Below are 57671 nucleotides of genomic sequence, written 5' to 3' on the forward strand. Positions count from 1 at the left end.
TACAGTGGCGTAGCCAGGGCAAACGTGTTTCTGGAGAATGTGGATAAAGCCGAAATGGATGCTAAAAAGAAGTCCATTGCAAAAGGTGAAGCCATGTTTTTAAGGGCTTATTATTATTTTTTATTGGCTAACAATTGGGGTGATGTGCCTTTGCGACTTACTTCCACAGCTTCTGTTAAGGAGGCAAGTTTTAAAAATACTCCTGTAAAAGAAGTCTTTGATTTTATTGTAAAGGATATGGAAACGGCTGCAGGATTGGTTGGTGAAAGCAGTGCATATGCTTATAACAGTAGAGTCACCAAAACAGTTGTCTGGGGTATTTTAGCCAGAGTTAACCTGAAAATGGCAGGGGCACCGATAAAAGAAACTGAAAGGTTTGCTGAAGCAAAAAAATGGGCGCAACTGGTAATAGCTGATGGTGGCCATAGGTTAAATCCTGATTATGCGAATGTTTTCATAAAAATGTGTCGGGATGAGTATGACACTCAGTATAGAGAAAGTATGTGGGAGGTAGAGTTTAATAAACTAGCTACCGGCGGACAGGAAGAAGAAGGATCTATTGGCAGTATCAATGGAATCGGTAATACTGATAGGCTTTTTGGATATAGTTATGGTATTCCTCATGCTACGGAAAGTTATTATAATCTATTTGATCCATTAGACAATAGAAGAGACTGGTCTATTAGCCCATATCGGTATGCAACAGTAAATTCGGTGCCTAATTCTAAGGTGAATTTTACTTCTACGGAGATATACAATAGGTTTAATGCAAAATGGAGAAGAGAATATGAAACAGCCGTGCCTAAAAATGTTGGTACAACACCTATAAACTTTCCTATGCTTCGGTATTCAGATGTATTGTTAATGTTTGCCGAAGCAGAAAATGAGGTTAATGGACCTACAAATGATGCTATTAATGCAGTTAACCTGGTTAGAAGAAGGGCCTACGGCGTTGATTTGAATGGTCGGGTTATTAAAAGTGTTACAGTGACCAACGAAGGATCTGGTTATACATCTATTCCAACTATTACCATTTCTGGTGGTGGTGGAACGAATATGATGCTTTTACCTGTTATTTCAGGTGGTAAGGTAATCCGGGTGGATATTTTATCAAGGGGAGTGGGGTTTACGGCGGCACCAACGATCACCTTGAGCGGTGGTGGCGGTACAGGAGCAACAGTTACAGCAACAATTACTTCTCCTACTGAGTATTTACTACCTGCTGTTGCTGATAAAGCTGAATTCCGTGCCGCAATCAGAAAAGAACGCTCTCTTGAGTTGGGATACGAAGGGCTCAGGAAGTTTGACCTGATCCGTTGGGATATTTATGTAGAAACAATGGAATCACTGGCTAACGTAATTCGTTTGACGGCTCCAAGTGGTTATAAGTTTGCAGCAGTATATGCTCAGAATGCAGCTGATGCAAGGAATGTTTTGTTACCTATTCCATCGAGCGAGATGATGCTCAATAAGCTTATTATTCAAAATAAAGGTTGGTAATTCATATTTATAGATAAATAATGATGAAAAATAGAAAATATCTTGTAGGTCTGGCTGTATTACCTTTCCTCGCATTTTGCACCAAAGATGATGTGCAAACTCCTTCTTTTGATATTACTGTTGAAGCAAGGGAGTATAAAATTAATGATTCGGTAAGGTTTATTATAAAGGATGCACCTGATGTCCTGAGCTTTTATTCAGGTGAAAAAGGGAAGGAGTATCAATACCGTGACCGCATAGTGGTTGAAGGTAGAAGAAAGGAATTAGCACTGAATACACAGATAATCTATGGAAGTCAGACGGATAACCTTAAGATTATGGTTTCCAATGATTTTACAGGTACTTATGATGAGGCTTCTGTAAAAAAAGCTACCTGGAAGGATATTACAAGTAAATTTACGTTGTCGACTTCTCCTATTAATCTTTTAGGACCAAGGGTTTCTTCAGGAAAGGTGGATATTACTGATGATATAATTGCAGGTAAGCCATTGTTCGTCGGTTTCAAATATGTTGGTTTAGCTTCTCCAGGTACAGCCTCTACACAAAGAGGCTGGAGGATTTATGGTTTTGACTTAACAACTACAGATAAAGATGGCACATCAACATCAATAGCCACACGTACCAATGCGGGATGGAGTCCTGTTAATATCATTGATGCTGTAAGTCCTACTACAGGGGCAAGTAAATGGATATATGTTGCAGATATGTTTTACTATGACCCAATGAGCAGCTTGGTAGAGTCCGAAGGTTGGTATATAACCAAAGGTTTTTTGCCAGACAATATGTCTCCGGATAAAGGAACTCCTATTAAAGATTATACGCAACGCAGAACTTCTTATGCTTACTCTTTTAAAGCTGAAGGAGAATACACCGTTACTTTCGTTGGATCTAATGTTAATTATACAGGTGAAAAGGAAGTAGTTAAGGAATTTAAGATTAAAGTCGTTAAGTAATCTTTTATAGGCCGTCAACACACACACAAATGAAACTATATTTTAAGTTAACTTTTGCCTTCTTTTTCATCTGCCTTTCCGGGCAGATGAAAGCAACAGGTTCATGGTGTCCTATTTATTACCAAGCGCTTCAACTGTCATGAAAAAAAGAGAAGAGGCATTAGATGCACTGAGAGGATTGGCCATACTGCTTATGGTATTGTCGAGCAGTATTTCTTTTGGAATACTGCCTGCATGGATGTACCATGCTCAGGTGCCGCCGCCATATCACGTTTTTAAACCGGAATTGCCGGGAATAACCTGGGTAGATTTAGTATTCCCATTCTTTCTGTTTACTATGGGCGCGGCAATTCCGTTAGCCTTGCAAAAGAAATTGACTGAGCAATCAGTCTTAAAAACAGTAGGACAGCTTATTCAGCGTTACGCACTTTTGGTTGTATTTGCCCTATTTACATTTTATGCCCGCGCATGGGTAATGAGTGGTACGCCCGGGTGGAAAGAGCATCTGTTGTCTATCGGTTGCTTTTTTGTACTTTTCCTGATGTATGCCCGCTTTAATAGTTTAAAAAATAAAGCGCTTAGCTTGGGGATTAAAATTGTTGGCTTTGCTCTGGCAGCCGCCTTTTTATACTTGTATCCCTTTAAAAATGGATTTAGTTTAGGTTCCAGTGATATTATCATTATTGTATTGGCCAATATGGCTTTTTTTGGAACGCTGATCTGGTGGCTTACCCGCAATCAACCGCTATTGAGAATTGGTATTTTACCATTGATAATGGCCATATTACTTACCGCTAAAGATGCAGGTACCTGGAATAGCGCTTTTTTTAACTGGTCGCCGTTACCATGGATGTATAAGTTTTATTACCTGAAATATTTGTTTATCGTACTACCGGGCACATTTGCCGGTGAATGGTTACTCAATAGAAGTGCTTCGCCAATTCAGGATTTGGTACCCGGAGCGAAAGCCAAGTTATTAAGCGTAGGTATGCTGTGCTGGGTTTTATTAATCTGTAATGTGGTTTGCTTATACATGAGATGGCTGGTTCCTAATTTATTTATTAGCGCTGCGTTATCGCTGCTATTACTGCGGCAATTAAAAAGATTGGGTGAAGGCAGCGATAAAGTGCTCTTTACCAAATTTGCCAATGCCGGAGTTTACCTGCTTATACTAGGTCTGTTTTTCGAGGCTTTTGAAGGTGGCATTAAAAAGGATATATCTACTTTTAGTTACTATTTCTTAAATACCGGATTGGCTTTCCTTGTCCTGTTATCCTTTACTATTTTTGAGCGATTGGGTTATATCTCGGCCATCATTACTTATTTGGGTAATAATGGTAAAAACCCGATGGTAGCTTATACTGCCGGAAATTTATTGCTAATTCCACTATTAAAGCTTGCCGGTACTGATGTATATTTAGACAACGTAGCAAGCTTACCTGCGGGAGGATTCTTAAGAGGCTTAATATTTACGGGAGTAGTATCGCTCATTACTTTGTACTGTACGCGCGCCAAGCTTTTCTGGAAAACCTAATCAACCTGAATTAATAAAAACAAAACAAACCATACCGTGTCAAAACTTAAAAATATAAGCCCTATTTATTGGATTCCTGCAACCTGGTTTGCTATGGGATTGCCATTTGTAGCATTATCAGGTGCAAGTTCTATCATGTACAAAAACATGGGGATTTCTGATACTCAAATTGCATTCTGGACTTCCCTGATTATGTTCCCATGGACGATTAAACCTCTTTGGGGTCCATTTTTGGAAATGTATAAAACAAAGAAGTTTTTCGTTTATACTACCCAGATCCTTACCGGTTTATTGTTTGGTCTTTTGGCTTTGACCTTACAGATGGACCATTTTTTTAGTTTCTCTATAGCCATTTTGACCATGATCGCCTTAAGTGGATCTACTCATGATACGGCGGCTGATGGAGTATATTTAAATGAATTGAGTCCAAAGCTTCAAGCCAAATTTGTAGGCTGGCAAGGTGCTTTTTATAACATTGCAAAAGTTTTCTCTGGTGGTGTTCTGGTATATTTTGCGGGACAGCTAGAAAAAGAGATTGGTATTCATAATGCCTGGATGATCGTGATGTTTGCTTACGGGATTATTATGGTTTTACTCGGATTGTATAACATGAGAGTTCTACCTGCCGGGAATGAAACACCAAAAGTTAGCTCTGTTAAAGAAGGGTTTGTTACCTTAAAAGATGTTGTGATTACCTTTTTTCAAAAGAAAAATATCTGGTATAGTCTGTGTTTCATAGTCTTTTATCGTTTTGCAGAAGGACAAGCCATAAAAATTGTTCCTTTATTCTTCAAAGCATCGCGAGAATCCGGAGGATTAGGTTTAAGCACATCGGAGATTGGTCTGCTTTACGGAGTTTTTGGATCAATCGCTTTCGTATTGGGTTCTATCGTTGCAGGATACTATGTTTCCAATAAGGGCTTAACAAAAAAAACACTGCTTATTTTGTGTGCCTTTTTTAACCTGCCATTTGCTGCTTACGCCTTTCTGGCGATAGCGATGCCTCATGATCTGTATATTATCGCATCAGCAGTGGCCATAGAATATTTTGGTTATGGTTATGGCTTTGTGGGACTGATCTTATTTATGATGCAAAACATAGCACCAGGTAAATATAAAATGGCCCACTATGCTTTTGGTAGCGGCTTAATGAATTTAGGATTCATGATTCCTTCGATGATTAGCGGTTTACTTAGCGATTATTTAGGTTATAAGGAATTTTTTATCTGGGTATTGATTGCTACAATTCCGGCCTTTATCGTAACCTGGTTGGTGCCATTGATGCCGGCGGAGACTGAGACTGAAGAAGAAGCTGAAAATGTAGAAGAAGTGACAGCTTAAAGAGATCCATACATTAACAAAGATTTATAATGAAGAGATTTTTTATTGGTTTATTACTAGCATTGCCATTTTATGTAAGTGCTCAGCAGCAAGTCGAAATTGACAGCAGCTATGCCAATGGCCATTATTTACAAAGACTGGAGTTTTTTAAGAAAATGCCCGACAAGAAAAATGAAATTGTTTTTCTGGGAAATAGCATTACTGAAGGTGGAAAATGGCAGGAACTTGTTCCCTCGAAAAATGTCATCAACAGGGGGATTAGCGGTGATGTAACTTACGGCATAATCGCCAGGATGGACGAGGTGTTAGCTTCGAAACCTGCAAAAGTCTTTATGCTCATTGGTATCAATGACATGAAGCGTGGTACACCGCAGGAGGTTATTCTTAATAATTATAAGAAAATCATCAGTATGGTTAAGAAGCAATCTCCAACTACAAAATTATACTTGGAGAGTATACTGCCAGTTAATAAAGCGATGCTTCCGGCATCTTATGCCAGGTTGTCTAATGCAGCTATCCTGGAAATGAATGTGCAGCTAAGGGCCATCGCTAATGAGCAGCAATTAACCTATGTAAATCTACACGATGTATTTGCAGGAAAAGATGGTGAATTAAAGAAAGAGTTGAGTATAGATGGCCTGCATTTAAAATCGGCTGCCTATATTTTATGGGCCGATTATTTAAAGAAAAATCATGAATTGTAATATGATCAAGATAAGAATGTTTATGGCTGCATGTTGTTTGTTAGGGACATCAGGTGTAGCAAATGCGCAAAATGCAGTAAAGATTGATAGCAATTATGCCAATTACTATTACAAGCAAAGGGTGGAGTATTTTAATAAAATGCCCCATGTAAAGAATGAAATTGTTTTTTTAGGAAATAGCATTACTGAGCGCGGCGAATGGCAGGAAATTTTATCCGGTTATCGCTACCCGATTGTAAACCGTGGGGTAGGTGGAGATAATTCGTTCGGGATATTGGCCAGAATGGATGAGATACTGGCCGCCAAACCGAAGGCTATTTTTCTGATGGATGGAATTAACGATCTGTTTAGAAACCTACCTAATGAAGTGAGTATTTACAATTACAAAAGGATCATCAGAAAGATCAAAAAGGACTCGCCTAAAACAAAGATCTATATAGAAAGCGCTTTGCCTATCAATGAAGAAATGACCAAAGAACCGTACACCAAAGGGCGTAGTAAAATGGTGCCGGTATTGAACGAAAAAATTAAAAAGCTGGCTGAGGAAGAAAGGATTACCTATATCAATATCGTCCCTCTTTTTGCAGATGAGAACGGAAATCTAAGAAAAGAAGTTACGATGGATGGTGTACACCTTAAGGCCAGCGCATATATTGACTGGGTAGCTTACCTAAAAGAACTAAAATATTTATGAGGATAACCGGAACCTTTTTAGATGAGATCTCGCACGATATTCCCCATCAAAACTGGGGAAGAGCAGAATGGGATAGAGACTTTGCACATATGAAGTCTGTTGGCATAGACACTGTAATCATGATCAGGAGTGGATACCGACGTTTCATCACGTATCCTTCTACTTACTTGCAGGATAGTTTTGGCTGCTACCGTCCGCCTGTCGATCTGGTTGAATTGTTTTTGCAACTGGCAGATAAATATAACATGAAGTTTTATTTCGGATTGTATGACAGTGGTAAATACTGGGACAGCGGAAACCTTCAGCATGAAATAGATTCAAACCGATATGTAATTGATGAGGTTTGGAAGCAATATGGTCATTACAAAAGCTTCGGCGGCTGGTACCTGAGTATGGAGATCAGCAGAAGGACGAAGGGGGCCACTGAAGCTTTCAGAACACTTGGACAGCAATGTAAAGATGTGAGTGGTGGTTTACCAACGCTCATCTCACCATGGATAGACGGCAAAAAGGCAGTAATGGCAGCTTCGTCTGAATTGACCAAGCAGGATGCCGTGTCTTTGCGGGAGCATGAGCAAGAATGGGGAGAGATATTCCAGGGGATACAGGGTGCGGTTGATGCTGTAGCCTTTCAGGATGGACATATCGACTACCATGAACTGGATGATTTTTTTGCAGTGAATAAAAAGATTGCCGATCAGTATGGATTGCAGTGCTGGACCAATGCAGAGAGTTTTGATAGGGATATGCCTATTAAGTTTCTACCAATAAAATTTGAAAAGCTTCGGTTGAAACTGGAAGCTGCAAGAAGAGCAGGGTACGACAAAGCCATTACTTTTGAGTTTTCACATTTTATGAGCCCGCAATCTGCCTACCCGCAGGCTGGCCATTTATTTAACCGATACAAAGAATACCTAGAAGAACTATAATAATTTGAATGACGCGATGAAGAATTACAGTGAAATTTACGAACAGGAATTAACAGATAACGTGATTCCGTTTTGGATGAAATATTCAAAAGATGAAGTGGCAGGTGGATATTTTAACTGTCTGGATCGCTTTGGGAATGTTTATGATACAGATAAGTTCATGTGGCTGCAAGCCAGAGAAGTGTGGACTTTCGCTACTTTATATAATGAACAGGAGGCCAAACCTGAGTGGTTGGAAATGGCTAAACATGGTGCCGACTTTATAGAAAAGCATGGCCGTGATGCAGAAGGGAATTGGTATTTCTCATTGGACCAGTCGGGCAAACCATTGGTGCAGCCCTACAATATCTTTTCTGATTGTTTTGCAAGTATGGCTTTTGCAGCGCTTTACAAAGCTGATCCGCAAGAAAAATATGCTCAAATTGCAAAGGATACGTTTAACAACATCTTAAAACGTCAGGCAAATCCAAAAGGGAAATACAACAAAGCATATCCAGGTACCCGTAATCTAAAGAACTTTGCTTTGCCTATGATCCTGAGTAATTTATCGCTGGAGATGGAGCATTTGCTGGATAAACAGACCGTAGATGATCTGCTTAAAGCTGTTATCCATGAGGTGATGGAGGTTTTTTATCAGAAGGATAGTGGTTTGATTTTGGAAAACGTAAACCTGGATGGTTCGTTTTCAGATTCTTTTGACGGCCGATTGGTCAATCCTGGGCATACCATTGAAGCCATGTGGTTTATGATGGATCTAGGTGTTCGCTTAAATGATCAAAAATTAATAGAAAAGGCTACTGAAATTGCCCTTCATACGCTCGAGTATGGCTGGGATAAAGAGTTTGGCGGTATCTTTTATTTTATGGATATCAAAAACCAACCACAGCAACAGTTGGAATGGGACCAGAAGTTATGGTGGGTACATCTTGAAGCCTTGGTTTGTATGGCTAAAGGATATGAATTAACAGGAAGAGAAGAATGTAAAGTCTGGTTTGATAAGCTACATGATTATACCTGGGATCGCTTCAGAGATCCTGAACATGGAGAGTGGTTTGCTTATCTGAACAGAAGAGGAGAGGTGCTGCTTCCATTAAAAGGTGGTAAATGGAAATGTTGCTTTCACGTACCACGTGCGTTGTTCCAGGTGTCTAAAACGTTTGCAAAAATAACAGCGTGAAAAATTTAATATTAGGGCTGATCATTACTCCCGTTTTTGCGTTATACGATGTAAACCATGATCAAAAGTCAATTAATGTCAGGGATACTATTCCTAAAGGCTTTTCTTTTCTTAAAGATGAAGTAAAGCCCGACGGAACGAAGCCTTGTTTCAATGGCGCTTATTACAGAAAAGCGGTCTCAAGTAAAGATGTGTGGATTGGTATTTCAGGAACTGTAGTTTTACCCAAAATAGCATTTGATGCCTCCAGAAAAAATGACGAGAAGTCGGGACAGTTTTTAGATAACCCTTCTGTTTATATGGGAGGGAGTATGAATGAACAAGAAACGGATGTGGGTATGACCTGGGCGGTAGTTAAGGACGAGAAAGGGAATATTAGTGATGAAAGGAAGTCTTTCAGACCATTTTTTAGAAGGGCATCTTATCCGAAAACAGGGCAGAAAGACATATGGCAGAATGCTCCGGCAAGTAAGGAGTTTTACTGGTATCCGGGCGAAGAAATTAAAATGTCTGTACGGGTTATAAGTGATGGTAAGCTGAGGTTTATTGTGGAAGGGGCTGGGAAACGTTATGAGGCTAATTTTGAAAGCGATGGGTACAAGATGAACGGAGTAGGAGAGTTTAAACGCGTAAATGCTATAGATCAGGTTAGAAATGAAGGAAAAGCAGCGCAGCCTACTAAAACACGTGTGGAAAATGCGGTGTGGAAAGAAACGAATTTATTCAGAATGCAAAATGGAAAAGTGATACAGGTACCCCTCCATAAAGATAGATTTACTGATATGCGTTGTCCTGATGTTAAATATTTCAATATAACATCCAATAAAAAGCAACAAAAGATAGGGGCCGAAACTATTAATATTTACGGTAATCCACATTAATATATTAACCGTTGCCGCAATCATATAATTGATACATTCAATAGGAGTGCAATTGATTAATCATTATTAACTTTGCGGCAACACTAACTAATATATTATCATATGAAAAGAACAGTTTATCTGCTGTTGTGCGTAATGTTACTGTCTTTCGCCAATACAGTGAAAGCAGATGAAGGGATGTGGATCCCAATGCTGATAGGTAAGAACTATGAGCAAATGAAAAAACAAGGCTTTAAGCTAACAGCTAAAGATCTTTATAATGCAAATGGTTCCAGTTTAAAAGATGCCATCGTTCATTTCGGTGGTTTTTGTACTGGGGAGATTGTATCTGATAAAGGATTAATCTTTACCAATCACCATTGCGGTTATGATGCGATCGCTTCTAATTCAACCGCTCAGAATAACATTTTAGATAATGGTTTCTACGCTAAAAATTACGGAGAAGAAAAACCTATCTCTGGTTTATTTGTTCGCTTTTTACAAAGAATGGAAGATGTAACTGCTAAAGTAAACGAAGCGACTAAAGGCTTAAATGGTGCAGAAAAAGAATCTAAAATGACGGAAGCATTTAATGCTATCGCAAAGGCAGCAACTACTAACCCTAATTTAGAAGCCAACGTTAAGGATTTTTATAAATCCAATCAGTTTATCCTTTTTGTGTACGAGCGTTTTGATGATGTTCGTTTAGTAGGTACGCCTCCACAAAACATTGGTAAATATGGTGGTGACACCGACAACTGGGAATGGCCACGTCAAACAGGAGATTTTTCTGTATTCCGTGTTTACTCTTCAACTGGCAACCAGCCTGCGAAATACAATGTTCAGAATGTTCCTTACAAACCTAAGAAGTTCCTTCCAATCTCTTTAAAAGGAGTGAAAAATGGTGATTTTTCTATCGTTTATGGATACCCTGGACGTACAGACAGATACCTGACATCTTATGGAGTTGATCTGGCTACTGAAAAAGTAAGTCCTACTATCGTTAAACTTCGTGATATCCGCTTAAAAGCATGGAAAGCTGAAATGGATAAAGATGTAAGTCTGCGTTTAAAGTTATCTTCTAAATATGCTCAGATTGCTAATTACTGGAAGTACTTCATTGGGCAAACAGAACAGCTAAAACGCTTAAAAGTTGCTGAAGCTAAAAGAACAGAAGAAAAAGCGTTTACACAATGGGCCTCGCAAAAAACAGAATTTGCAGGCTTAATGGAGCAATACGATCAGATCTATGCTGCGATTGATCCTATCTCTGTACAACGTACTTATATCAACGAGGGCTTCATGGCTTCTCAATGGGCTGCTAATGCACCTAATATTGGTAAGGCCTTAATCAGTCTGACTAAGAAAAAAGACGATGCTGCCTATGTTAAGCAGATTCAAGGTAACCTGAGCAATGCAATAGCTGCTTATGAGGAAACTTATACTGAAGTTGCTGACAAGAAAATCTTTGCTCAGATTCTTGCTTCATTCTATAAAGATGTTCCTGTAAAATCACAGCCTAAGTTCTTCGCAGAAATCGCAGAGAAATACTGGTCAGGGAATCCTGAAGCTACTTTTGAGAAATTCACCAATTATCTTTGGGATAATAGTAACCTGATTAAGCCTGAGAAACTGAAAGCCTTTATCGCTTCTAACCCTTCAGCCGAAGCTGTTGCTGCAGACCCGGGATATCAATATGCTTTGAATATCATCCCTGCAGAGTACATCAAAAATAACTTCGGTTCTACAGTAGCTGATTTCGAAAAGAAAAAAGCGGAACTGGATCATTTATACCTGAAAGCTGTCCTTGAGAAGAATGCAGGTAAGATCATGTATCCGGATGCAAATTCTACCATGCGTCTTTCTTATGGAAATGTACAGGATTATTCTCCTAAGGATGGTATTGTGTATAAAACCACTACAACAATTGATGGTATTATGCAGAAGTATATTCCTGGTGACAGTGAGTTCGATTTACCGGCAAACCTGATTGAAAATTATAACAAAAAGAATTTTGGTCAGTATGGTAATGATGGTACACTAACAGTTGGTTTTATTACCAATAACGACATTACAGGCGGTAACTCAGGTTCTCCTGTTATCAATGGTACTGGTGAGTTGATCGGTATTGCATTTGATGGTAACTGGGAAGCAATGAGCGGTGATGTCGCTTTTGACAAGAAGTTTAAACGTACAATCAGTGTGGATATTCGCTACGTATTGTGGTGTATTGATGTACTAGGTGGTGCAAAGAATATTATTAATGAGTTGGAGCTTGTTAAATAAAGGGAAAAAACAGCCGTTCTCTTCAAGAGCTGCATTACTTCGCTGAAGAAACGAAGAACGCTGAGGCTCTTTCAGAGAAGGTAATTTTTTTGGTAAAGCAGGGTGGCCAGGCAAGATGATTGTCTGGCCATTTTGTTTGTGGAAGTTTTTTTTTATTTTTTTGACGCTCATGTTCTTGTAAGCCATTCCGATTAATTGTTCATTTTCCTCTTCAAAAGTTGTTTTTCATTAAGTAAGATGTTATTTGTCTGTATAATTGATAATGAAGGTTAGATTTTATTTTTTATTATAAAGATTATGAAAATATAACGTTGTGTTAATATTAATTGATTTTGATTTTAAATTTGATAGTTAAGTTTTTCCTGCTTTAAACTTTGCTGGGTTGTGTTTTTGAGGTTTTATGAAGAATTAATCAAAATAAAATCAAATCTTTTTAATTTTATTAGTAAATAAAATTAAAAAGATTTGATTTGTATGAAAAAATAATCGTTAATTAGTGTAAAATTAAATAGATATGGTTAAAGCTTTATTTCTACTTGTATTCCTGTTTTTTACATCTTTTTCTTGGGCTCAGGAAAAAACAAGAGAATTGTTTATAGCGGGATCAAATCATAATGATATGGTTAAAGTCTTATCTGTTTGCAAGCTTAAACTCTTTGTTTCTAAATTTCCTGATGAGGCTATTAAAAAGGCAAAATTAAATTCGTCAGTATTGCTATTTGCAGATGGATATCCTGAGCGTCGTCTTGCTTTAAGTCAGTCTTCTTTTAAAGCCATCCGGGATAAAAAACTTAAGGTTTATATTGAGTTCCCAAATGAAATACCAGGAGTAGCCATAGGATCAGCGTTAAATTATATTAAACTGGAACGGGGTATTGTGCATACAAATAAAATACAAGGCCTCGATTCATTAGATCTGCTGGGTTTGACTGATCATCACTATATTACTGTCAAAACACCAAATTCTTACCTCTTATTGGGGAAGGTGGCTGGATATGATAAGGCAGACTTTGGTATTTCGGATGTAGAAACGTACCCACTTCTTTTTAGACATCAGAATTTCATTATAGGTACAACTAAATTAAGTGACGCTGTTTCTTCTCGTTTTGGACCTGCTGTGTCGTGGGTGATGGTATGGAGTTTTATTTTGCAAGAGCTGGGTGTAGTATTGCCTAAAGGCAGTCTGGAGAATAATTGGATCAAAGATTTGTCTCCAAGTTATCATGCTGATGCAGCTTTACCAAAAAATGCCTTTGCAAAAAGTATACTTAGAGGAACTGATTGGTTTTACAATTCCCGGTTACTCATTCACCCCAGCTGGCAGGATACATTTTTGAAAAGAACATCAAAAGATGGTGTTAAGGTGGTTTATCCACCAATTGCTAAAACCGCATCTATTGGTGATGGGAAATTGGGGATAATGGAAGGACATTCTTCGTTTATCAATGCAGACGGATCTCAGCCTGTTCGCTGGTGGCTGAGAGCTGATTGTCAGGCTGAGGTGGCTTATGCCTTATCATCTTCTGCAAAAATGTTTTCAGAGGAAAAATATAGTCATACAGCCACTAATTTATTAGATCACTTGTTCAAAACATCAAATTTACGTGCAGGTGAAAGAAATGATCCTTCAAGTCCTTCGTTCGGTTTGATTGGCTGGGCGACTACAGATCCCGACGCCTATTATGGAGACGATAATGCGAGAACAATTCTGGCTGTTATCGGTGCTGCAGTAAATCTGCAATCGCCTAACTGGGATAAATATATTGTTGAAGGCATTTTGGGTAATTTCAGGACAGCAGGCAAAAACGGCTTCAGGGGGCCATGGTTTAGAGATGCGGCTATGCAAAAAACAAACTGGAAGGCTTTGGGGCAGCGTGAGATTGTAAATGTACATCCTCATTATGAGGCTTGGCTTTGGGCTTGTTATCTATGGCTTTACGACAAAACCGGTCATGAACCACTGTTGAGGAAAGCAAAAGAGGCGATTGCGATTACCATGGGGAAATATCCCGACTGGAAATGGACTAATGGTATTCAGCAAGAGTATACCAGGATGATACTGCCGTTGGCTTGGCTGGTAAGAGTTGAAAATACAGATAAACATCGCGAATGGCTCAGTTTTGTATGTGGTAAATTGTTAGAAGATCTAACCAAACATGGTGCGGTAACTGAAAAACTAGGTAAAGCTGGATTTGGAAGATATGAACGCATAGCTTCTAATGCAGAATATGGATCTAAAGAAGCGCCATTGATCTCTATAAATGGTGATCCGGTTACTGATCTGTTATACACACTCAATTTTGCTTTCTTTAGTTTAAATGAAGCCGCTGCGGCTACAGGAGAAGCTAAATATACTGATGCTACGGCACGTATTGCTGATTTTATGGTGCGTGCACAAGTGAACAGTACAAGTCATAAGGATTTGGATGGTGCTTGGTTCCGGGCATTCGATTATAAAAGGTGGGACTACTGGGCGTCAAATGCCGATTCAGGATGGGGCCCCTGGGGTACTTTAACCGGCTGGACACAAAGCTGGATCGTAAACGGACTAATTCTTAAAACGCAGAACGAAAATTTGTGGGACAACTCCAAACGTAGTTACCAAACTAATGACTTTAAAATACTGGCTCAGGAAAAAATAAAAACAATGTTAAACTAGCGATAAAAGCAATTTTACACCCTTTAAACCAAATATAATAATTATGAAAAGAACATTTACATTAAGTTTTTTCTTGATGGTTATGGTAACTTTCTGGTCTTGCTCAGATAAAATCGATATCCCGGAAAATGTACTTTCCCAACCGAAAAGTCTTACAGGGCTCCGAAAGGTTACTGTAAAGGAGAACATGGTGTTTGGAGAGACTGCTATTAAAGGCGTTGTTACTTCGGATGCACAAAGTAAGAACATTCATAATACAACGGTGATTGTACAGGAAGAGGGAAAAGATGCAGCGGTACTTCTTCAGTTGGAATCAGGAGCAGACCAGTATCCTTTAGGTGCTGAGGTGCTGATAGATCTTGCTGGCGCAATCCCTTCCATAATCAAGGGTGAACTGGTGCTTACATCATTAAAGAATACGCAGGTAAAACTAACCGGAAAAATGGTTAGTATAGCACCTAAGGTTACCAATCTTCCTACACTACTTATCAATGCCGGATATTGGGGGCCAATTTTAGTAAAGCTGGAAAAAGTTGAAATGTCTGGTGGTACAAGTGGAATTTTATCGGGTGAATTCACTTTAGATGATGGTATCGGTACGGTATTTTCAAGTATTCTTCCTGATGCTGTATTTAGTAGCAACCAGGCACCAGATTTTGTTGAAGGCTATACAGGAATTTTGAGAATACAAGATGAAAAATTCTTTATTAACCCTAGAAATCTGGATGATATACAGGTTGGACTGAAAGAACTACTGGAAGATTTTGAAGCGGCATCCAGCTCGGTGTATGATGTGAAAACACTGCAGTTTAAAACAGGTGGATGGATAGTAGACGGAGGTATTACTGCAAATAGTGCCGCTGATTTAAAAACCGGATTACAAAGTATTCGCCTGCAAGGCACTATCGATAACAATACCAGGAAAGGGATCATAACCATGGGCTTTGATGTAAAAGCAGTAAAAAGTTTAAGAATATCTCATGGCATTTACCCGGCAGCAGCCGAAACAGGTAACATTAACCCAACTAAATTAAATGTTGAAATTTCAAGAGATGGTGGAAACACTTACAGCTTATTGGAGCAATTGGAAGTAGATATCAAGTCGACAACTTTAAAAACCAATATCATTCCGGTAAATGCAGGGTTTAGCGAAAATGTAAGGTTCAGGGTTGTAAATTCTTCTACACCATTTGCCAATAAGAACAGGCCACGTATCAATATTGATGACATCATGTTTGTATTCTAATTATAGCCAAAAAAAATCTAACAAAACGAATCACAATGAAATCAAACAACTATATTCTATTTGTTGCTGCCGTGCTTTGCTTTTTTTTCCAGAAAACAAATGCTCAGCAAACCAGCCAGAGCGAATGGACAATAACAGGTAAAGTACTTACATCAGACCAAAAACCTTTGCCTGGAGTAAGCATATTGCTAAAGCGTACTAAAACTGTAACCACAACCAATACGGAGGGTATGTTTTCCATTAAAGTGCCGCAAGTGCCAGGTGAACTTGTTTATGCTTATATCGGTATGAAATCTCAGACCGTTGCTTTTCAGAAAGCGGGTACGTTTACTATTGTTCTTGAAGAAGAGAATTCTAATTTAAATGAAGTAATTGTAGTGGGCTATGGAACACAGAAAAAAGAAAACCTAACCGGAGCTGTGGATCAGGTTACTGCTGATGTTTTTAAAAACAGGCCTATAACCAATCTTGCCCAGGGCTTGCAAGGTGCAATGCCTAACTTAAATCTAACGCCGGCTGATGGTAAACCTAATCAGTCACCCGCTTTTAACATTCGTGGGGCAACATCTGTTGGACAAGGTGGGAGTGCACTTGTACTTATTGACGGGGTAGAAGGTAATCCTGCGCTACTTAACCCTCATGATATTGAAACCGTATCTATTCTTAAAGATGCAGCTTCAGCGGCTATTTATGGTGCCCGTGGTGCTTTCGGCGTGGTACTGATTACCACTAAAAAGCCAGTAAAGGATCGTACAGAAATCAACTATTCCAGTAATTATGCCGTCAAGAATCCAACAACTGTACCTAATTTCGTAACCGATGGTTACCAATGGGCTTCAATGTTTAATGAGGCGTTTTCCAGCTGGAATAATTATGCCAGCACACCGCAAAATGTCAATAAAACGCTCAGGTTTTCTCAAGAATACCTGAGTGAACTGAAGAAACGTTCATTAGACCCTTCTCTTCCCAAAACAACTGTTGATCCTGTAACCGGTGAGTATGTTTATTATGAAAATCACAACTGGATGGATGATCTTTACAAAGACCATACTTATTCGCTTGACCAAAACATCTCGGTTTCTGGTAGCAGCAACAAAACCAGTTTTTATCTAACAGGAAGATACCTGGATCAGCCGGGATTGTTCAGATACAATTCTGATGATTATAAAATGTACAACCTCCGTGCAAAGGGATCTATTGAACTCTACCCATGGTTAACACTGGGTAACAATACAGATTATTCCAGCGTTCAATATCATACGCCAATGAATGTGGGTGAAGGCGGTGGGATATGGAGAAATATGTCTGCTGAAGGTCCGCCGATGGCACCAATGTTTAACCCAGATGGTACACTTACGCATTCTGCTGCTTATACGGTAGGCGATTATTGGTATGGAAAAAACGGAATGGATTATGATCGCCGCGTTTTAAGAAACTCTACCAATTTTGCGACAAAATTTTTTGACAATACCCTTCGTATAAAAGGTGATTTTACTTTTCAGAATACATTGAACAATGAAAGCCGCGTACGTGTGCCTGTGCCTTATAGTCGTGTGCCTGGTGTAGTTCAGTATCTGGGACTCAACTACAATGACATCCGTGAGATTTTTAGGGAAACCCAATACATCAATACCAATATTTATGGTGAATATGAAAAAACCTTTAACAACAAGCATGATTTTAAAGTGTTAGCTGGTTTCAATTATGAATTAAGTACTTATAAAAGGGTAGGAGCAGAAAGAAACGGGCTGATTTACGAAGATGCTGAAGATTTAAACCTGGCTTTAGGGCAATCTATTGCTGCTACCGGAGGTTACGAGCAATGGAACATTAGCGGAGGCTTTTTTAGATTTAATTATGCTTACGACAAACGTTATTTGATTGAGATTAACGGTCGTTATGATGGCTCTTCCAAATTTCCTAAAAATGAGCGCTATGCATTCTTCCCTTCTATTTCGGCCGGCTGGAGAATTTCTTCTGAGCCTTTCTGGAAAGTTTCTAAAAACATCATCTCAGATTTGAAAGTGAGAGCATCTTATGGTTCACTGGGTAATGGTAATATCGGTTCCTATGTGTTCCAGGAATTGCTGTCCTTGAATACCTTGCCGAGGATTATCAATGGAGTGCAGCCAGCTTATACCAGGAATCCAAATGTAATCCCGTATGGCCTTACCTGGGAAACCGCTACAACCAGCAATGTCGGACTCGATATGTCTCTATTCAACAATAAACTTTCCATTTCCGGAGATGCTTATATCAGGAAAACCATTGATATGTTTACACCTGGGGTAGAGCAACCAGCGATATTTGGAGCTTCTTCACCACGTGGTAATTACGCTGATATGGAAACCAAAGGCTGGGAGCTATCTGTAAACTGGAATGATCATTTTACACTCCACAATAAACCATTCAATTATAGTGTGAAAGCAGTAGTTTCTGACAATGTTTCTACCATTTTAAAATACAACAATCCTAGTAAAAGACTGGACGATTATTATGTAGGACAGCGACTAGGTGAGATTTGGGGATACGCTACTGATGGGTTCTTTACTTCGGCTGATGAGATCAGGAGGTCTGCAGATCAAAGTCTGTTTAGCTCAACGGCAACAGGAGCATGGCGTACGGGTGATATCAAATTTAAAGACATCAATAACGATGGTGTAATTGACTATGGTAACAATACTGCGGATGCACCGGGCGACCGCGTGATCATTGGTAACGACCAGCCACGCTACCGCTTCGGGTTGAGTTTAGGGGCGGATTGGAACAACTTCTTTATAAGTGGATTCCTTCAGGGAGTAGGGAAACAAGCCTGGTACCCAAGTCGTGGGGCAAATACATTCTGGGGACAGTACAATGCTCCTTATGGTCACCCTCCTGCATCACAAATCGGTAACATCTGGACTGAAGAAAATCCCGATGCTTATTTTCCAAGATACACAGGTTATTTAGCCTGGGCTGCTGGTGGTACGCTTCGTGAAGTACAAACCAGGTATTTGCAAAACATAGCTTATGTGAGGTTAAAAAATATTCAGGTTGGTTATACCTTGCCAGCAAGCGTTAGTTCGAAAATCCGCGCCTCTAAAGCGAGTATTTATTTCTCCGGCGAAAACCTTTTCACCTTCTCACCGATGCATAAGATTACAAAAGATATAGATGTAGAGAATACAGGTGATTCAGATCAGGATCTGGCAGATTCTAATCAGGGGGATGGATTTAACTATCCGATGATGAAAAGCTACTCAGTTGGTATATCCATTACATTTTAACAGGTCATCAGATCAATAATAAAGATTTCAATGAAAAGAATATTTTTTGTTTCGATACTAGCAGTTCTGTTTGCCGCATGTAGCAAACTGGATCAGCAACCAAAATCAACAGTAGGCAAGGAAGCTGTATTCCAAAGCGAAAAAGGCCTGGAGCTTTATACTACTTCATTCTATACTTTACTCCCAACTTATACAGATATCCTTAGGGGCGACAATATGTCTGATTATGTTGCCAGAAAGGATGTGCCGGACTTCATCAGAGAAGGAGCTTATGGTCCGCGCCAAAGTACCGGGTGGACATGGGCGGATCTGAGAAATATCAATTATTTCTTGGAAAATAACGTAAATCCATCAGTTTCTAAAGAGGTTAGGGAACATTATAACGGCCTGGCCAGGTTTTTCAGGGCATGGTTCTATTTTGCAAAAGTGAAACGTTTTGGAGATGTACCATGGATAAACAGAACTTTTGAAGTCAATGATCCGGAGATGCTAAAAGGCAGAGATTCCCGTATCCTTGTTATGGACTCCGTATTAAGAGATCTGGATTACGCAGTAAAGCACATCCGTATTGCTGAAGATGGTTCAAGATCTATGATTACCAAATATATTGCATATGCTTTCAAGTCAAGGGTTTGTTTGTTTGAAGGGACATTTCGTAAATATCACACCAATTATGGTTTGCAGCAAACCGCAGGTGCCTGGTTAACAGAAGCAGCAACTGCTGCCAAAGTGGTAATGGACGAAACAAAGTTTGCGCTTTATACTGGCGGACCTGATTCAAAGCCATATCGTGAGCTGTTTGTGAGCAAAACACCCATATCTTCAGAGGTTATGCTGGCGAATATCTATAGTGATGCTTTAGGTGTATATCATGATGCCAATTGGTATTACACAAGTGCTACTTATGGCGATAGGGCTAGTTTTACCAGGTCATTTATAAATACTTATCTTAATATAGATGGAACACCTTTTACGGGTAAAACCGGGTATAAAGCTATGGCTTTTGCCGATGAGGTAGAAAATAGAGATAAGAGACTGGAGCAAACCATTCGGACTAAAGGATATAACCGTATAAATGGAGGAAATATATTGGTATCTCCACCGCTTTTTTCTTATACCTACACGGGGTATCAGCCTACAAAATGGGTATTGGACGATACATTTTACGATGGTGGAAGTATGAATAATAACATTATTCCAGTGTTTAGATTTGCAGAAATCCTGTTAAACTATGCAGAAGCAAAAGCTGAATTGGGCATGTTGTCGGACGCCGATTGGAATACAACTATTGGTGCCTTGAGACGAAGAGCAGGTATTACGCAAAATACAGCCAATAAACCAACGCTTGCTGATCCTTATTTAATGACTGAATATTTTCCAGGGATTAATGATCCTTCTATTCTGGAAATAAGAAGGGAGCGTGGAATAGAACTTGCATTGGAGGGCTTCAGGTTTTATGATTTGGTACGCTGGAAAAGCGGAAAGCTAATGGAGAAAGTTTGGAACGGAATGTATGTGCCGGCGTTAAATACTCCTTTAGATTTGAATAAAGATGGTGTATTGGATGTAGCCTTTTACAAAACATTGCCCAACAATCAGGTGCCTGGAGTAACATACATCAATGTTTCTGAAACGGTTAGTGGCCGACAAAATTCGATGGTGTTGTCTGAGGGTGATAAAGGTGAGATTAAATGGCTGGTAACCATTCCAAGAGTTTGGCAGGATAAATTTTACCTGTACCCAATTCCAGAAAATGATCGTTTAATGAACCCCGCTTTGGGCCAAAACCCTGATTGGTAATTACTAATAAATATAAAGATGATAAATATAATTAAAACACTAGCTCTGGCCGTCTTCATAATAGGCACATCTTGTTCAAAAAATAAAAATGGTAAAGCAGAAGAGCCTGAAACTCAAAAGGAGACTTTAAGGGTGATGACTTACAATATTCATATCGGTAATCCTCCTTCCGAGGCAGCTACTGTGGTGAATCTGGAAGCAACGGCAAAAGCCATTAAGTTGGGTAATCCTGATCTTGTAGCACTGCAGGAAGTAGATAAGTTTACTACCCGATCAGGAGTTAATTTGGATCAGGCTAAAAAACTTGCCGAACTAACAGGTATGAACTATTATTTCGCAAAGGCGATAGACCGTTCAAATGGAGAATACGGTGTAGCTATTTTGTCTAAGTTTCCTATAAAAACCAGTTCCCGCTATTCACTACCTGTTGTTTCTGGCTCAGGTGCAGAATTGAGAGTAGTAGGTATCATTCAGGTCGAATTACCTAACGGTAAAAGAATCTATTTTGTATCAACGCATTTTGATCACCTGGCTGAAAGTAATCGTGAACTCCATGCCCGCGAATTGTTAAAAGCAATTCAACCTTACAAAGAATCTCCGGTGATAGTCGGAGGCGATTTTAATATGCCTCCAAGCAGTGATACCTGGAATATTATTAAAACCGAAATGACGATGGGCTGCAACACTTGTCCAAGTACTTTTCCAGCTACAAATCCCACTACCACCATTGACTATATCCTGTTGAACAAGAAAGCTTCAAGTTACTTCAGTGTTAAAAGCTATCAAACTATAACGGAGCGTTATGCTTCCGATCACGTGCCAATCATAGCCGAACTTCAGTATTAACCCTTAAACAAAATACCAAAAAAATGAGCGAAACCGAATACATAGCGTTATATAAATCAAATCTGTTAAATGATGTACTCCCTTTCTGGATTAACAACTCTATTGATGCCGAAAATGGAGGTTTTTTTACCTGCCTAACTAAAGAAGGTGAAGTATATGATACTGATAAATTTATCTGGTTACAATGCAGACAAGTATGGACCTTTTCTATGCTTTTCCTCAATGTAGAACAAAATCCGGATTGGCTGGAAATCGCAGAAAAAGGCGCAGCATTTCTGATTGAACATGGTCGTGACGAAAATAATGACTGGTATTTTTCTTTAACAAAGGAAGGGAAACCACTCACTCAGGCGCACAATATATTCTCAGATTGTTTTGCTGCGATGGCATTTGCCCAACTAAGTAAAGCAACTGGAAAGGATAGCTATGCAAAAATTGCAACCGAAACTTTTGATAACATTCTGAAAAGACAAAATAGTCCGAAAGGGAAGTTTAGTAAAGCTTATCCAGGTACAAGGGATTTGCAGGGATTCTCTCTCCCGATGATTTTATGCAACCTGGTTTTGGAAATAGAGCATCTGTTAGATAGCAGTCTTGTTGAAAAAGTGTTAAAGAACGGTGTAGACTCTGTAGTAAATAAGTTTTATAAACCAGAATTTGGTGTTATCCTCGAAAATATCAATCTTAACGGTGATGTTAGCGATTCTTTCGAAGGACGCCTTGTAAATCCTGGTCATGGCCTGGAGTCTATGTGGTTTGTAATGGATATTGCAGAACGGACTGATAACAAAGAATTGATTCGTAAATGTGTTGATATTACCCTTTCTACACTTGAATTTGGGTGGGATAAAGAAAATGGGGGTATTTTTTACTTTTTGGATGTAAAAGGAAACCCACCACAACAATTGGAATGGGACCAAAAGTTATGGTGGGTACATGTTGAAGCAATGATCGCTGTATTAAAAGGGTATATGCATACTGGTGATCTTAGATGTTGGAGTTGGTTTGAAAAGTTACATCAATATACCTGGGGTCACTTTGTTGATGAAGAGTTTGGAGAATGGTATGGTTACCTCAACAGAGAAGGTGAAGTCTTATTGCCTCTTAAAGGAGGTAAATGGAAAGGCTGTTTTCATGTTCCAAGAGGTTTATTCCAGCTTTGGAAAACTATGGAAAAGATCCAGTTGCAGAAAGAAATAAAAACTGATAACCTTATAAATTCTTAAAAATGGCACTTTTATCAACAGCAGGCACTCTTCAGGTTTCAACGGAAAATCAAAAGGACAGTTATGTCCCCGCATTAATTTCCCTGGCAGTTTTGTATTTCATGATGGGCTTTATAACCGTTCTGAATGATACCCTTGTTCCATTTTTTAAACAAGGTTTTACTTTGACCTATTCTCAATCCTCCCTGGTACAGTTTTATTTTTTTCTTACTTATGGATTAATATCTATTCCGTCTGGAAAACTGGTAGAAAAGATTGGCTATAAAAATGGAATGGTTGCAGGTTTTATAATCGCTTCATTTGGCGCTTTTTTATTCTTTCCAGCTTCTATTTATCATCAATACTCGTTGTTTTTGGCTGCTTTATTTATTGTGGCTATCGGAATTGTATTGTTACAGGTAGCTGCTAATCCTTACATCACAGTGTTGGGTAAACCGGAAACAGCAGCGTCTCGTTTAACCTTGGTTCAAGGGATTGGCTCAATGGGAACAACTATAGCTCCTGTATTTGGTGCTCATTTTATCCTTTCTAGGTTACATGAATCCAACACTTCCAGTTCTGCACTAATTAAACCTTATCTTTTAATTGGTGTGGGGTTATTGGCCATTGGACTACTGGTATGGCGACTAAAATTGCCTTCGATTACAACAAATTTTAGTCAGGAAAGCGAATATGAAGAGGAGAAAAGAGCTATTTTTAGCTATAGAAACCTCAGATTCGGTGTAATAGCTTTGTTTATGTATGTAGGAGCAGAAGTTTCAATTGGAACTTTTTTAACCAATTACATTTCTGATGTTTTAGCCATCCCAGATCACGCTGCAAATCTCTATTTATCCTTTTATTGGGGCGGGATGCTTGTAGGCAGGTTTATAGGCGCTTATTTCCTCAAGTTTTTCCAACCGGGAAAAGTATTGGCTATAGCAGCAGCCTTGGCTGCGGGCTTGATTGTATGTTCTATTCTTGGGGTAGGTTTATTTGCAGTATGGAGTATGGTTGCCGTAGGTTTATGCAATTCTATCATGTTTGCCGTTATATTCTCTTTATCAGTGGAAAGGTTAGGCGCACAAACTACAAAAGCCTCAGGATTGCTATCTACAGCAATAGTGGGTGGTGCAGTACTCTCTTTTGCTCAGGGATTAATTAAAGATCATTATTCCTGGCAGATTGCATTTATCATTCCCATTTTGTGTTATGTATATATTATTTTTTATGGCTTAAATGGCTACAAAATGCTAAGTGCTAAATAAGTTGATTGATAAAATTAATGTACAAAAACTCAAATGGCCAGGCAAGATGATTGTCTGGCCATTTTGTTTGTCGCAATGTTTACTATTTTTGTTTGTAGTATTTTTTGCTAATGCATTGATTTTTTTACGTGGGAAGTTTTTGTTAATGCGTTGTTTTAATGAAATATTAGGATATTAGTTATAGCAATGATTGTCAATATGAAAGAGATTAATTTTAATCCTGCTGATTTTGAATCTTTAAGACAGATCGCCCTTCAGTTTCCAGATGCCTCAGATAGCTTATCCCATTATGATACACCATCTGTTAAGATTAAGAAAAATTTATTGGCCAGATTGCATGAAAATGGTGAGTTTATTGCGATCCGTACAGATTTCGAAAGTAGAGATTATTTTTTGGAGCACTATCCTGAGGTGTTTTTTATTACTCCGCATTATAGTGATTATCCTTATATCTGTATGTATGTACGGGGGTATAATCTGGAAGTTTTGAAGGAAGTTCTGGAGACAGGATATAAAGCAATCACCACTAAAAAAGATAAGAAAACTTAATATCCGATCATGAGAATATTTATTTTAGCTGTATTATTGGCAACTCTAATACCCTTTCAGGAAACTATGACACAAACGGAAAAGAAGAAGAAGACGGTTACTTTAAATCATATAGCGATATATGTTGCTGATTTAAAGATTGCAACTGATTTTTACCAGACGGTATTCGATTTGGAGATCATTCCTGAACCATTTAAAGATGGCAGACATACGTGGTTTTCTATCGGAGCTGCGGGGCAGCTGCACTTGATTCAAGGTGCAAAAAGTAATGTTACACACGAGAAGAACGATCATTTGTGTTTTAGTGTGGAGTCGATAGCTGATTTTACTGCAAAATTAAAAGCGAAGCAAATCAACTACGAAAACTGGGCTGGTGATCAGAATACGGTGACTAACAGGGTAGATGGAATAAAACAGATCTATTTTAAGGATCCTGACGGACATTGGCTGGAAGTAAATGACGATCATAAGTAAGATATAGCCAATTCCAATTTGCCTTAAAATGTTAATTTAGAAAAATGGAGCTAATTGCTAAATCAACCGTTAGGCATTTTAAAAATCGGGTATTTATATCTTTTTGTTTATTGCTTATTACAGGGGTTTCGAATGCCCAGCCATTTTCCGGTACGACTAAAAAGGTATTGTTTTTGGGTAACAGCATTACTTATGCCGGACAATATGTGACCGATATAGAAACTTATTGTACGGTAAACTATCCGGGACAGAAAATAGAATTTATCAATATGGGGTTGCCGAGCGAGACTGTCTCGGGATTATCAGAACCCGGACATGCAGGAGGGAAGTTCCTCCGTCCGGATCTCCATGAGCGTTTGGATAGGGTAATGGCGCTTGTTAAACCTGATCTTGTTTTTGCCTGCTATGGGATGAATGACGGGATATATATGCCCTTTGATCAGGAACGTTTTGCAAAATATAAAGAAGGGATTAATTGGTTGCATGATAAATATGTGAAAGCAGGAATCAGAATTATCCATGTTACACCACCAATTTACGACGAGCTAAGAGGCGGTAACAAAGGCTATGCTGCGGTGCTTGACCATTATTCCGAATGGTTGTTATCTCAAAAGAAAACTGCAGGATGGGAAGTCGCGGATATACATTTCCCAATGAAGAGGTACCTGGAGGCGCATAGGAAAGTTGATGCTGCTTTTAATATTGATGGGTTTTATTTAGCTGCTGATGGCGTGCATCCTGGTGAAGTAGGACATTGGATCATGGCGAAGGAATTATTGCTTTATATGGGCGAAAAACAGCTTGCTTTGGCTAGCGATGTGCTGACAACACTAAAGCGTAATAAAAAACAAGAGCTTTTAAAACTGATTGCTGAAAAGCAAAGCATCATGAAAGATGCATGGTTAACAGCTTCGGGGCATAAGCGTCCGATGAAGGCAGGACTACCGCTTGAGGAGGCACAAAAAAAAGCTGCTGAATTGGATGAACAAATCAGCAGCTTAATGAAGTAATATTTTTATAGTTACTACTTACTAAAAGTAAGTGAAGCTTCCTTTTTCGCTGTTAATGGTAACTTGTTTTTGAGCCGAGCTTTCTACGCGACCAATAATCTGCGCATCGATGTTAAAGCTTTTTGATATCGCTATAATGTCTTCAGCAATTTCTGCTGGAACATACAGCTCCATACGGTGGCCCATGTTAAATACCTTATACATTTCTTTCCAATCTGTACCTGATTGTTCCTGAATCAATTGGAACAGAGGAGGAACAGGGAATAGATTATCTTTAATGATGTGTACGTCGTTGTTTACAAAGTGAAGCACTTTAGTTTGTGCACCACCACTGCAGTGTACGATACCATGAATTTGTTTTCTGTAACCCTCAAGTACCTTTTTAATTACTGGTGCATAAGTACGGGTAGGAGACAACACCAGTTTCCCAGCTGTAACCGTTGTGTTTTCATCAATCTGAACTTCATCAGTCAGCTTTTTGCCACCTGAAAATACCAGATCAAAAGGAACAGCAGGGTCGAAGCTTTCCGGATAAGCATTGGCTACTGATTTGTCGAATACATCATGACGGGCAGAAGTTAAGCCGTTAGAGCCCATTCCACCATTGTATTCTGATTCGTAGGTTGCCTGTCCTGAAGAGGATAAACCAACAATTACGTCGCCAGCCTGGATGTTATCGTTGCTGATAATTTTATCACGTTCAATACGACAAGTTACAGTCGAATCTACAATGATGGTACGTACCAAATCACCAACATCAGCAGTTTCACCACCGGTCGAATAGATAGAAATACCTTGTGAACGTAGTTCGGCAAGGATCTCTTCTGTACCGTTAATGATGGCAGCAATTACTTCACCTGGAATCAGGTTTTTATTACGGCCAATGGTTGATGACAATAGAATATTATTTGTAGCACCTACGCAAATCAAATCATCAATATTCATGATGATGGCATCCTGAGCAATGCCTTTCCATACCGAAATGTCGCCGGTTTCTTTCCAGTAAACATAAGCCAGAGAAGATTTTGTACCCGCACCATCGGCGTGCATGATATTGCAAAATGCATCATCATTACCTAAAATATCGGGGATGATCTTACAGAAGGCTTGTGGAAAAATACCTTTATCTATGTTCTTGATGGCCTGGTGCACATCTTCTTTCGAGGCAGAAACGCCACGCTGGTTGTACCTGTTATCACTCATGTTGCTGCAAAGATAGAAAAAAATAACCCCTGCCAATTAAGACAGAGGTTATAAAACTAAAAAATAGTTAAAGTATTGAGGTTTGGTTTATTTTAAAAACAATAACTCTCTGAATTTTGGTAGAGGCCAAACGCTGTCATCCACGATTTGCTCTAATTTATCCGTATGGTAACGGATTGTATCAAAGTGAGATTTAACTTTCTCATCGTAAGCGATAGCTTTTTCACGGCTCTCTTCAATTGCATTTACTTGCTTACGTTGCTCAAGCATAGCGTCAATGCTGGTTTTAACAACATTTAAGTGACTTGATAACTTGCTAATGATCGCCAATGGAGTAGCTAAAGATTCATCACCTAAGCCAAGTTCTTTTAATCCTTTAGCATTTTGAATTAAAGTGTTTTGGTAAGCGATGGCAGCAGGAATGATCATGCTGTTGGTTACTTCACCCATTACTCTCGCTTCGATTTGAAGTTTTTTGAAATAGCTTTCTAACAAAATTTCATGACGGGCATGTAATTCACGTGCATTAAAGATGTTTAGTCTGCTAAATAAGTCAACAGTTTTTTCGCTAACGTAAGCATCTAATGCTTTAGGTGTAGTTTTGATATTTGATAAACCACGTTTTTCAGCCTCTGCAGCCCACTCGTCGCTATAACCATTACCTTCAAAACGGATATCTTTAGATTCTTTGATGTATTTCTTTAAGATAGTTAACAAAGCAACATCTTTTTTCTCACCTTTTTTGATCAGCTTGTCTACTTCAACTTTGAATTTAATCAATTGATCTGCAACAATAGCATTTAATACTGTCATTGGTGCTGATGAGTTCTCAGAAGAACCAACCGCTCTTAATTCAAATTTGTTTCCGGTAAACGCAAAAGGAGAAGTACGGTTACGGTCAGTAGTATCGAAAGAGATCTGAGGGATTTTAGGAATACCTAACCATAAAGAATCTTCATTTTTTACTTTTTTAATGATGCTTCTTGAAGATTCAATCTCATCAAGGATTTCATCTAAATGAGAACCCAGGAAGATAGAGATGATTGCCGGTGGCGCTTCGTTGGCACCTAAACGGTGATCGTTGCTCACTGAAGCAATACTTGCTCTTAATAAATCAGCATGCTCATGTACCGCTTTGATGGTGTTAACGAAGAACGTTAAGAACATCAGGTTATTTTTAGGTGTTTTACCCGGTGATAATAAGTTTTTACCGGTATCAGTAATTAACGACCAGTTGTTGTGTTTACCTGATCCATTGATACCTGCATATGGTTTCTCATGTAAAAGCACTTTAAAGTTATGTCTTAAAGCAACTTTTTCCATTAAGTCCATTAACAATTGGTTGTGATCAATTGCAAGGTTAATTTCTTCATAAATTGGTGCACACTCAAATTGAGAAGGAGCAACCTCATTGTGACGGGTTTTCAAAGGAATACCCAATTTTAAAGCCTCATTTTCAAAGTCAACCATATAAGAAAACACGCGCTCAGGAATTGATCCGAAGTAGTGATCTTCTAATTGTTGTCCTTTTGCAGACATGTGGCCGAACAAAGTACGACCTGTGATAGATAAATCCGGACGAGCATTGTATAATGCAAGGTCAACCAGGAAATATTCCTGCTCAATACCTAATGATGCATTTACTTTAGTGATGCTTTTATCAAAATACTGACAAACATCAACTGCAGCTTTATCCATAGCAGAAAGTGCTTTTAATAAAGGAGCTTTATAATCTAAGGCTTCGCCAGTATAAGCAACAAATACGGTTGGAATACAAAGCGTTTTACCTGCTTTGCTTTCCATAATGAAAGCTGGAGAAGAAGGATCCCATGCAGTATAGCCACGTGCTTCGAAAGTATTGCGGATACCACCATTCGGGAAACTTGAAGCATCAGGCTCTTGTTGAACCAATGCACTTCCAGCAAAAACTTCAATTGCACCATCACCACTTGGCTCAAAAAACGCATCATGTTTTTCAGCAGTAGTACCAGTTAATGGCTGAAACCAGTGGGTGTAATGTGTAGCACCTTTGCTCATCGCCCATGTTTTCATAGCTGTGGCGATGTGATTGGCATCTTCATGATTGATTAATTCACCCTGGTCAATAGATGAAATCAATTTTTGATATACCTCTTTTGATAAGTAGTCTTTCATCTTCTTCTTATCAAAAACATTCACGCCAAAAAACTCAGAAATTTTAGTCGAAGGAGATTTGACTTCTGGTGAAATTCTTGTTTGCGCTTCTTTTAATGCAATTGTTCTTAAGCTTTTCATTTATTTGTTTGAAATTTGGTCAAAAATAAGTTTTTTGTCGATTGTTTTCATTGAATTGTTTGTAAAAATACGAATGTTAGCAGATATTCAAAGAAATAATTGTCAATTTACTTGATTTGGTAGTGGAATGTTGTGATTATTTGCAATTTTTATGAAAATGATAATTTATAGGGGGCGTTTTAACGGTTTTGTTAATGCAACTATTTATTGCGTTGCATGTCTTTGACCATAAAATAGGACAAATAGCCTAAAAATAGAATCAGTAAGCCTATTGCTATCCACATCCAGCTCTTTTTGATCGATACAGAATCCTTTACCAGGGGTTCGTCTTTGCTTATCTTAAAATTAAGTACGTTGATAAACGGTATAGAGCTGCTTATGCTATCACTAAAATATCTCAGATCGTATCGTGGCAATTGCATATTTAGCTTCCCTGCTTTAATTACATACGGCTTATCTTTTTCAAGATAGGTAATCAGCTCCATGTTTTTCTGATAAGCTTTAATATTTTTTATCAACAATGCTTCACTTTCCTCATTTTCGATAATAAGAAACAACTGCTTATACCTGTTTTGCTCACAAAGATCAATAACCGGTTGTTTTCCGGAAGAAATGATAAAATTTGCAAGCCTGTCTTCTGAATAACGATCTTTTTTCTTCTTGATAAGTGGATTTGTCTCCGTTAACCAGGCAGTTCTTCTGTAATACCGGAAACCTTCCAGGTTTAAGATCATTTTATCTATTTGGTAACCAGCATTAAAACGGATTTGTATAATGCTGCGTTGGTTAGCCTTGTCTTCTTTTACCGAAATCGAAGGGGTAGGTATAAGCGTGTAGTGCTGCAGCTGTAATCCTGTAGTATCTTTTATATATATACTATCGGCTATTTTTCTGATCAGGTAAGCAATCTCTTTATCTTTTTCAAAGATTCTGATATCAGCAAGATCAAAGCTTTCAGTTTTCGAAATGATCTGCGGGGTAAGTGCGATCTTATAGAAGCCATTCGCACTTACATTGCCCAGCTCTGCTTGGTACTTAAAAGACTGTGCGCCGACACTTGTCCAGCCAATAGAAAGTAAAAGAAAGATAAATGCCTTAGATTTCATTATCCACAGTTTCTTTTTTGTCGCCCGCAAGCAGCAGATTTTTTAAACGCTGATACATAAACGAAATAACGAGTAATAATATTCCCAATGATATAAAGGCTGCAATTTTTCCTCCTTCGGATAGACCTCTTAAATCAAAAATGAATAATTTAAGTAAAGTAACAGCCAATAAGGTAATAGAGATGATCCGGATGTTTTTAGATTTCCATCTCATACCTATATATATACATAGAAAAGCAAAACATCCCCATAGAATTGCAAAGCCTGTTTTATGATTGTTTTCTAAAATAAATGCAAGACTCTTTTCTTTTGAATATTGCGACATCGCCACCAAATGATCAAGTTCGGCGCTGGCTACGTAAAGTACAATAAAGGCAATAAACCATTGCAAGGCAACTAAACCCGAAGTGGATTTTATGCTTTTTTCATTGCCGTATAGTGCATATAGCATAAAACCGATTAGAATAACCAGCAGGTAATGGAAGAGATAATTACTGAAGCTGATGTTGTGCACTTCAAGATAACCGTTTCTTAATAAAATAGTTTCTGAATTAAAGATCAGAATGTAGCATATCAGGCAGACTGCCGCAAGGCCGGCAACAATATATTTAAACCCTTCTGTTTCTGTATGACGTATGGCAATTAACAAAATAGTAATAAACAGGTAACTAAAGCACCCTAATGCCAGTATTCTTAAGAGCGGAAAATAATTGTGAGCCTGGTAGTTTAGTTCAAAAGCAATAACCAGGTAACCAATTATGATCGAGGCAATCGCCAGGATGGTTCTTGAAGTCTTAATTTCCCGGAAAAGAATGGATTTTATCTCTGATTTAAGGAGCTTAGAATACAATATCAACGCAATCACTACAACCAGTCCGGTTATAAACCCCTTGTTTGCCAAAGGAGTCAATCGGTTCGTTGTGTGGTACAAGCTGCTTCCATAAACCTGTTGCCAATCCATAACCAGGCTAATACCCAGTAAAACCAATATGATTACAGAGGATTGTTTGATGAGTGTAATGCCCGATTTTTGTGATAACCAAAGCAGTAATACACTTTCAGCGGCCCAGAATAGGGTAATGTGATTGCCTTTTAGTTGTACCGGTGCTGCCAGACTTATAAAAGTAAGCACCAGTCCAATAAGAAGGTAAATAAGGTTTCTGTCTATTTTATCATTTTTATACAAGGCATAAGCAAAAGCTAAGTTTATCAAGCCCAGCAAGGCCGTAAATAACCCTTGGTAATCTCCACCACCAAGTTTGCTAAGTATAAGCATTCCGGCAGAATAGTATAAAAATGTATTACTCAGTAGAATTCCGATTTCAAGCGCATTGAAATTAGTCTTCTCTTTAATGTTGTTGATGATGTTCATCAAGAGAAAAATGAGATAAAACAGTGAGGCAAATACGAGTGCACCGGTGTAAGGAGGGTGCTTATCATCACTTGCCAATACTTTAGTCGTTAGCCAGCTGCCAAACAATACAATAGTGAAACCATAGCAGATGATATTGATGATCGACCATTTTTTGTAATAGGCCAGTACCAGCATCCCAATATTTAAAGTTAGGATATAGGTGAAAAGCACAATGTAGTTACCTTCGCCGGTGCTTACCATAAATGGAGCGCTAAAACCGCCGAGTATAGCAAAGATAGCCAGTTCTTTGCGGTCGTAACTAAGTGATAAAAGCACTGTAAAGCCAGTGATTAATATGGTTAGGATAAAAGCCAGTGTCTGACTAAATAACTGGTATTGATGAAAGCCAATGGTAACTGTAAAATATAGGATAGCCACGCCTCCGCCTACCAGTACAGAACTAAAGGTTGAAAATGACTTCCGGAGTTTATGCGCGAGTCCTATCAGCACACCACCACAAATAAAGCCTATACTTACACGGCCAATTTCGTTGATCCAGTCTTTATCTATAGCATACTTTAGGAAGAATCCCATACCCAATACCAGGATGACTATACCAATTTTATTAAATAGGTTTTCGCCAATAAATTTCTCCAGATCAGGGTTTCGTTCACTGAATGATGGCTTTTGCTGGGGCGGAGGAGAGCTGAAGTAAGTTTCGGAAATCGATTCTGTTACAGGAACAGCTTCAATTGTATTGATGATTTCCGGTTCTTCAACAGGAATGCTTTCTTGCACAGGTTCCTGTGTGATCTCTTCTTTACGCTGATAAGGTGTGAAAGGTTTAAAGGTTTCTTGTTGAACGATTTGTTCAATAGGTTTCTCAACAGTTTGTTCTGCTGGAGTTGATGATTCCTTGTTAGCTAGCAGACTGGATAAGTGTTCAATTTTGAGGTATAGAAATTCGAGTTTCTCTGTTAAATTCCTTTTTAATTGCAGTATAACTATTAGGATTATAACAATGAGAGCGAATATAACCGTTTCTAAAAACATAAGGGGCAGATTTGGTTTGGCTTTAAAGGTAATAAAAACCTAAACTATTTGCCCTCTATGCATTATATTTTTAGAATGGTTGCTGGTTGCTATTTTTCGATCACATCTCCGGCGCCCAAAATAGTTTTTTCTATTTCCGGATTTCCGCTGTAGTATACGTGTCCGGATCCGCTGATCAGTGCTTTTATTTTACCATCTGTATTTACATTGATCTGGCCTTTACCACTTATCCTCGCTGAAAGTTCATTTACTGAAAGTGTTTTACCTCCGAAGCTACCCGGACCGCTTAGGGTAACACTTGCTTTGTCGGCCTTACCACTGATATTGACTGCACCTGAGCCGCTCACAACTCCTGTGATTTTATCTGTTTCAACATTGGCCTTGATCGTGCCTGAACCACTAAGCGTAGTTGCAAATTCAGACGCCGTAATTGTACCCGACACGCTGATACTGCCATTGCCACTCATGGTTAGGCTGCTAATCTGTTTTGCAGTTACATAGGCAACGATTTTTTTATTCTCATATTTTTTCGCCCAGCTTGTCCAGCTAGTTTTTGGGCGGATCATTAGGATGCTTCCTTTAACTTCGCTAACCAAAGTTGAAATGGCTTCCTCATCTCCCTCAAATCTTAAACTTTCCTGATTCCCGAATTTCACGATGACCACAATAGGGCCGCCAGCTGCGATGCCGTTAAAATTTTTTACGTTTCTCTCTTCTAAAGTATACTGGGGTATATTTTTTGGCTGGGAAGCATGAGCAGATGCGCCGTCAAGCTGTAAAAATAAAAGTGTAGTAAATAGTAATGTGAATAATGATTTCATGTGCTTATGTATATAGTAATGTATAAAATTAAGAGATTCCCCCGAATTTTATAATAAGACGCATGAGTTGGTAGTTTATTGCCTTGGATTATTTTACCAGAACTCCATCATGAATAAGGATGCTATCCCGGATAGAATTTAACAGCGGGAGCTCAATCTGGCAATCCAGGCTCTGTCGGCAATGAGTATAGTCGTTATTGTCAATTTCAATTGTCGCAATACGTTCTTGTTGCTCATTAAAGATCTGGTATTGCTCATGGTTGAGGGGTTTGATAATAAATGAATGACCGATACCCTCGTGATCGGCTGCTTTGATATGAAATTGCTTCATAGCTTTAGGTTTTAGTGCAAGTGCTTAACAAATTGAAATACAGATTGTTCTGATGTTTTTTTAATTTGTACAAAAAATGTGCATTGATTTCGAGCTATTTACAACGAGAATGAGGAAAGGAGGGTTGGGATTACGGAGTTTTTGTATTTGCTGCAAATTAAAAACCCGGTTGGTACTGGTATTGTTTACCTGTACAGCAACCGGGATAGTATATGTAATGAATAATAGCTAAACTAGCTAATAATCAAGTTATTTAGCGTGTTTTTCAACCCATTTACGGGCGTTTACGAATGCTTCCATCCATGGAGTTACCTCATCTTTACGCCCTTTAGGGTAATTTGCCCAGTGCCATTGGAACAATGAACGTTCAATGTGAGGCATCATTACCAGATGGCGACCAGATTCGTCACACATCATGGCTGTGTTGTAGTGAGATCCGTTAGGATTGGCAGGGTAGCTTTCATAAGCGTATTTAGCCACAATACCATATTGATCTTCTGAGTAAGGTAATTGGAAACAACCTTCACCATGTGAAACCCACACGCCAAGTGTGCTGCCTGCTAATGAAGAAAGCATGATGGAATTGTTTTCAGCAATAGTCAATGAAGTAAATATACTTTCGTGTTTATGACTTTCATTATGCAGCATTTTTGGCTTCTCTTCATGATCTTTATTAATCAGGCCAAGCTCCACAAAAAGCTGACAACCGTTACAAATTCCTACAGACAATGTATCCGGACGATCGAAGAAATTCTCTAAAGCTATTTTAGCTTTTTCGTTGTACATAAATGCACCAGCCCATCCCTTAGCCGATCCCAATACATCAGAGTTAGAGAAACCACCTACAGCACCAATAAATTGAATGTCTTCCAATGTTTCTCTTCCTGAGATTAAATCAGTCATGTGTACATCTTTCACATCAAAACCTGCAAGGTACATAGCGTTAGCTACCTCACGTTCCGAGTTACTTCCTTTTTCACGAAGGATAGCTGCTTTAGGACGAGGTTTGCTCTGATCAATAACCGGTTTTTTGCCGTCAAACTGTGCAGGGAAATTGTATTTTAAAAGCTGGTTTTTATAGTTGTCAAAACGTTCTTTAGCTTTAACAGGTCCGCTTTGTTTTTTGTCAAGCAAATAAGAAGTTTTGAACCATACATCACGTAAGTGATCAATATCAAAGTTTAAAGGTTCAGATGAACCATTTTTAACAGTTAAAGTTGCTTCAGAAGTTGCTTCACCGATTTTATGGTAATCAACACCCTTTGCTGCAAATACAGCTTCAACAGCCGGATCAGCCTGGAATACGATACCAATGTTTTCTGCAAAAAGCAATTTGATCATATCTTGCTCACCTAGTGCAGATAAGTCAAGATTTGCACCTAAATCGCGGTCTGCAAAACAAAGTTCCAATAGGGTAGTAATTAAACCACCGCTACCAATATCGTGTCCTGCTTGTATTTTTTCTTCAGTAATTAATTGCTGAATGGTATTAAATGCATTTTTAAGCTGAGCTGCATCTTTTACATCAGGAGTTTCTTCACCAATCTTATTTAAAATCTGAGCGAAAGAAGAACCGCCTAATTTATAAGTATCATTAGAAAGGTTGATGTAATAAATTGAACCGCCATTTTTCTGCAAAACAGGCTCTACTACCTGAGTCACATTAATACAGTTGCCTGCTGCTGAGATGATCACTGTTCCAGGCGCAATAACGTCGCCGTCTTTGTACTTTTGCTTCATCGAAAGTGAATCTTTACCTGTTGGGATATTGATTCCAAGGCTGATCGCAAAATCAGAACAAGCCTTTACAGCTTCATATAATCTTGCATCTTCTCCTTCGTTTTTACAAGCCCACATCCAGTTGGCCGAAAGCGATACGCTTTTCAATCCGTCTTTTAAAGGAGCCCATACAATGTTTGAAAGCGATTCGGCAATAGCAATACGACTACCTGCTCCAGCATCAATTAATGCTGAAATTGGTGCATGTCCTATTGAAGTAGCAATACCTTCTTTGCCTTCGAAATCCAACGCCATTACACCACAGTTGTTTAGTGGCAATTGCAAAGGACCTGCACATTGTTGTTTAGCTACACGACCACCAACACAACGGTCAACTTTATTCGTTAACCAATCTTTGGAGGCTACTGCTTCCAGTTGCAATACCTGCTCCAGATATTCATTAAGCAAGTTTGCATCGTAAGTAATGGATTGATATTTCCTGTCGATGGTTTTGTCTTCCATTACCACTTTCGGAGAACTACCAAACATATCTTTTAGTTCCAGGTCCATTGGTTTAACACCAGTTGTTGCTGATTCGAAAGTAAAACGATGATCGCCGGTTACTGTACCTACAGTGTACATTGGTGCACGCTCACGATCTGCAATTTTTTGCAGGGTGTCTATATCTTTTTCGCCAATCACCAAGCCCATACGTTCCTGAGATTCGTTGCCGATAATTTCTTTTGATGATAGGGTAGGGTCGCCTACTGGTAATTTATCCAGATCAATCTTTCCACCTGTTTCTTCAACCAGTTCCGACAGACAGTTTAAGTGACCACCAGCACCATGATCATGTATAGATATGATGCTATTGTGTTCGCTCTCCACCATACCACGTACCGCATTGGCTGCTCTTTTCTGCATTTCAGGGTTTGAACGCTGGATAGCATTCAATTCGATACCTGAACCTAAAGCTCCTGTATCGGCTGAGGATACAGCTGCACCACCCATACCAATTCTATAGTTTTCACCACCCAGAACAACAATTTTGTCGCCTGCTGAAGGTTTTTGTTTTTTAGCCTGGCTGGCTTTTCCATAACCAACACCACCTGCAAGCATGATTACTTTATCGAATCCTAACTTGCGTGAATCTTCTTCATGTTCAAAAGTCAATACTGATCCTGTGATCAATGGCTGACCGAACTTATTTCCAAAATCAGTTGCTCCGTTAGAAGCTTTAATCAGGATATCCATTGGTGTTTGGTATAGCCATGCTCTTTCCTCAACTCCTTTTTCCCATGGACGGTTTTCTTCCAGACGAGATAATGCAGTCATATATACTGCAGTACCTGCAAGTGGCAATGAGCCTTGTCCGCCAGCCAGCCTGTCTCTGATCTCACCACCAGAACCGGTAGCAGCACCATTAAAAGGTTCAACTGTAGTAGGGAAATTATGCGTTTCGGCTTTAATAGAGATTACAGATTCAAAATCAGTTAAAGCATAAAAATCAGGTATATCTGCACGTTTAGGGGCAAATTGTTTAACTGTTGGACCTTTAATAAAGGCTACGTTATCTTTATATGCAGAAACAATATCGTTAGGATTTTCTTCTGAAGTCTTACGGATCAGTTTGAATAATGATGTAGGTTGTTCTACGCCATCGATTACAAATTTACCGTTAAAGATTTTATGACGACAGTGCTCAGAGTTAACTTGTGAGAATCCGAATACTTCAGAATCTGTAAGTGGTCTGCCTATTCTTGTAGCCAGTGAATTTAAGTATTCAACTTCGTCCTCGCTCAATGAAAGTCCTTCTTGCTTGTTGTATGCAGCAATGTCAGTTATTTCAAGGATGGGCTCAGGTTTGATGTTGATCGTATATATATGCTGATCAAGCTGGTTGTATTTCTGCGAAAGCATTGGATCGAAGTCCGCAAAATTCTCTTCTACTTTTTGAAACTCCTCAATACGGATGATATCTTGTATATCCATGTTTTGGGTAATCTCTACAGCATTCGTGCTCCATGGTGTTACCATCGCTGCGCGAGGGCCAACAAAAAAATCAGTTAATGTTGTTTCTGCTTGTAGCTTTGCGCCGCCAAACAGCCATTCTAGTTTCGTAATATCGGTTGTTGACAGGTCTCGTTCTATTTGTAAAGCGAAAACCGTATTGGATGGACTTAAGAAGAAATAAATCATGCTTTTATTTTGAAGATGCAAATTTAGCGTTAAAATTTTAAAACAGTAAGGATCATGTGTAATATATCCTTCATTTTATTGCAGTATCGGCCTGTTTTGTAAGATTTCTTTAGCTTTGTGATTATAATTAAAGGAATACACGCTTTTAACACGATTGCAGAAGTCTATGGGGAATGTTTTTAAGTTCAAAAAATTTGAAGTAAACCAGACGGGCTGCGCTATGAAAATCAATACGGATGGTGTTTTGCTTGGGGCTATAGCTGAGCAAGCGAATGCAAAGCAGATTCTGGATATTGGAACCGGAACAGGGGTAATCGCTATGATGCTTGCGCAACGGTTCCCCGGCGCACAAATTGAAGCCGTTGAAATTGACGAACAGGCTGCAATGACTGCGGGCGCTAATTTTAAAAGTTCAAGCTTTGCCGCGAACTGCCGTGCTCACCATGGCGATATCGCGACTTATCAATCGGGGATTAAATATGATCTTGTGGTTTCGAATCCACCTTATTTTGTAAATGACCTGAAAAATCAGGAACACAGGAAAGGGATTGCCAGGCATGCAGGCTCGCAGTTTTTTGAATCTATGTTGTTGCGTGTTGCCGATTTGCTGGATAAGTCAGGCAGCTTCTGGTATATTTTACCTGTAAAGCAAGCCGAAAGCATGATTCAGATGGCTTCGGATTTCGGTTTGTCTCCATCTTTAATTATTCGTCTGCACTCAGATGACAGTAAACCCGAGTTCAGATGGATCGTTTGTCTGGATTATACCGGAAACAAAACAACTCATCAGAATTTATACATTTATAAAACGGAAGGTGTTTATACGGATGCTTACAGGCAGCTGTTAAAAGACTTTTTTCTTGCTTTTTAATCCATAATGAAGAAAATAGGACTAATGTCGGACACGCACGGCTTTTTAGATGATGCCGTTTTTAAGCACTTTGCTGACTGCGATGAAATATGGCATGCAGGGGATTTTGGACCGGATGTAGCAGAGCGACTTGCAGCATTTAAACCTTTAAAAGGTGTTTATGGGAATATCGATGATAAAGAGATCCGTTCGGTATATCCGGAGCATCTTCGCTTCAACTGTGAAAAGGTGGATGTATGGATGACGCATATAGGCGGGTATCCGGGTAGGTATGCGCCGCAAGTTAAGAGCGAAATTTACACTAAGCCTCCGATGTTATTTATTTCCGGGCATTCACATATTTTAAAAGTGATGTTTGACAAGAAAATAAATTGTCTGCATATAAATCCCGGTGCAGCGGGAAATTCTGGCTGGCATCGAATAAAAACTTTGGTTACATTTTGTATTTCAGAAGAAAAAATCCATACCTTAGCGGTCATAGAAATAGGTAATAGATAACGTATAAAATACACTAAGTATATGACAGGTATAAAAACACTTGGTCAATTCATAATCGAGAAACAGGCTGATTTCTCTTATGCAAAAGGAGAGCTTTCCAGGTTGCTGAGGGATATCGGTATTGCTGCAAAAATAGTTAACAGGGAGGTTAATAAAGCCGGCCTTGTGGATATTTTAGGCGAAGCCGGAACAATTAACATTCAGGGTGAAGGGCAGCAGAAATTAGATGTATTTGCCAATACGCAATTTATTAGTGCGCTTACAAGCGGCGGTGAATGTTGTATTGTGGCTACAGAAGAGGAAGATGATTTTGTGCCAATTGACTCTCCGGTATCAAAAAATGCTAAATATATTGTTTGTATTGATCCGCTAGACGGCTCTTCAAACATAGATGTGAATGTTGCTGTAGGTACCATTTTTTCTATTTATAGAAGGAAATCAACAGAAGGTATGGCTACTTTATCTGATGTATTGCAAAAAGGAACTCAACAGGTTGCCGCGGGTTATGTGATCTATGGATCATCTACCATGCTTGTATATACAACAGGGAAAGGTGTGAACGGATTTACTTTAGATCCTTCTATAGGTGAGTTTTGCTTATCGCATCCGAATCTTAAAATACCTGAAAGTGGAAACATTTATTCTATTAATGAAGGTAACTACGTTCATTTCCCTGAGGGTGTGAAAAAATATATTAAATATGCACAGGTAGAAGATAAAGCTACCAACAGACCTTATACTTCAAGGTATATTGGTTCAATGGTGGGTGATATTCATCGTAACCTGATCAAAGGTGGTATTTATATTTATCCTACAACTTCAAGTTCTCCGAATGGGAAGCTAAGGTTATTGTATGAGTGCAATCCGATGGCTTTTATTGTTGAGCAGGCGGGTGGGGTAGCTTCCGATGGATTTAACAGAATATTGGAAATTGAACCTACAGAATTGCACCAACGAACTTCTATTTTTATTGGATCATCTAATATGGTTAAAGTTGCCGAAGATTTGATGACTGAGTTTTCTTCTGAAAAGAACAATGCACCTAAAGTTAACGGCACTTCCGTAAACGATCAACTAGGGCAATTGCATTAACAGAGGATGCTAAAAATAATTTAAATAATTGATTATAAAAACGGCCGCTTTTAAAGCGGCCGTTTTGTTTATTAGCATATTGGATTTAATCTTTGTTTATAATTGTGAAGCTGTTGCTTCAAATTCTGCATCAATCGTCTGTGCAGCTCTGTTTTTAGAAGCAGCAACGGCAAGCTGGTCGCAGCGCTCATTTTCCGCATGATTGTTATGTCCTTTAACCCAAACAAATTTAACGTCGTGCAATTTATATACGTTTAAGAAGCGCATCCAAAGGTCTTTATTCTTTTTACCTTTAAATCCTGTCTTAACCCACCCAAAAACCCATTTCTTTTCAACAGAATCAATTACATACTTGGAGTCTGAAAATATAGTGACTTGCTGTCCGGGTGTTTTTAAAGCTTGTAGTGCTACAATCACAGCCAGGAGCTCCATTCTGTTATTGGTAGTCATCCTAAAGCCGGCACTCAACTCTTTATAGTGTTGTCCTGATCTTAGAATTACGCCATAACCACCAGGTCCTGGGTTTCCACTAGCTGCTCCGTCTGTATATATTTCAATCATATTTGAAGCAAATCTAGCTTTTTAAGGCTTAAAAGCAATTCTTAACGATTTATTTATATTCTGATTAAAATTAAAATGCTTGAATTTTAATTGGTTAAGAGAAAAGTTCAGGATAAAGTTTAAAAATATTTGTTAAAAATGATTTTAATCGTACTTTTGTAGCGTTGAAAGCAAAACATGGTGGTTTTAGCTCAGTTGGTTAGAGCATCGGTTTGTGGTACCGAGGGTCGTGGGTTCGAGCCCCATATTCCACCCCAAGTTTTGAAAAGCAGTCTGAAAAGGCTGCTTTTTTGTTTCCGGGTATTTCTGGGGCTTGGGACACCTTACCCTTTATAATTCCACGAAAGGTATTGGTTCCGGTATACCTTCGGTGTACCTCTTGTATACCTGGCCTGTTCAAACGGAGATACTTTGTGCGTCAATCAACTTTAGGATAATGTTGCCTTAATCAGAACCGAAGCAACAGCGTGGCAAGGGCGAGTGATGACCGAAGCAGGAGGCCAGGTATATAAGAGGTATATAAGAGGTATATAGGTACTACAAAGATCCGAACATTATCAATCTGACTTTACGCTAAAAATTTTAATGCTCTCGTATGTTAAAAATTGCACTCATTTGTGGGGATTCTTCCCATGTCTTAGACTTACAAAAGTCCTAGGTTAGCGAAGGAAGGCTATTTTAAATGATCGTCAGGTAAACTTAATACCAGGCTGGGTATTTTTAAGAAATTTCAAGGATCTCCCACAGCATTTGGTCTTGATCCTGGGAAGCTCCTTTGTAGCTCGGAAGGCAGAAACACTGCACTGCAACAGTAGCCAATCTTCAGGTAATTGTTAAAATCAGAGGATCAATTGGTAACATCATCATTTTTAATAGATTTCGCGCTTTTCTTTACGGCGTCTTTTAGCTTCCCAAATGTGTAATTGAGGCTAACCTTATAGGAACGAAAGTAGGAGATGTCGGTTGAGCGCTGCTCAAATCCGGGGCCGTTCAATTGAACTATGTTCGACCGATACCTGGCAAAAGGATTATTGCTTGCAAGGGAAAATGTGAGTTTGTTGGAAACGAGTTCCTTCGACAGGCCGAAAGAGGAAGTGATTTGGGAATTGGTCTCGCGCTGGAATGTGAAGCTTCGGCTTTTGAAATTCATACTGGCATTGACTCGCCATCCCTTTTCTAATTTCAGACCACTATTAAGACCAAAGGCATACATGAATCCACTGGTGCTGAGGAGGGCGTTTCCATCGGTACCTTCAATCTTGCCATAAAATGCTTTGACGTTGGTTGAAAAATTCCAACTTTTTGTAATTGGATAGTTGACGCTGATATTCGAGCTAAATACGCTCGCCTTTCCTGTATTCTGATAGGCTATACGGGTGATATTGGTCGAGGGATCATAAGTGGCAACCTGGTTAATCAGCGCGTTGAAGGAAATATAATCAAAGCTAATATTCATAAAAGCCTTTTTTTGTAGACTGTAGCTAAATTGAATTCCATTGGCTATTACTGGAAGTAGCGCAGGATTGCCACTAGATTCGACATTAGGATTTGATCTGTTTACAAAAGGATTAAGCTGATAGATTCCGGGGCGCTGAACGCGTTGTGTAAAGCCCATGGTAATCGTTGAAGTAATCCCTGGTTTGTAGCTAATAGCCATGACAGGCAACAAGTTCAGTTGCTGTTTGGAAATAGTAGTCTGATTGCTCATGAAGTCGGCATGGATTTGGGTATGCTCGAGTCGAACTCCGGCTTTAACACTAAAGGTGCCTAAGTTGAACTGATAGCTATTATAAGCTGCGTATACATTCTGGCTGTTGCTGAAATTATTGCTCTTTAGTGGGTCGATCTCGAAGGAACCAAGAAGGTCGTTAAATTCCAGGTAATTAAAATTACTACTGTTGCTTCGGAAGATGCTCTTAATTCCAGCTTCAATACTTATTTTTTTGAACAAGGTGGTATAGTCGAGTTGAATGGTGTGTTCAGAGGAATTTCCTGTATTGTATTGCTGATAATCTGATTGGACAAAATTAAGCCGGCTGGAAAAATCGATTTGGTTATCGTTTCGGTACCCATTGATATAAAAGCGGTAGGAAAGCGTAAGCAGTCGTTTTTTGTTCTTAACAGAGCCTAATTGGTAGTTTAAAGAGACATCCGCACCATTTCCTCTGCCGGTGCTACTGTTGTTGAGGAGGTACGACTGCATTGATTGTCCTGTAGAAGAACTCAATTGTGTGGCATAGCCATTTTCATTGGTTTGATTGATGTTAAAGGAGGCGGAAAGCAAATTGAGACTATCTATTTCATAGCTGAACTCTGTACCAAAGTAGCCACTATGGCTATCTTTTTCTTTCGAGTTATCTTGGCTTAAGATCGTACTGGTAGATATCCTATGATTGTAGTCGGAAGTAACTGGTGTATTGTAGATACCGCCACCACTAAACGCAGTGATACCGAACTTACCTAATTTAGCAGAAAAGGAACCACCGCCAGCCGGTCCGCCGGTAGGGACAGTAGCATTCAGATTAGCAGTTCCACTGTATCCGGAAGATAGTTTTTTGTTTGTAATGATATTGATGATACCTACCAAACCTTCAGCATCATATTTTGAGGGAGGTGTTGTGATTACCTCAATCCTTTGAATGGTTGAGGCTGGCATGCTGCGCAGTACTTCTTTTAAATTTCGTTCCATCATGGCCGAAGGTCTTCCGTTGATTAGAATTTTATAACCGGAACTTCCTTTTAACTCAAGGTTGTCATCTGCATCTACACTGAGCATTGGTATCTTTTTCATCATTTCCAGTACACTGCTCGATTTGCTCTCGGGGTCAGCTTGTATATCGTAGCTGAGCCTGTCAATTTCTTGTTTAATCAGGCGTTTATTTGCTGTTATGGCTACTTCAGAAAGAGACTTACTATCCGGGGCTGTAGTCGAATCCACAACTTTGGCATTTGGTTTTTTTTGAGTGTTCTGCGCATTGCTGATAAATGGAAGAAAAAATAAGGCAATAAGAATCCTTATTACGGAAATTGTGGTTTTCGTATTCATGGCAATTGAAATAAATGATGTTGTTTAGATCGGGCTTATTTCTCCTGTTTTTTCATGATCAGGTAATAGGTAAGAAACCCAGTTGCAACGCTTACCAATACCACACCGTATGGAACCGTTGATTCGTCGGCCGGATAGGGGAGGAATTCCACCAGAATCAGCCCTATTCCACCAAATAAAAGTACCAGTCCCCATTTGAGTATCTCTGAGCCTATGCCGGAAAGACTCAATAAGAATTTTAAACTATTTTCATCTATTGGACCTGAGTCGATAATCCTTTTTTTAAGTCTATAATTGTAAAGGGCAATGATGATGACGGCCACCACAATGCAGATGGCTATAGGGGTAAGGAAAATGATTTCTTTTTTCATGTGCTGATCCGTTTATGGGAAGTAGACAACGCTCAATTGAATAATGTTGCAGTTTAACCTATTTATTTTTACCAGGATTGATTTCTTTGAAACGATTCTTTTTTATGGTGATATGATCCAAGTACTGGATCAGAAAAAGTAATGGAAAGGTGATGATGAAGAGCCATTTATGTTCGCCGATAGAATTGGTAATATGCGTATCGTAGGCGCTGTCTAAAAGTAGCAGGCCAAAAAATAATATTGTGATTGCGACAACAAAGATTAATGCCCAGCCACCATAGAACCTGAGTCTGTTTTTGTATTGCAGCTTCTCTTGTAACTTGTTTCGGAGTTTTGTAGAGAAATCCATGCTTAAGCCTTCTTCCGATGGGGTGGAAAGGGCTGTGAACAATAATTTTTGAACTTCTTCTTCACTATGTCTTTTCATGATATTTCATTTTTTAAGTAACCCTCTAGTTTTTCCTTCAACAGTTTACGGCCACGGAAAAGGTAACTTTTAATTGTACCTTCGGGTAATGAGGTAACTTGCTCAATCTCCTGATAGGAAAATTCCTCAAGATGGAATAGTGTAAGTACCATTCTGTACTGATGTGGCAGCTGAGTGATCAGGTAATTGATATACTTGTTGACATCCTTTTTTATTAATTCATTTTCGGGGTCGGTAAGCGTGAAATGATGATTTTCAACATCATCAGGGTATTGATGAAAACTATCTCTTTTGTTCTTTTTGATGTGGTTTAAGGCCGTTGAGTAGGCGATTCGTGCAATCCAGGTAGAAAGCTTAGACTGATAGCCAAAACTCTTCAGACTCTTGAAAACCTTGATGAATACTTCCTGGCAGATATCCTGGGCATCATCATTACTGTTCACCAGCTTAAAGCATATGTGAAAGACTAACCTTTCATATTGTTTTACCAATAGATCAAAGGCCCTGAGGTCGCCGCTAAGAATTTTAGGGATTGTTGCCCTTTCATCAAACATCAGCGATTAGACAATTGCTAAAGAAAAAATGTTGCAATAATTCTGATTTAATTTTTGACTGCAATCGGATTTGCAGCTTAGGCAAAAAAAAAGCATCCTTCGTGGATGCTTTTTTTAGTGTAGTGGGCTTAGCTAAGCTTTACTTTCGTTGCGTTTAAGCCTTTTTTACCATTTTCCACTTCATAGCTTACGCGGTCATTTTCTCTAACCTTATCGATAAGCCCTGTTACGTGTACAAAGATCTCAGGTTCACCATTTTCTGGTACGATGAATCCAAATCCTTTTGATTCATTAAAAAATTTTACTGTTCCTTCTGGCATTGCAATGTTAATTTAAAATATAAATAAAGCGGTTATTAGACTTAAAAGTAAGACAATTATTGTAAAAATTTTGTTTTATATAGTAGAAAATGTAAAATAATTTAAAGGGCCGTTCTTAATTCAACTTTATTGTCCAATGGTTTTAAACTTTTTAAATAAGTGTAAACGGCTTCCAGGTCATTTTTAGTCATTCCCGCATACATTGTCCAGGGCATAGGCGTGTTTAATTCGCCCTTAGCTATCGCTGGTAGTTTTATGCTGCTGTCTGCGTAAACTTTAAACTTTTTGACAAACATTTCCTTAGTCCAACCGCCCAATCCATTGGTTTTATGCATGGTGATGTTGGTTGAACGGATAATGCCTGCAGGTTGTTTAAATTCCATACCACCACCAAATTCAGTACCTGCTATGATCGCGCCCTTATCCATTTTACTATGGCATTCCACGCATCCGGCGGCATTAACCAGGTACGCGCCATATTTAACGGTATCCTGCATAGCTGGTATTTTTTGGAAATCCGCTTTTTTTGGCGTCGTTTTATTAATCAGGTTAACCGGAAAGTTTAACTCGGTTTTTGCTACCTGATTTTCAATAGGAGCTAATGAACGGATGTAGGCAATAATGCTGTAGATATCCTCCTGGTTCATTTTGCCAAACCTGCGGTAACCCATTAACGGAAATAATGCTTTCCCTTCTTTATTTACACCAGTAGTAATGGCTTTTAATAATTCGCCGTCAGTCCAGCTTCCCAAAGCATTAGGTGTAATGTTAGGCGCGTAAATTTTTCCCGGAAAGCCCATGTTTTCATCAAAAACTTCACCGCCCTTACCCAAAGTACCGCTGACTGGTGGTCCAGAGAATACAGCCCAATTACGAGTGCTGTGGCAATCTATACAGGCGGCTACATTATTGGCCAGATAGCGTCCTCGTTCTAAACGCGCAGGGGTTGATTCTATTTTTACTGTCTGAGTATCACCGGTATCCGGGAAAGCAATATTGATGTATAAAACACCTGCAAGCACAAGTACGATTACAAATGAGACAATAAGTCCAAGAATTTTTAAAATTTTCATTTATATGAGGTTTAAGTTAATGGTCAAAATTCAATTCTTCTCTTTTTCTACCCTTAATCTGTAACATATACCAATGGATTTAGCGCTTTCGTTCGATTTCTTTATTGTAAGGAATTGTTGGTTTCTTAAATATAAAGAATGTTAATTTAAAAATCCAATTGTGCTAAGAAAGTATGTTCTGATGCATTTTTTTGACCTTAAAACTGGCATGCTTATTGGCTATAGAGAACTATCATTAAAAAACCTATTGCCTTTAGATAGAAACAATTACATACCAATGAAACAAAAACAGCGTTCTTTTCTGCTCATCTTCGGGGTTATCATCGTTTTTATCACCTTGCTTTTTCGAAATTCAATTACACAGCGCTCGGAGCAAAAGGTATTGGTAACTACATTGAGTGAATTAGATACAAACAGTCGTCAATTGTCGAAGTTGGACAGTATTACACTAAGTTTACAGGTTGCAGAAAATAATTTCCGCATGTATACTGCATTGTGGAGACCTGAGTATTTTGTTAAGTACACAGAAGAGATCAGATCTATTTCGGCTTTGCTGGCTGGTTTTTCTCTGGACGATAATAAGAATATTTCGGGTAGTATCGTTGGCGATTTAACCAATAAGCGTAAGCAAATGTTGCTTTACAGTGAAATTAAAAAGCTAGCTGATTCGATCACCAACATAAATCTTCAACTTAATGTTGGTAAAATTGATAGCGGTCTTTTAGCCGTAAAGTCTTTCCCTAAGCCTTCAGTAAAGAAAGTTGTGGAGGTGGAAGAAATAAAAGCTGAACCGGTGGTGAAAAAGAAAAAGCTCTTTGCGCGAATTAAGAATGCAATTTTAAATAAGTCTGACGCTGTTGATACTTCTAAAATAAGAAAAACAGAAACTACTTATGTACCTATTGATAATGGGGCAGCGGCCTATAATAGAAAGCAGTTACAAAAGATGGGGGCCTATTACAAAGGTTTACTTGACGATCAGAGGAAGAATCATGAGAAGCTAACGGAAAAAGAACAAACAATTCTGACTTTAAATGAGCGGATTTTTGAAAACATTAAACTGCTTTTTAGGGAATATAAAAATAACGTCAATCTAAGTGAGCAGGCAAGGAAAATAGCGCTTAAGAATAGAGCAAAAACCTCATTAGACAGTATCGACTGGTCGGGTAAGTTTAATTTCATTATTAGCTTGCTGTCTTACCTGGGCATTATATTTTTGTTGTATAAACTTTACCGGTCTTATAGCAAGATCATGAGGGCAAATAAATTGGCCGCCGATCAGGTGGTTAGCAAATCCAGGTTTTTTACCAGCATCAGTCATGAGATGCGGACGCCTTTAAATGCAATAATGGGAGTGTCCGAACAGCTTAAGTCAACGCCATTAAATGACAATCAGAAAGGAATGTCTAAATTGTTGGATACTTCAGCATCTATGCTTTTGTCGGCTGTTAATGAGGTGCTCGATTTTTCCCGTTTGGAAACTAACAAACTCTCTCTGGCTAAAACTCCATTCAGATACAAGCGAATATTAAAGGAGGTAGCAGATACCACCAAAGTACTGGCCGATCAGAAAAACATAGCGCTCGAATTGAAGCAGGATGTTGCGCCTGATTTATTACTGGTAGGGGATCCTTACCGTTTAAAACAAATTCTGATGAATTTGACCGCAAATGCAATTAAATTTACAGACAAGGGAGAGGTGAGTATTCAGGTAGAGCTCAAAAGAATCGACGTAAAGAATGCAATGTTGCATGTTAAGGTTATTGATACCGGTATAGGTATCTCGCCGGCAAATCTTCCGATTGTTTTTAAAGAATTTTCACAGGTAATAGATTCGAAGCGTAATGACTGGCAGACTGGATCGGGACTAGGACTTACCATCAGTAAAAAATTGGTTGATCTGCACAAGGGGAAGATAACCGTGGAAAGTGCAGTAGGTAAGGGAACGACTTTTAGTTTTGAGTTGCCTTACATTATTGCAAGTGAGGAAGAGGAAAATCCGGATGATCAAAACGAATATGTGGTAAATAGCAATCGTTTTAAAAATATTCATATTCTGGTTGTTGATGATTCAGAAATAAATCTATTGATGATTAAGATGATTTTTAAAAAGCATGAGATCAGTTTTGATACGGCTGCGAATGGTATAGAAGCACTGGAGTTCATTGCCAATAACAGGTGTGATATGGTGCTGACTGATATTCAGATGCCGGAAATGGACGGGCTGGAACTGATCAAAAGGATCAGAACTAATGCTGATCCTAAAAAAGCCGCAATACCTGTAATTGCAATAACGGGTCAGATTACACCTGAGTCGCATGATTTGTATCTGTCTTCAGGTTTGAATAATTATATCATTAAGCCTTATACAGAGCGCGAGTTGATGGAAAAAATCCTAGATTGTATAGCTTAGCAATACATGTCCGTCATCAAAGGTTTTGGTTTCGAGGAGATGTAGCTTTAGCAATTTGCTATCATCAGTAAATAATTTTCTTCCATTGCTTAAAACAGCAGGACATATAATGAATTGATACTCATCAATAACGTCGCTATTTAACAGTGATTGTACTAGTGAAAGGCTTCCCCATATGATGATGTCTTTTCCGGCTTGCATCTTTAGCTTTTTGATTTCATTTACCACATCTTTTTTTATGATGGGAACAGGCTCCAGGTTACCCCATGGAGCTTGCTCAAGGCGCTCTGAAACAACATATTTTTTTAAGGCATTTAATCCCGGAGCAATCGGTTCATCTGAGTTTGGCCAGTAGGCTTCAAACATAGTATAGGTGGCTCGCCCCAATATCATGGTATCTATTGTTTCTATAAGCTGCAACTGATTGTTTTCAATATTGTTTTCCGAATCGGTTGAAAAACTCGCGGGCATAAAATCGAGCTCGTCATTTTTACCGGCAGCAAAACCATCAACAGTCATAAATTCCTGAACAATTACTTTTCTCATGATTGTTATTTTTAATACATAACAAATGTAAGTGTCATAAAGATTATAATGACGGGGGAGAAAGGTCAAATAAAAGGGGCTTATGCGACAGAAGTCCGAAAAGATTCTTGCGAATACCTTTTCAGACTTCTTTTATAAGTGTTTGGAATTATATAGTTTTCGGCGTGTAAACCTTAACCACACCATCTCCTTCACTGCTCACTACTAATAAACTCTTTTTAGTGGGACTGTTTTTAGCCGGTATATAAAGTACGCCCTCAGGAGCGTCGCCACATTTCAGTAATTGTAGAAAAACCGGTGCTGTGGGAATTGTGATGTCATAAACGGCTATAGCATCAGACCTTTCCATACCTACAAAAGCCACCTTTTTATTGCCTACTGTACCAATGGTGATGCCTTCAGGTTCAACACTTTTATCATCACTTCTTCCATCCTCGTACACTTTTTCATCTATACACTTAGCATCCAGCTGATTCTTGCTGTCAAAAACCTGTGCACCAGTGTTGCCATTCCAAACCGAAAATGAACGTGAACCAAAAGAATACAACTCATCCAGATCTCCGTCACCATCAGTATCGCCTAAAGTAGTGGTAACATTTAGCTTACCCAATTGATCGTCTTTTTTCAGATCAAGAGCATTAGGGAATACAGTTGGATCTAATTTTATGTCCTTGTTTTTTACTCTAAGGAATTCAGTGAAAGCTGTATATTCCCTCGTATCACCTTCGTTGGCGGTGAACAGATAAGGAGTTCCATTTGATTCCAATATGGCAATCGCATCAGGTAAATACATTCCCTTAACCGGCCATTTAGCAGGTTTATACCCTCCGTCAGCATCACTAGGATCGATCTCATTTCCTGTGGTATTGTAATCTTTAAATCCAAGTGGAAAGATGTTAGAGATAGTTTTCGAGCCTATATCTATTTTAGCGATAGCGTTATTTTCTTGTAGGGTTACCCAGGCAGTTTTCGAATCAGAAGAAATGGTAATGTATTCCGGCTCTATGTCTTTTACAAAATTTTTACCGATACCAAATATTCTGAATCCTTTTTGTGTCAAGGCAGCAAGTTGACCAGCCATTGAAGAAAAATCGAAGGTAGTGACTGCATAGTTCTCTTTAACAGAAATGATTGATACAGTACCTGAAGGATCAGTGGTGTACTCGGTATTTGGCTCACCCTCATTTGCGGTCATAATGTATTTTCCATCCGGAGAGAAAATAATCATATCCGGTAGTGCTCCTACTGTAACCTCAGTAATTTTGCTGTAGTCGCTGGTTTTAAAAACCACAACTTTGCCATTTGCCTGTTTGTCGTTTGCCTGAATCGCAGCAGCTAGTTTACCATCATGTATGGCAACGCTGTTTACTGCGCCACCATATGGTGTTATGTTAATGGCACCAATAGATACCATATGCTCAGGATCTTTAAAATCAATTATCTCGATTTGATTTAATTGGCTTGGACTGCCTTCATTTTCATTTCTTACTACAAACAGTCTTTTGGTAATCGGGTCGAATGCCGATATTTCTGCCGCACCTGTTTCACCGATGTCCAGAGATCCGATCTCCGAAAAAGTAGCAGGATCTTCATTTATAAAGAACTCGGAATCGATGGGAGTTTTATCTTTCTTACAAGCTAGAAAGCCAATAGGTAGAAGTAGGGTAATTAGTAAAAGTTTTTTCATATGGATTTATTAAGTTTATACGCTAAAGTATAATTACAACATGATCGATACTTAAGCTTAGTATTATGATATTGTTAGCCCCTGTAATAAGTATGCCGGACTGATGGGATTAATAAGCGTATAACTAGCTTACTTTTCGTATCATTAAAAAATAAATTTAAAATGAGTAGGTTAGTTATTTATAAAAATAAATATATTAGTCTTCGTTTACAACCAAATCAAACTATAAATATTAAATGACCAACCTAACCAAAGAGAAAAGTGCAGCAGCATACCTGTTTAGCGCTCCTGTTATTGTAGCCTCCTTAGGCTATTTTGTAGATATATACGACTTACTACTGTTCGGTATTGTGCGGATACCCAGTTTAACTGAACTTGGGCTCGACGAAGCTGCGGTATCTATTGAAGGTGCAAGTATTCTAAACTGGCAAATGACAGGATTGTTATTAGGTGGTATCCTTTGGGGTGTTTTAGGAGATAAGAAAGGCCGTTTATCAGTACTTTTTGGTTCTATTATTACTTATTCTGTCGCAAATTTTGCCTGTGGCTTTGTGCATGATGTAACCGTTTATAAGCTATTACGTTTTGTAGCAGGTATTGGTCTTGCTGGTGAACTGGGCGCGGGAATTACCCTGGTTTCGGAGAGTTTACCTAAAAGATTAAGGGCAATAGGAACTTCAGTTGTTGCAGGTGTAGGCTTGCTTGGAGCTGTTGTTGGCTATTTTACCGTTGAGCTGTTTAGCTGGAGAAATGCTTATTTCATCGGTGGAGGTATGGGGATTATGCTCTTGTTTTTAAGAATTGGCGTATTTGAATCGGGAATGTTTAATCTCATGAAAGAAAAGCATGGTGTAGCTAAGGGGAATTTCTTATCATTTTTTACGAAAAAAAGCAGACTGATCTTGTACCTGAAATGTATTGGTATAGGTTTACCAACCTGGTACGTGATCGGTATTCTTGCTACGTTTAGCAATGAGTTTGGTAAGGCTTTGGGAATTGCTGAAGCTATAAAACCGGGATTGGCAGTAATGTGGTGTTATGTAGGACTAGCCAGCGGGGATTTGGTGAGTGGGATGGTGAGCTACTGGCTTGAATCACGCGTCAGGGCAGTAACTTATCTGATGATTTTCACCCTAATAGGAGCTGTTATCTACCTTTATGGCGGAATAAATACCGCTACAGGGCTTTACGCCATGTGCCTTTGGGTAGGCTTTGGTATAGGTTACTGGGCTATGTTTGTAACTATTGGAGCTGAACAGTTTGGTACCAATATAAGGGCTACAGCAGCCACTACCATACCGAATATGGTTCGGGGTACTGTGGTATTAATGACCACCTTATATACTACATTGAAACCACTTGTATTTGAGGTTCATGCTGCCGGTATAGTAGGTCTGATTTGCTTCGGTATAGGTTTTTATTGTATTAGAACCATTCCTGAAACACATCATAAAGACCTCGATTTCGTAGAGATTTAGCCCTAATCCAATAAAAAGACAGTCATGCCTTTAGGCCCATGGGCCCCAAGAACCAAGGATTGTTCAATATCGGCCGTTTTAGATGGCCCAGCTATAAAGCTTCCAAAACCATAATCAGCGGTGCCTATTTTTAAATAGGCATCGTGCATGGTTTGCACAATTTCTTTTCTGCTCAATACCACTGCCAGTTGTTGGCATATGAAAGGTACTGCACGTTGATGCATTAAATCTTCAGTAATCCATAATGCTGCGTTTTCAGCAACACCAAAATGGGCGCTGATTACGGCCAGGTCTACATCAGCATAACTGTGCGGATCCTGATTCTCCCAACCTTGTTCCGAAATGGTATTCAATTCAGGCAAAGTGGATACAATACGCTGACCTGCAAAATGCTCAAGGATATACTTTTGGATACCCTCATAATTTGAAACTTCAATACATGTGCCACCTATCGTGTTGAGTAGGGTAGCAAAAGCCGCTATTGGATCCGCAGCAGGAAATGCAGTCAACACATCAGGTGGGAGCGCTTGCAATTCAGGTTGACTACTTAATATTTTTGCTAAAATCTGTTCTCTGCTAGTCATTCTTTTTATTTTTCTTGTACCACTCTCCAAATGATTCTTTAGGCACTTCCGGCATTTCCCGGTGTTGGTACCATAAGTTTAGTTTATTGTTTACTGTAAAAGGTGCATGTTTCATAAACCAACGGCCAGCTTTTCCAGCATTCCTATAAACAAAGGGATTGGATAAGGTGAATTCCATGGCCTTCATAGCTAGTTTCTTTTTAGGGTCGGCATAGCCTTCTTTCACAATTACCTGGCGCCATTTATAAAGTTGCTCGTGGATGTTGATTTTAACCGGACAAACATTGCTGCAGGAGCCGCAAAGGGTAGAGGCAAATGGCAGGTCTGCATATTCCTTCATATCCAGATTAGGCGCAAGAATAGAACCGATTGGACCTGCAACTGCAGTATGGTAACTGTGACCACCGCTTCGGCGGTAAACCGGACAAGTGTTCATACATGCGGCACAGCGGATACACTTTAGTGAGTTGCGAAAATCCGGGCGACTCAATTGAGTTGTCCTGCCATTATCTACTAACACAATATGCATTTCTTGTCCTGGTCTGGGTTTTTTAAAGTGACTGGAATAGGTAGTGATGGGTTGACCGGTTGCGCTCCTGGTTAGTAATCTTAAAAATACGCCCAGGTTTTTCCGCTTAGGGATAATTTTTTCTATACCCATGCAGGCAATATGTACATCAGCAAGGTGTGCACCCATATCCGCATTACCTTCATTTGTACAAACTACAAACTCACCGGTTTCAGCAACGGCAAAGTTTACGCCTGTAATAGCCGCTCTGCGTGTTAAAAAGGTTTCCCGCAAGTGTTCCCGCGCTGCGGCAGTTAGAAATACCGGATCAGACATGCCTTCAGGTGTGCCCAGATGTTCGTGGAACAATTCTCCTATTTCTTCTTTCTTTTTATGGATGCAGGGCAGTACAATATGACTTGGTGGTTCTTTGGCCAGCTGCACAATTCGCTCGCCCAGATCGGTGTCAATTACATCGATCCCTTGCTCCTTCAGATATTCATTCAAATGACATTCTTCGGTTAGCATGGATTTACTTTTGATGAGCCTGTCGACCTGATGCTTTTTTAATATCGAGTGCACAATTTGGTTGTGCTCGGCCGCATCAGCTGCCCAATGTACTGTAACACCATTTTTCTTTGCCTGCTCTTCAAAATCAATTAAATAGTTGTGGAGATTGGAAAGTACATTGTTTTTAATCAGCGAAGCAGTTTCCCTTAAAGATTCCCATTCGGGTATGTTGTGAGCGGCTTTATCACGCTTTGCGCGAACAAACCATAAAGTCTCGTCGTGCCAGTCTACCCTTGCTTCATCCTTATTAAATATCTCTGATAAGGCTGCGTGGTCTTTTGTTCCTGAGCTCATGTGTCTTTATTGATGAAATTCCGTTTAAAACTATTGTGCATTTAATATTTCTGCAATATGCAGTACTTTAACATTGCTTTTTTGTCGACGTAGGATGCCTTCCATGTGCATTAAGCATGACATGTCTGCTGCCGTGATATATTCTGCACCGTGGTTTAAATGATCAGCTACCCGGTCTTTACCCATTTTTACAGATACTGCTTCTTCGGCAACGCAAAAGGTTCCGCCAAAGCCACAGCATTCATCGGGCCTGCTCAATTCAACAAGCTCAAGGCCTTCAACCATTTTTAAGAGATGCAAGGGTTTTGAAAATGGGGCATCAACCAATTCGCTCATCTGCGCAAGCATTAAACCTCGCTGTCCATGGCAACTTTGGTGTACGCCAACCTTATGTGGGAAGCGCGCAGATAGTTTTTCTACCTTAAGTACATCAGTTAAAAACTCTGTTAATTCGTAAACCTTTTTTCTGATGCCAATCGCCTTATCTTCTTGCTCGGGTGAATGTAAATGATCTTTTATGTGCAATACACAACTCCCGGAAGGGGAAACGATATAATCAAATTCCTCAAAATTGTCGATAAATAAGTCATTGCAGCCTTGAGTAAGGTGTTCAAAGCCCGAATTGGCCATGGGTTGTCCACAGCAGGTTTGGTTGACAGGATACCTTACTGTTATGCCAAGTTTGCTTAATAAATTCAAAGTAGCAATTGCTGCATTCGGATAAAATTGGTCGATGTAACAAGGTATAAATAGGCCTACGTTCATGTATACAGGGTTAGAGAGGTTAAATATAGTATTTTAAAATAATCGCACCATCCTGTGCTGTCGTGTTGGATGCCAATATCACTAATTTATGAAAACGTTTTCAGCTAACTAAAAAAAAGTGTAGCTTGCCACATAATTTATTGCTTATGGCTGGAGGCAAAAAGAACTATCAAAATACTATACTCGATATTGCAGAGGCATTAAAGCTTTCGCCTGCAACGATTTCCCGTGCTTTGAACAATCATCCTTATGTGAAAGAGCAGACCAGAACAGATGTGATGGAGATGGCTACCAAGCTGGGTTATAGGCGAAATCATATGGCTTCGGGTTTGCGCAGTAATAAAACCCGTACAATCGGACTTATCATTCCAAGGGTTTCTATGTTTTTTCATGCTGAGGTGATTACCACCATTCAGAACGACTTGCATAAACATGGCTATAACCTGATCATTTGCCAATCCAATGATTCGGTAAATATGGAGCAGGAGCTAACTGAAACATTATATGCGTCAAGAGTAGATGCATTAATAGCTGCCTGTACCTTACAGACAGTAGATTTTAGTCACTTTGATAAGTTTGTAGATCATGGTACACCGGTGATTTTTTACGATCGTGTTCCGGTAGGAGATTATAAAGCGACTTTTATTAAAGGAAGTGATTTTCAGGGTGCTTATCTGGCTACCAATCATTTAATTGCTGCGGGGTGTAAAAGGATCGCACATGTTTCAGGTCCATTGACCTCTAATCTTTATCAGGATAGGGCAGCTGGATTTTTAAAGGCAATGGAGGAACATCATTTATCAGTAAACCCAGAATGGGTATTTCATCAGGAACTGACTCATGAAAACGCGCGAATTGCAATGCAGGAGATGTTTGAAAAGGATATCGTACCTGATGGTATATTCGCCGACAATGACACCACTGCCATAGCAGCAATTGAATTTGCAAAGGAAAAAGGGATAGGAGTGCCTGATGCACTGAAAATTACGGGATACTCTAATGATCCGCGTACAGCCATCATTACCCCATCAATTACTTCAATTGAACAGTTTCCTAACCTGGTAGGTACAAGGATTGTTGAGGTACTGATGGAGCTCTTGACTGAAGAAGCAGAAGGTCCGGTTTATAAAACGGAACCTGTGATTATTCCTGTTGAACTGATCAGCAGAATGTCGACCGGAGTAAATAAATAATTAATAAAACAGAATAGTGTCCCATTTGGGATGCGTGATATAAATAAAAAACAATGAAAACATCTTTTGAAAGCCGCTATGCAGTTAGTCCGGGTGAAGCAAAGCAATTTGATACTGCTGCTTTACGCAAGAATTTTTTAATGGAAAGCTTATTTGAAGCAGATGCTGTTAAGCTTACCTTATCTCATTTCGACCGTTACATCACTGGAGGTGTTATGCCGGTAAATGAGGCGGTAGAATTGTCAAATCCTGAAAACCTGAAAGCTGCTTATTTCCTTGAAAGAAGAGAGCTCGGTATCATTAATGTTGGTGGAAAAGGAAAGATCGTAGCTGACGGAGTTACTTATGAACTTGAATTTAAAGAAGCGTTATACCTTGGTAAAGGTACAAAAGAAGTGACTTTTGCTTCGGAAGATAAAAACAGCCCTGCGAAGTTTTACATCAATTCAGCACCAG

General features: G+C 39.1%; 46 protein-coding genes and 1 tRNA gene (2 of these 47 cut by a window edge). 28 read left to right on the plus strand and 19 right to left on the minus strand.

Annotation, left to right across the window (positions count from 1 at the left end):
- The 20 genes from B9A18_RS10050 to B9A18_RS10145 all read left to right on the plus strand — a co-directional run.
- On the plus strand, positions 1-1500 hold the 3' portion of the coding sequence (locus B9A18_RS10050) for a RagB/SusD family nutrient uptake outer membrane protein (protein WP_084289163.1). The gene continues 312 nt to the left of window position 1, outside the view; the window shows 1500 of its 1812 coding nt (coding positions 313-1812); its start codon lies beyond the left edge, outside the window; its stop codon occupies positions 1498-1500.
- 20 nt (positions 1501-1520) lie between these two features.
- The gene (locus B9A18_RS10055) at positions 1521-2453 is read left to right on the plus strand and encodes a DUF5017 domain-containing protein (RefSeq protein WP_084289164.1); all 933 of its coding nucleotides are present in this window, start codon (positions 1521-1523) and stop codon (positions 2451-2453) included.
- Between the two features lie 139 nt (positions 2454-2592).
- Complete coding sequence (locus tag B9A18_RS10060; RefSeq protein ID WP_084289165.1) at positions 2593-3987, plus strand: DUF5009 domain-containing protein; 1395 nt, start codon at positions 2593-2595, stop codon at positions 3985-3987.
- Between the two features lie 36 nt (positions 3988-4023).
- Entirely contained in the window at positions 4024-5328 is a 1305-nt protein-coding gene (locus B9A18_RS10065; protein WP_144009449.1) for an MFS transporter, read from the plus strand.
- A gap of 29 nt (positions 5329-5357) precedes the next feature.
- Positions 5358-6032, plus strand: coding sequence for a GDSL-type esterase/lipase family protein (locus tag B9A18_RS10070; RefSeq protein WP_084289166.1), 675 nt, complete (start codon positions 5358-5360; stop codon positions 6030-6032).
- Between the two features lies 1 nt (position 6033).
- Positions 6034-6726: a GDSL-type esterase/lipase family protein gene (locus B9A18_RS10075; RefSeq protein WP_235005285.1), complete on the plus strand. Its 693-nt coding sequence runs from the start codon at positions 6034-6036 to the stop codon at positions 6724-6726.
- Positions 6723-7655, plus strand: a complete 933-nt coding sequence (locus tag B9A18_RS10080; protein ID WP_084289167.1) for a DUF4434 domain-containing protein — start codon at positions 6723-6725, stop codon at positions 7653-7655. Before B9A18_RS10075 ends, B9A18_RS10080 begins: the two co-directional genes overlap by 4 nt.
- 16 nt (positions 7656-7671) lie before the next feature.
- A complete protein-coding gene (locus B9A18_RS10085) occupies positions 7672-8832 on the plus strand; it encodes a n-acyl-d-glucosamine 2-epimerase (protein ID WP_084289168.1) in 1161 nt (386 codons plus the stop codon).
- Positions 8829-9713, plus strand: a complete 885-nt coding sequence (locus tag B9A18_RS10090) for a hypothetical protein (RefSeq protein ID WP_084289169.1) — start codon at positions 8829-8831, stop codon at positions 9711-9713. Before B9A18_RS10085 ends, B9A18_RS10090 begins: the two co-directional genes overlap by 4 nt.
- Before the next feature lie 102 nt (positions 9714-9815).
- Complete coding sequence (locus B9A18_RS10095) at positions 9816-11978, plus strand: S46 family peptidase (RefSeq protein ID WP_084289170.1); 2163 nt, start codon at positions 9816-9818, stop codon at positions 11976-11978.
- 514 nt (positions 11979-12492) lie between these two features.
- Positions 12493-14637: a hypothetical protein gene (locus B9A18_RS10100; RefSeq protein ID WP_084289171.1), complete on the plus strand. Its 2145-nt coding sequence runs from the start codon at positions 12493-12495 to the stop codon at positions 14635-14637.
- A gap of 43 nt (positions 14638-14680) precedes the next feature.
- Positions 14681-15883 (plus strand): DUF5689 domain-containing protein, encoded by a 1203-nt coding sequence (locus B9A18_RS10105; RefSeq protein ID WP_084289172.1) that lies wholly within the window; start codon positions 14681-14683, stop codon positions 15881-15883.
- A 35-nt stretch (positions 15884-15918) separates the two neighbouring features.
- Positions 15919-19152 carry a SusC/RagA family TonB-linked outer membrane protein gene (locus tag B9A18_RS10110; protein ID WP_084289173.1) on the plus strand — a complete coding sequence of 1078 codons (3234 nt, stop codon included), beginning with the start codon at positions 15919-15921 and terminating at the stop codon, positions 19150-19152.
- Positions 19153-19182: 30 nt separating this feature from the next.
- Positions 19183-20952 carry a RagB/SusD family nutrient uptake outer membrane protein gene (locus tag B9A18_RS10115; RefSeq protein WP_084289174.1) on the plus strand — a complete coding sequence of 590 codons (1770 nt, stop codon included), beginning with the start codon at positions 19183-19185 and terminating at the stop codon, positions 20950-20952.
- An 18-nt stretch (positions 20953-20970) separates the two neighbouring features.
- Positions 20971-21798 carry an endonuclease/exonuclease/phosphatase family protein gene (locus B9A18_RS10120; protein ID WP_144009451.1) on the plus strand — a complete coding sequence of 276 codons (828 nt, stop codon included), beginning with the start codon at positions 20971-20973 and terminating at the stop codon, positions 21796-21798.
- 23 nt (positions 21799-21821) lie between these two features.
- Positions 21822-23024: a n-acyl-d-glucosamine 2-epimerase gene (locus tag B9A18_RS10125; protein WP_084289175.1), complete on the plus strand. Its 1203-nt coding sequence runs from the start codon at positions 21822-21824 to the stop codon at positions 23022-23024.
- 2 nt (positions 23025-23026) lie between these two features.
- Entirely contained in the window at positions 23027-24271 is a 1245-nt protein-coding gene (locus B9A18_RS10130; protein ID WP_084289176.1) for a sugar MFS transporter, read from the plus strand.
- 198 nt (positions 24272-24469) lie between these two features.
- Positions 24470-24820, plus strand: a complete 351-nt coding sequence (locus tag B9A18_RS10135) for a hypothetical protein (RefSeq protein ID WP_084289177.1) — start codon at positions 24470-24472, stop codon at positions 24818-24820.
- A 9-nt stretch (positions 24821-24829) separates the two neighbouring features.
- A complete protein-coding gene (locus tag B9A18_RS10140; protein WP_235005286.1) occupies positions 24830-25294 on the plus strand; it encodes a VOC family protein in 465 nt (154 codons plus the stop codon).
- 44 nt (positions 25295-25338) lie between these two features.
- Positions 25339-26304, plus strand: a complete 966-nt coding sequence (locus B9A18_RS10145) for an SGNH/GDSL hydrolase family protein (protein ID WP_084289179.1) — start codon at positions 25339-25341, stop codon at positions 26302-26304.
- Between the two features lie 21 nt (positions 26305-26325).
- Here the strand turns inward: B9A18_RS10145 and B9A18_RS10150 are convergent, their stop codons facing one another.
- The 7 genes from B9A18_RS10150 to purL form a co-directional block, all read right to left on the minus strand.
- On the minus strand, positions 26326-27507 hold the full coding sequence (locus B9A18_RS10150) for an AIR synthase related protein (protein ID WP_084289180.1): 1182 nt from the start codon (positions 27505-27507) through the stop codon (positions 26326-26328).
- Between the two features lie 87 nt (positions 27508-27594).
- Complete coding sequence (locus tag B9A18_RS10155) at positions 27595-29781, minus strand: glutamine synthetase III family protein (protein WP_084289181.1); 2187 nt, start codon at positions 29779-29781, stop codon at positions 27595-27597.
- Between the two features lie 200 nt (positions 29782-29981).
- Positions 29982-30887, minus strand: a complete 906-nt coding sequence (locus tag B9A18_RS10160; protein WP_084289182.1) for a hypothetical protein — start codon at positions 30885-30887, stop codon at positions 29982-29984.
- Positions 30877-33294 (minus strand): DUF2339 domain-containing protein, encoded by a 2418-nt coding sequence (locus tag B9A18_RS10165; protein ID WP_084289183.1) that lies wholly within the window; start codon positions 33292-33294, stop codon positions 30877-30879. The genes B9A18_RS10160 and B9A18_RS10165 overlap by 11 nt, the downstream gene beginning before the upstream one ends.
- An 89-nt stretch (positions 33295-33383) precedes the next feature.
- Positions 33384-34115 carry a head GIN domain-containing protein gene (locus B9A18_RS10170; RefSeq protein WP_084289184.1) on the minus strand — a complete coding sequence of 244 codons (732 nt, stop codon included), beginning with the start codon at positions 34113-34115 and terminating at the stop codon, positions 33384-33386.
- 88 nt (positions 34116-34203) lie between these two features.
- The gene (locus B9A18_RS10175; protein ID WP_084289185.1) at positions 34204-34446 is read right to left on the minus strand and encodes a hypothetical protein; all 243 of its coding nucleotides are present in this window, start codon (positions 34444-34446) and stop codon (positions 34204-34206) included.
- A gap of 249 nt (positions 34447-34695) precedes the next feature.
- Positions 34696-38364: a phosphoribosylformylglycinamidine synthase gene (gene purL / locus B9A18_RS10180; protein WP_084289186.1), complete on the minus strand. Its 3669-nt coding sequence runs from the start codon at positions 38362-38364 to the stop codon at positions 34696-34698.
- A gap of 166 nt (positions 38365-38530) precedes the next feature.
- On the opposite strand from purL, the gene B9A18_RS10185 reads away from it, so the two are divergent.
- The 3 genes from B9A18_RS10185 to fbp are packed head-to-tail and all read left to right on the plus strand — an operon-like array spanning position 38531 to position 40825.
- Complete coding sequence (locus tag B9A18_RS10185; RefSeq protein WP_084289187.1) at positions 38531-39235, plus strand: tRNA1(Val) (adenine(37)-N6)-methyltransferase; 705 nt, start codon at positions 38531-38533, stop codon at positions 39233-39235.
- A gap of 6 nt (positions 39236-39241) precedes the next feature.
- The gene (locus B9A18_RS10190) at positions 39242-39733 is read left to right on the plus strand and encodes a metallophosphoesterase family protein (protein WP_084289188.1); all 492 of its coding nucleotides are present in this window, start codon (positions 39242-39244) and stop codon (positions 39731-39733) included.
- A gap of 21 nt (positions 39734-39754) precedes the next feature.
- Positions 39755-40825: a class 1 fructose-bisphosphatase gene (gene fbp, locus B9A18_RS10195; RefSeq protein WP_084289189.1), complete on the plus strand. Its 1071-nt coding sequence runs from the start codon at positions 39755-39757 to the stop codon at positions 40823-40825.
- A gap of 96 nt (positions 40826-40921) precedes the next feature.
- Here fbp and rnhA read toward each other — a convergent pair whose 3' ends face one another.
- Positions 40922-41386, minus strand: coding sequence for a ribonuclease HI (gene rnhA, locus B9A18_RS10200; RefSeq protein ID WP_084289190.1), 465 nt, complete (start codon positions 41384-41386; stop codon positions 40922-40924).
- A 180-nt stretch (positions 41387-41566) separates the two neighbouring features.
- On the opposite strand from rnhA, the gene B9A18_RS10205 reads away from it, so the two are divergent.
- Positions 41567-41643, plus strand: a tRNA-His gene (locus tag B9A18_RS10205).
- A gap of 590 nt (positions 41644-42233) precedes the next feature.
- Here B9A18_RS10205 and B9A18_RS10210 read toward each other — a convergent pair.
- From B9A18_RS10210 to B9A18_RS10235, 6 genes are all read right to left on the minus strand, one after another.
- Positions 42234-44432 carry an outer membrane beta-barrel protein gene (locus B9A18_RS10210; RefSeq protein WP_084289191.1) on the minus strand — a complete coding sequence of 733 codons (2199 nt, stop codon included), beginning with the start codon at positions 44430-44432 and terminating at the stop codon, positions 42234-42236.
- Positions 44433-44467: 35 nt separating this feature from the next.
- Positions 44468-44803 carry a hypothetical protein gene (locus B9A18_RS10215; protein WP_084289192.1) on the minus strand — a complete coding sequence of 112 codons (336 nt, stop codon included), beginning with the start codon at positions 44801-44803 and terminating at the stop codon, positions 44468-44470.
- 58 nt (positions 44804-44861) lie between these two features.
- On the minus strand, positions 44862-45230 hold the full coding sequence (locus B9A18_RS10220) for a hypothetical protein (protein WP_084289193.1): 369 nt from the start codon (positions 45228-45230) through the stop codon (positions 44862-44864).
- Entirely contained in the window at positions 45227-45784 is a 558-nt protein-coding gene (locus tag B9A18_RS10225; protein WP_084289194.1) for an RNA polymerase sigma factor, read from the minus strand. The genes B9A18_RS10220 and B9A18_RS10225 overlap by 4 nt, the downstream gene beginning before the upstream one ends.
- A gap of 128 nt (positions 45785-45912) precedes the next feature.
- The gene (locus B9A18_RS10230) at positions 45913-46104 is read right to left on the minus strand and encodes a cold-shock protein (RefSeq protein WP_084289195.1); all 192 of its coding nucleotides are present in this window, start codon (positions 46102-46104) and stop codon (positions 45913-45915) included.
- Positions 46105-46205: 101 nt separating this feature from the next.
- Entirely contained in the window at positions 46206-47177 is a 972-nt protein-coding gene (locus tag B9A18_RS10235) for a c-type cytochrome (protein WP_084289196.1), read from the minus strand.
- Positions 47178-47454: 277 nt separating this feature from the next.
- On the opposite strand from B9A18_RS10235, the gene B9A18_RS10240 reads away from it, so the two are divergent.
- Positions 47455-49590 carry an ATP-binding protein gene (locus tag B9A18_RS10240; RefSeq protein ID WP_159452625.1) on the plus strand — a complete coding sequence of 712 codons (2136 nt, stop codon included), beginning with the start codon at positions 47455-47457 and terminating at the stop codon, positions 49588-49590.
- Here B9A18_RS10240 and B9A18_RS10245 read toward each other — a convergent pair.
- Positions 49573-50136 carry a dihydrofolate reductase family protein gene (locus B9A18_RS10245; protein ID WP_084289198.1) on the minus strand — a complete coding sequence of 188 codons (564 nt, stop codon included), beginning with the start codon at positions 50134-50136 and terminating at the stop codon, positions 49573-49575. The genes B9A18_RS10240 and B9A18_RS10245 overlap by 18 nt on opposite strands.
- Positions 50137-50284: 148 nt before the next feature.
- The gene (locus B9A18_RS10250; RefSeq protein ID WP_084289199.1) at positions 50285-51823 is read right to left on the minus strand and encodes a choice-of-anchor I family protein; all 1539 of its coding nucleotides are present in this window, start codon (positions 51821-51823) and stop codon (positions 50285-50287) included.
- A gap of 236 nt (positions 51824-52059) precedes the next feature.
- Here B9A18_RS10250 and B9A18_RS10255 point away from each other — a divergent pair, with 236 nt between their 5' ends.
- The gene (locus B9A18_RS10255; protein WP_084289200.1) at positions 52060-53301 is read left to right on the plus strand and encodes an MFS transporter; all 1242 of its coding nucleotides are present in this window, start codon (positions 52060-52062) and stop codon (positions 53299-53301) included.
- A 2-nt stretch (positions 53302-53303) separates the two neighbouring features.
- On the opposite strand, the gene B9A18_RS10260 is transcribed toward B9A18_RS10255, so the two are convergent.
- The 3 genes from B9A18_RS10260 to B9A18_RS10270 are packed head-to-tail and all read right to left on the minus strand — an operon-like array spanning position 53304 to position 56022.
- On the minus strand, positions 53304-53885 hold the full coding sequence (locus B9A18_RS10260) for a LutC/YkgG family protein (RefSeq protein ID WP_084289201.1): 582 nt from the start codon (positions 53883-53885) through the stop codon (positions 53304-53306).
- On the minus strand, positions 53878-55257 hold the full coding sequence (locus B9A18_RS10265) for a lactate utilization protein B (RefSeq protein WP_084289202.1): 1380 nt from the start codon (positions 55255-55257) through the stop codon (positions 53878-53880). Before B9A18_RS10265 ends, B9A18_RS10260 begins: the two co-directional genes overlap by 8 nt.
- A gap of 30 nt (positions 55258-55287) precedes the next feature.
- Positions 55288-56022, minus strand: coding sequence for a (Fe-S)-binding protein (locus tag B9A18_RS10270; RefSeq protein WP_084289203.1), 735 nt, complete (start codon positions 56020-56022; stop codon positions 55288-55290).
- 146 nt (positions 56023-56168) lie between these two features.
- Here B9A18_RS10270 and B9A18_RS10275 point away from each other — a divergent pair, with 146 nt between their 5' ends.
- Both B9A18_RS10275 and kduI read left to right on the plus strand, forming a co-directional pair.
- Entirely contained in the window at positions 56169-57215 is a 1047-nt protein-coding gene (locus tag B9A18_RS10275) for a LacI family DNA-binding transcriptional regulator (protein WP_084289204.1), read from the plus strand.
- Positions 57216-57268: 53 nt separating this feature from the next.
- Positions 57269-57671 carry the 5' end (the start) of a 5-dehydro-4-deoxy-D-glucuronate isomerase gene (gene kduI / locus B9A18_RS10280; protein WP_084289205.1) on the plus strand. Its footprint extends 440 nt past the window's final position, so the window shows 403 of its 843 coding nt (coding positions 1-403); the start codon lies at positions 57269-57271; the stop codon falls past the right edge of the window.

It is taken from the genome of Pedobacter nyackensis (genome assembly GCF_900176505.1).
Lineage (GTDB): Bacteria > Bacteroidota > Bacteroidia > Sphingobacteriales > Sphingobacteriaceae > Pedobacter > Pedobacter nyackensis.

Coding starts and splice junctions, on each gene's coding strand:
- B9A18_RS10055 (WP_084289164.1), top strand. CDS start 1,521: ATGATGAAAAATAGAAAATATCTTGTAGGTCTGGCTGTATTACCTTTC.
- B9A18_RS10060 (WP_084289165.1), top strand. CDS start 2,593: ATGAAAAAAAGAGAAGAGGCATTAGATGCACTGAGAGGATTGGCCATA.
- B9A18_RS10070 (WP_084289166.1), top strand. CDS start 5,358: ATGAAGAGATTTTTTATTGGTTTATTACTAGCATTGCCATTTTATGTA.
- B9A18_RS10075 (WP_235005285.1), top strand. CDS start 6,034: ATGATCAAGATAAGAATGTTTATGGCTGCATGTTGTTTGTTAGGGACA.
- B9A18_RS10080 (WP_084289167.1), top strand. CDS start 6,723: ATGAGGATAACCGGAACCTTTTTAGATGAGATCTCGCACGATATTCCC.
- B9A18_RS10085 (WP_084289168.1), top strand. CDS start 7,672: ATGAAGAATTACAGTGAAATTTACGAACAGGAATTAACAGATAACGTG.
- B9A18_RS10095 (WP_084289170.1), top strand. CDS start 9,816: ATGAAAAGAACAGTTTATCTGCTGTTGTGCGTAATGTTACTGTCTTTC.
- B9A18_RS10100 (WP_084289171.1), top strand. CDS start 12,493: ATGGTTAAAGCTTTATTTCTACTTGTATTCCTGTTTTTTACATCTTTT.
- B9A18_RS10105 (WP_084289172.1), top strand. CDS start 14,681: ATGAAAAGAACATTTACATTAAGTTTTTTCTTGATGGTTATGGTAACT.
- B9A18_RS10110 (WP_084289173.1), top strand. CDS start 15,919: ATGAAATCAAACAACTATATTCTATTTGTTGCTGCCGTGCTTTGCTTT.
- B9A18_RS10115 (WP_084289174.1), top strand. CDS start 19,183: ATGAAAAGAATATTTTTTGTTTCGATACTAGCAGTTCTGTTTGCCGCA.
- B9A18_RS10120 (WP_144009451.1), top strand. CDS start 20,971: ATGATAAATATAATTAAAACACTAGCTCTGGCCGTCTTCATAATAGGC.
- B9A18_RS10125 (WP_084289175.1), top strand. CDS start 21,822: ATGAGCGAAACCGAATACATAGCGTTATATAAATCAAATCTGTTAAAT.
- B9A18_RS10130 (WP_084289176.1), top strand. CDS start 23,027: ATGGCACTTTTATCAACAGCAGGCACTCTTCAGGTTTCAACGGAAAAT.
- B9A18_RS10135 (WP_084289177.1), top strand. CDS start 24,470: ATGAAAGAGATTAATTTTAATCCTGCTGATTTTGAATCTTTAAGACAG.
- B9A18_RS10140 (WP_235005286.1), top strand. CDS start 24,830: ATGAGAATATTTATTTTAGCTGTATTATTGGCAACTCTAATACCCTTT.
- B9A18_RS10145 (WP_084289179.1), top strand. CDS start 25,339: ATGGAGCTAATTGCTAAATCAACCGTTAGGCATTTTAAAAATCGGGTA.
- B9A18_RS10150 (WP_084289180.1), bottom strand. CDS start 27,507: ATGAGTGATAACAGGTACAACCAGCGTGGCGTTTCTGCCTCGAAAGAA.
- B9A18_RS10155 (WP_084289181.1), bottom strand. CDS start 29,781: ATGAAAAGCTTAAGAACAATTGCATTAAAAGAAGCGCAAACAAGAATT.
- B9A18_RS10160 (WP_084289182.1), bottom strand. CDS start 30,887: ATGAAATCTAAGGCATTTATCTTTCTTTTACTTTCTATTGGCTGGACA.
- B9A18_RS10165 (WP_084289183.1), bottom strand. CDS start 33,294: ATGTTTTTAGAAACGGTTATATTCGCTCTCATTGTTATAATCCTAATA.
- B9A18_RS10170 (WP_084289184.1), bottom strand. CDS start 34,115: ATGAAATCATTATTCACATTACTATTTACTACACTTTTATTTTTACAG.
- B9A18_RS10175 (WP_084289185.1), bottom strand. CDS start 34,446: ATGAAGCAATTTCATATCAAAGCAGCCGATCACGAGGGTATCGGTCAT.
- purL (WP_084289186.1), bottom strand. CDS start 38,364: ATGATTTATTTCTTCTTAAGTCCATCCAATACGGTTTTCGCTTTACAA.
- B9A18_RS10185 (WP_084289187.1), top strand. CDS start 38,531: ATGGGGAATGTTTTTAAGTTCAAAAAATTTGAAGTAAACCAGACGGGC.
- B9A18_RS10190 (WP_084289188.1), top strand. CDS start 39,242: ATGAAGAAAATAGGACTAATGTCGGACACGCACGGCTTTTTAGATGAT.
- fbp (WP_084289189.1), top strand. CDS start 39,755: ATGACAGGTATAAAAACACTTGGTCAATTCATAATCGAGAAACAGGCT.
- rnhA (WP_084289190.1), bottom strand. CDS start 41,386: ATGATTGAAATATATACAGACGGAGCAGCTAGTGGAAACCCAGGACCT.
- B9A18_RS10210 (WP_084289191.1), bottom strand. CDS start 44,432: ATGAATACGAAAACCACAATTTCCGTAATAAGGATTCTTATTGCCTTA.
- B9A18_RS10215 (WP_084289192.1), bottom strand. CDS start 44,803: ATGAAAAAAGAAATCATTTTCCTTACCCCTATAGCCATCTGCATTGTG.
- B9A18_RS10220 (WP_084289193.1), bottom strand. CDS start 45,230: ATGAAAAGACATAGTGAAGAAGAAGTTCAAAAATTATTGTTCACAGCC.
- B9A18_RS10225 (WP_084289194.1), bottom strand. CDS start 45,784: ATGTTTGATGAAAGGGCAACAATCCCTAAAATTCTTAGCGGCGACCTC.
- B9A18_RS10230 (WP_084289195.1), bottom strand. CDS start 46,104: ATGCCAGAAGGAACAGTAAAATTTTTTAATGAATCAAAAGGATTTGGA.
- B9A18_RS10235 (WP_084289196.1), bottom strand. CDS start 47,177: ATGAAAATTTTAAAAATTCTTGGACTTATTGTCTCATTTGTAATCGTA.
- B9A18_RS10240 (WP_159452625.1), top strand. CDS start 47,455: ATGAAACAAAAACAGCGTTCTTTTCTGCTCATCTTCGGGGTTATCATC.
- B9A18_RS10245 (WP_084289198.1), bottom strand. CDS start 50,136: ATGAGAAAAGTAATTGTTCAGGAATTTATGACTGTTGATGGTTTTGCT.
- B9A18_RS10250 (WP_084289199.1), bottom strand. CDS start 51,823: ATGAAAAAACTTTTACTAATTACCCTACTTCTACCTATTGGCTTTCTA.
- B9A18_RS10255 (WP_084289200.1), top strand. CDS start 52,060: ATGACCAACCTAACCAAAGAGAAAAGTGCAGCAGCATACCTGTTTAGC.
- B9A18_RS10260 (WP_084289201.1), bottom strand. CDS start 53,885: ATGACTAGCAGAGAACAGATTTTAGCAAAAATATTAAGTAGTCAACCT.
- B9A18_RS10265 (WP_084289202.1), bottom strand. CDS start 55,257: ATGAGCTCAGGAACAAAAGACCACGCAGCCTTATCAGAGATATTTAAT.
- B9A18_RS10270 (WP_084289203.1), bottom strand. CDS start 56,022: ATGAACGTAGGCCTATTTATACCTTGTTACATCGACCAATTTTATCCG.
- B9A18_RS10275 (WP_084289204.1), top strand. CDS start 56,169: ATGGCTGGAGGCAAAAAGAACTATCAAAATACTATACTCGATATTGCA.